The sequence below is a fragment of the Haloarcula sp. 1CSR25-25 genome (assembly GCF_032027985.1).
Taxonomy (GTDB): domain Archaea; phylum Halobacteriota; class Halobacteria; order Halobacteriales; family Haloarculaceae; genus Haloarcula.
Window position 1 is genome coordinate 1 of sequence record NZ_JAHYBW010000009.1, and the last position, 57297, is coordinate 57297.

50 protein-coding genes, 1 rRNA gene and 5 pseudogenes are annotated in these 57297 nt (G+C 59.9%); 26 read left to right on the plus strand and 30 right to left on the minus strand.

Features of this window, described 5'->3' with window-relative positions; translation table 11 throughout:
• A 5S ribosomal RNA gene (gene rrf, locus KZ498_RS20115) occupies positions 1-81 on the plus strand; the annotation flags it as partial.
• A gap of 381 nt (positions 82-462) precedes the next feature.
• Here the strand turns inward: rrf and KZ498_RS20120 are convergent.
• The 9 genes from KZ498_RS20120 to KZ498_RS20160 all read right to left on the minus strand — a co-directional run bounded on the left by KZ498_RS20120 (position 463) and on the right by KZ498_RS20160 (position 8910).
• On the minus strand, positions 463-813 hold the full coding sequence (locus KZ498_RS20120; RefSeq protein WP_312621122.1) for a hypothetical protein: 351 nt from the start codon (positions 811-813) through the stop codon (positions 463-465).
• Positions 814-943: 130 nt separating this feature from the next.
• Positions 944-2146, minus strand: a complete 1203-nt coding sequence (locus KZ498_RS20125; protein WP_312621124.1) for an MFS transporter — start codon at positions 2144-2146, stop codon at positions 944-946.
• A 6-nt stretch (positions 2147-2152) separates the two neighbouring features.
• On the minus strand, positions 2153-2569 hold the full coding sequence (locus tag KZ498_RS20130; protein ID WP_312621126.1) for a DoxX family protein: 417 nt from the start codon (positions 2567-2569) through the stop codon (positions 2153-2155).
• A gap of 316 nt (positions 2570-2885) precedes the next feature.
• Positions 2886-4061, minus strand: a complete 1176-nt coding sequence (locus tag KZ498_RS20135; protein ID WP_312621127.1) for a PLP-dependent aspartate aminotransferase family protein — start codon at positions 4059-4061, stop codon at positions 2886-2888.
• Positions 4062-4070: 9 nt separating this feature from the next.
• Entirely contained in the window at positions 4071-5213 is a 1143-nt protein-coding gene (locus KZ498_RS20140) for an acyl-CoA dehydrogenase family protein (RefSeq protein ID WP_312621128.1), read from the minus strand.
• Between the two features lie 100 nt (positions 5214-5313).
• Complete coding sequence (locus KZ498_RS20145) at positions 5314-6159, minus strand: DsbA family protein (RefSeq protein ID WP_312621130.1); 846 nt, start codon at positions 6157-6159, stop codon at positions 5314-5316.
• 265 nt (positions 6160-6424) lie between these two features.
• Positions 6425-7411, minus strand: coding sequence for a glutathione S-transferase C-terminal domain-containing protein (locus tag KZ498_RS20150; protein ID WP_312621131.1), 987 nt, complete (start codon positions 7409-7411; stop codon positions 6425-6427).
• A 284-nt stretch (positions 7412-7695) separates the two neighbouring features.
• Positions 7696-8076: a helix-turn-helix domain-containing protein gene (locus KZ498_RS20155; protein WP_312621133.1), complete on the minus strand. Its 381-nt coding sequence runs from the start codon at positions 8074-8076 to the stop codon at positions 7696-7698.
• A 576-nt stretch (positions 8077-8652) separates the two neighbouring features.
• A complete protein-coding gene (locus KZ498_RS20160; protein WP_312621135.1) occupies positions 8653-8910 on the minus strand; it encodes a hypothetical protein in 258 nt (85 codons plus the stop codon).
• Positions 8911-9127: 217 nt separating this feature from the next.
• Between KZ498_RS20160 and KZ498_RS20165 the strand changes: the two genes are divergently transcribed.
• From KZ498_RS20165 to KZ498_RS20175, 3 genes are all read left to right on the plus strand, one after another.
• Positions 9128-9640 (plus strand): hypothetical protein, encoded by a 513-nt coding sequence (locus KZ498_RS20165; RefSeq protein WP_312621137.1) that lies wholly within the window; start codon positions 9128-9130, stop codon positions 9638-9640.
• A complete protein-coding gene (locus KZ498_RS20170) occupies positions 9637-10110 on the plus strand; it encodes an ester cyclase (protein WP_312621138.1) in 474 nt (157 codons plus the stop codon). The genes KZ498_RS20165 and KZ498_RS20170 overlap by 4 nt, the downstream gene beginning before the upstream one ends.
• 149 nt (positions 10111-10259) lie before the next feature.
• Positions 10260-11198: a PfkB family carbohydrate kinase gene (locus tag KZ498_RS20175; RefSeq protein WP_312621139.1), complete on the plus strand. Its 939-nt coding sequence runs from the start codon at positions 10260-10262 to the stop codon at positions 11196-11198.
• A gap of 292 nt (positions 11199-11490) precedes the next feature.
• On the opposite strand, the gene KZ498_RS20180 is transcribed toward KZ498_RS20175, so the two are convergent.
• Positions 11491-12888: a glycine cleavage T C-terminal barrel domain-containing protein gene (locus KZ498_RS20180; protein WP_312621142.1), complete on the minus strand. Its 1398-nt coding sequence runs from the start codon at positions 12886-12888 to the stop codon at positions 11491-11493.
• Positions 12889-12895: 7 nt separating this feature from the next.
• A complete protein-coding gene (locus KZ498_RS20185) occupies positions 12896-13039 on the minus strand; it encodes a hypothetical protein (protein ID WP_312621144.1) in 144 nt (47 codons plus the stop codon).
• 819 nt (positions 13040-13858) lie between these two features.
• Here KZ498_RS20185 and KZ498_RS20190 point away from each other — a divergent pair.
• A complete protein-coding gene (locus KZ498_RS20190) occupies positions 13859-14932 on the plus strand; it encodes an MBL fold metallo-hydrolase (RefSeq protein ID WP_312621145.1) in 1074 nt (357 codons plus the stop codon).
• On the opposite strand, the gene KZ498_RS20195 is transcribed toward KZ498_RS20190, so the two are convergent.
• Positions 14845-15657 carry a right-handed parallel beta-helix repeat-containing protein gene (locus KZ498_RS20195; RefSeq protein ID WP_312621147.1) on the minus strand — a complete coding sequence of 271 codons (813 nt, stop codon included), beginning with the start codon at positions 15655-15657 and terminating at the stop codon, positions 14845-14847. The genes KZ498_RS20190 and KZ498_RS20195 overlap by 88 nt on opposite strands.
• Between KZ498_RS20195 and KZ498_RS24750 the strand changes: the two genes are divergently transcribed.
• Entirely contained in the window at positions 15574-15840 is a 267-nt protein-coding gene (locus KZ498_RS24750; RefSeq protein ID WP_396276149.1) for a universal stress protein, read from the plus strand. The two genes, KZ498_RS20195 and KZ498_RS24750, sit on opposite strands and share 84 nt — an antisense overlap.
• On the opposite strand, the pseudogene KZ498_RS24755 reads toward KZ498_RS24750, so the two are convergent.
• The 3 genes and pseudogenes from KZ498_RS24755 to KZ498_RS20210 all read right to left on the minus strand — a co-directional run.
• Positions 15828-15941 (minus strand): annotated as a pseudogene (locus KZ498_RS24755) (DUF2267 domain-containing protein); the annotation flags it as partial. The gene KZ498_RS24750 and the pseudogene KZ498_RS24755 overlap by 13 nt on opposite strands.
• A 131-nt stretch (positions 15942-16072) precedes the next feature.
• Positions 16073-16906 carry a universal stress protein gene (locus KZ498_RS20205; protein ID WP_312621149.1) on the minus strand — a complete coding sequence of 278 codons (834 nt, stop codon included), beginning with the start codon at positions 16904-16906 and terminating at the stop codon, positions 16073-16075.
• 107 nt (positions 16907-17013) lie between these two features.
• The gene (locus KZ498_RS20210; RefSeq protein WP_312621150.1) at positions 17014-17490 is read right to left on the minus strand and encodes a TrkA C-terminal domain-containing protein; all 477 of its coding nucleotides are present in this window, start codon (positions 17488-17490) and stop codon (positions 17014-17016) included.
• Between the two features lie 129 nt (positions 17491-17619).
• Here KZ498_RS20210 and KZ498_RS20215 point away from each other — a divergent pair, with 129 nt between their 5' ends.
• Both KZ498_RS20215 and KZ498_RS20220 read left to right on the plus strand, forming a co-directional pair.
• Entirely contained in the window at positions 17620-19305 is a 1686-nt protein-coding gene (locus KZ498_RS20215; RefSeq protein ID WP_312621152.1) for a cation:proton antiporter, read from the plus strand.
• Positions 19298-20956: a cation:proton antiporter gene (locus KZ498_RS20220; protein WP_312621154.1), complete on the plus strand. Its 1659-nt coding sequence runs from the start codon at positions 19298-19300 to the stop codon at positions 20954-20956. The genes KZ498_RS20215 and KZ498_RS20220 overlap by 8 nt, the downstream gene beginning before the upstream one ends.
• 552 nt (positions 20957-21508) lie before the next feature.
• On the opposite strand, the pseudogene KZ498_RS24760 reads toward KZ498_RS20220, so the two are convergent.
• Positions 21509-21652 (minus strand): annotated as a pseudogene (locus KZ498_RS24760) (ester cyclase); the annotation flags it as partial.
• A gap of 1396 nt (positions 21653-23048) precedes the next feature.
• Between KZ498_RS24760 and ilvA the strand changes: the two are divergent.
• Positions 23049-24266, plus strand: a complete 1218-nt coding sequence (gene ilvA / locus KZ498_RS20225; RefSeq protein ID WP_312621155.1) for a threonine ammonia-lyase — start codon at positions 23049-23051, stop codon at positions 24264-24266.
• Here ilvA and KZ498_RS20230 read toward each other — a convergent pair whose 3' ends face one another.
• The gene (locus KZ498_RS20230) at positions 24267-24647 is read right to left on the minus strand and encodes a Rid family detoxifying hydrolase (protein WP_312621157.1); all 381 of its coding nucleotides are present in this window, start codon (positions 24645-24647) and stop codon (positions 24267-24269) included.
• A 233-nt stretch (positions 24648-24880) separates the two neighbouring features.
• Between KZ498_RS20230 and glyA the strand changes: the two genes are divergently transcribed.
• Positions 24881-26131 (plus strand): serine hydroxymethyltransferase, encoded by a 1251-nt coding sequence (gene glyA / locus KZ498_RS20235; protein WP_312621158.1) that lies wholly within the window; start codon positions 24881-24883, stop codon positions 26129-26131.
• A 184-nt stretch (positions 26132-26315) separates the two neighbouring features.
• On the opposite strand, the gene folP is transcribed toward glyA, so the two are convergent.
• Positions 26316-28793 carry a dihydropteroate synthase gene (gene folP / locus KZ498_RS20240; protein WP_312621159.1) on the minus strand — a complete coding sequence of 826 codons (2478 nt, stop codon included), beginning with the start codon at positions 28791-28793 and terminating at the stop codon, positions 26316-26318.
• A gap of 2 nt (positions 28794-28795) precedes the next feature.
• A complete protein-coding gene (locus KZ498_RS20245) occupies positions 28796-29656 on the minus strand; it encodes a methylenetetrahydrofolate reductase (RefSeq protein ID WP_312621160.1) in 861 nt (286 codons plus the stop codon).
• 160 nt (positions 29657-29816) lie between these two features.
• On the opposite strand from KZ498_RS20245, the gene KZ498_RS20250 reads away from it, so the two are divergent.
• From KZ498_RS20250 to KZ498_RS20265, 4 genes are all read left to right on the plus strand, one after another.
• A complete protein-coding gene (locus tag KZ498_RS20250; RefSeq protein ID WP_312621161.1) occupies positions 29817-30773 on the plus strand; it encodes an NAD(P)-dependent oxidoreductase in 957 nt (318 codons plus the stop codon).
• A gap of 71 nt (positions 30774-30844) precedes the next feature.
• On the plus strand, positions 30845-31216 hold the full coding sequence (locus KZ498_RS20255; protein WP_312621162.1) for a VOC family protein: 372 nt from the start codon (positions 30845-30847) through the stop codon (positions 31214-31216).
• A gap of 91 nt (positions 31217-31307) precedes the next feature.
• Positions 31308-32087 (plus strand): aldolase/citrate lyase family protein, encoded by a 780-nt coding sequence (locus KZ498_RS20260; protein WP_312621164.1) that lies wholly within the window; start codon positions 31308-31310, stop codon positions 32085-32087.
• A gap of 124 nt (positions 32088-32211) precedes the next feature.
• Positions 32212-33144, plus strand: a complete 933-nt coding sequence (locus KZ498_RS20265; protein ID WP_312621165.1) for a VOC family protein — start codon at positions 32212-32214, stop codon at positions 33142-33144.
• Positions 33145-33237: 93 nt separating this feature from the next.
• Here the strand turns inward: KZ498_RS20265 and KZ498_RS20270 are convergent, their stop codons facing one another.
• Together KZ498_RS20270 and KZ498_RS20275 are read right to left on the minus strand one after the other, a co-directional pair.
• Positions 33238-34584 carry an aminomethyl transferase family protein gene (locus KZ498_RS20270; protein ID WP_312621166.1) on the minus strand — a complete coding sequence of 449 codons (1347 nt, stop codon included), beginning with the start codon at positions 34582-34584 and terminating at the stop codon, positions 33238-33240.
• Between the two features lie 477 nt (positions 34585-35061).
• Positions 35062-35832, minus strand: a complete 771-nt coding sequence (locus KZ498_RS20275) for an IclR family transcriptional regulator (RefSeq protein WP_312621167.1) — start codon at positions 35830-35832, stop codon at positions 35062-35064.
• Between the two features lie 198 nt (positions 35833-36030).
• On the opposite strand from KZ498_RS20275, the gene KZ498_RS20280 reads away from it, so the two are divergent.
• The 7 genes from KZ498_RS20280 to KZ498_RS20310 all read left to right on the plus strand — a co-directional run bounded on the left by KZ498_RS20280 (position 36031) and on the right by KZ498_RS20310 (position 43965).
• Positions 36031-37221 (plus strand): extracellular solute-binding protein, encoded by a 1191-nt coding sequence (locus tag KZ498_RS20280; protein ID WP_312621169.1) that lies wholly within the window; start codon positions 36031-36033, stop codon positions 37219-37221.
• Between the two features lie 205 nt (positions 37222-37426).
• On the plus strand, positions 37427-38476 hold the full coding sequence (locus tag KZ498_RS20285; protein WP_312621171.1) for an ABC transporter ATP-binding protein: 1050 nt from the start codon (positions 37427-37429) through the stop codon (positions 38474-38476).
• A gap of 1 nt (position 38477) precedes the next feature.
• Positions 38478-39392 (plus strand): ABC transporter permease, encoded by a 915-nt coding sequence (locus KZ498_RS20290; protein ID WP_312621172.1) that lies wholly within the window; start codon positions 38478-38480, stop codon positions 39390-39392.
• Complete coding sequence (locus tag KZ498_RS20295; RefSeq protein WP_312621173.1) at positions 39383-40237, plus strand: ABC transporter permease; 855 nt, start codon at positions 39383-39385, stop codon at positions 40235-40237. Before KZ498_RS20290 ends, KZ498_RS20295 begins: the two co-directional genes overlap by 10 nt.
• Before the next feature lie 57 nt (positions 40238-40294).
• Positions 40295-41296: an ester cyclase gene (locus KZ498_RS20300; protein WP_312621174.1), complete on the plus strand. Its 1002-nt coding sequence runs from the start codon at positions 40295-40297 to the stop codon at positions 41294-41296.
• A 193-nt stretch (positions 41297-41489) separates the two neighbouring features.
• A complete protein-coding gene (gene aldA, locus KZ498_RS20305; RefSeq protein ID WP_312621175.1) occupies positions 41490-42938 on the plus strand; it encodes an aldehyde dehydrogenase in 1449 nt (482 codons plus the stop codon).
• Positions 42939-43059: 121 nt separating this feature from the next.
• Positions 43060-43965, plus strand: coding sequence for an NAD(P)-dependent oxidoreductase (locus KZ498_RS20310; RefSeq protein ID WP_312621178.1), 906 nt, complete (start codon positions 43060-43062; stop codon positions 43963-43965).
• Here KZ498_RS20310 and KZ498_RS20315 read toward each other — a convergent pair whose 3' ends face one another.
• Positions 43966-44763 carry an MBL fold metallo-hydrolase gene (locus KZ498_RS20315; RefSeq protein WP_312621179.1) on the minus strand — a complete coding sequence of 266 codons (798 nt, stop codon included), beginning with the start codon at positions 44761-44763 and terminating at the stop codon, positions 43966-43968.
• Positions 44764-44879: 116 nt separating this feature from the next.
• Between KZ498_RS20315 and KZ498_RS20320 the strand changes: the two genes are divergently transcribed.
• The 3 genes from KZ498_RS20320 to KZ498_RS20330 all read left to right on the plus strand — a co-directional run bounded on the left by KZ498_RS20320 (position 44880) and on the right by KZ498_RS20330 (position 48142).
• Positions 44880-45875: an ester cyclase gene (locus KZ498_RS20320; RefSeq protein WP_312621181.1), complete on the plus strand. Its 996-nt coding sequence runs from the start codon at positions 44880-44882 to the stop codon at positions 45873-45875.
• 123 nt (positions 45876-45998) lie between these two features.
• On the plus strand, positions 45999-47000 hold the full coding sequence (locus tag KZ498_RS20325) for an ester cyclase (protein ID WP_312621182.1): 1002 nt from the start codon (positions 45999-46001) through the stop codon (positions 46998-47000).
• 137 nt (positions 47001-47137) lie between these two features.
• Positions 47138-48142, plus strand: coding sequence for an ester cyclase (locus tag KZ498_RS20330; RefSeq protein ID WP_312621184.1), 1005 nt, complete (start codon positions 47138-47140; stop codon positions 48140-48142).
• Between the two features lie 47 nt (positions 48143-48189).
• On the opposite strand, the gene KZ498_RS20335 is transcribed toward KZ498_RS20330, so the two are convergent.
• Positions 48190-49629, minus strand: coding sequence for an SLC13 family permease (locus KZ498_RS20335; protein WP_312621185.1), 1440 nt, complete (start codon positions 49627-49629; stop codon positions 48190-48192).
• 847 nt (positions 49630-50476) lie between these two features.
• On the opposite strand from KZ498_RS20335, the gene KZ498_RS20340 reads away from it, so the two are divergent.
• Positions 50477-50956, plus strand: coding sequence for an ester cyclase (locus KZ498_RS20340; RefSeq protein WP_312621186.1), 480 nt, complete (start codon positions 50477-50479; stop codon positions 50954-50956).
• Between the two features lie 63 nt (positions 50957-51019).
• On the opposite strand, the gene KZ498_RS20345 is transcribed toward KZ498_RS20340, so the two are convergent.
• The 4 genes and pseudogenes from KZ498_RS20345 to KZ498_RS24770 form a co-directional block, all read right to left on the minus strand.
• Positions 51020-51640, minus strand: coding sequence for a zinc-binding dehydrogenase (locus KZ498_RS20345; RefSeq protein WP_312621188.1), 621 nt, complete (start codon positions 51638-51640; stop codon positions 51020-51022).
• Between the two features lie 87 nt (positions 51641-51727).
• Positions 51728-52123 (minus strand): annotated as a pseudogene (locus KZ498_RS24765) (alcohol dehydrogenase catalytic domain-containing protein); the annotation flags it as partial.
• Positions 52124-52181: 58 nt separating this feature from the next.
• The gene (locus KZ498_RS20355; protein ID WP_312621192.1) at positions 52182-52808 is read right to left on the minus strand and encodes a trimeric intracellular cation channel family protein; all 627 of its coding nucleotides are present in this window, start codon (positions 52806-52808) and stop codon (positions 52182-52184) included.
• A gap of 102 nt (positions 52809-52910) precedes the next feature.
• A pseudogene (locus KZ498_RS24770) lies at positions 52911-53215 on the minus strand (hypothetical protein); the annotation flags it as partial.
• Positions 53216-53226: 11 nt separating this feature from the next.
• Here KZ498_RS24770 and KZ498_RS20360 point away from each other — a divergent pair.
• Positions 53227-53451: pseudogene (locus KZ498_RS20360) on the plus strand (AAA family ATPase); the annotation flags it as partial.
• Here KZ498_RS20360 and KZ498_RS20365 read toward each other — a convergent pair.
• The 3 genes from KZ498_RS20365 to KZ498_RS20375 are packed head-to-tail and all read right to left on the minus strand — an operon-like array spanning position 53448 to position 56622.
• Complete coding sequence (locus tag KZ498_RS20365; protein ID WP_312621194.1) at positions 53448-53924, minus strand: hypothetical protein; 477 nt, start codon at positions 53922-53924, stop codon at positions 53448-53450. The pseudogene KZ498_RS20360 and the gene KZ498_RS20365 overlap by 4 nt on opposite strands.
• On the minus strand, positions 53921-55774 hold the full coding sequence (locus KZ498_RS20370) for a DUF58 domain-containing protein (RefSeq protein ID WP_312621195.1): 1854 nt from the start codon (positions 55772-55774) through the stop codon (positions 53921-53923). Before KZ498_RS20370 ends, KZ498_RS20365 begins: the two co-directional genes overlap by 4 nt.
• On the minus strand, positions 55771-56622 hold the full coding sequence (locus KZ498_RS20375) for a DUF4129 domain-containing protein (protein ID WP_312621196.1): 852 nt from the start codon (positions 56620-56622) through the stop codon (positions 55771-55773). Before KZ498_RS20375 ends, KZ498_RS20370 begins: the two co-directional genes overlap by 4 nt.
• Positions 56623-57297 lie beyond the last annotated feature (675 nt).

Consider the following 57297-nt stretch of genomic DNA (forward strand, 5'->3'; position numbering starts at 1 on the left):
GAACACGGAAGATAAGCCCACCAGCGTTCCGGGGAGTACTGGAGTGCGCGAGCCTCTGGGAAATCCGGTTCGCCGCCACCATTCATATCTCAGCCCACCACAGAGAGTCATCTCTGCGGTGGGCTTTTCGTATTTACACAGGGCTGACGTGGACTCCTCGACTGTCGACATAAACATATATACTCTGTTTCATACGTTAGCGTCGGCTGTTGAGCGAACGAAGGAGCAATCAAACTCTTGGGTCAGATCATCTACGCTCCGAGCATCGGTGTCTTGAACTCACGAGAGATGGTAGGTGACAGCAAGATGATGGTTGGTAATTGATATAATGGCGGTTGCAGATACAGAGGATGAATTCAGCAAGTTCAAGCGGTTTACTTTGATTATCTAGTGATGACCCACTCGGTTGAGTCAACCTGTGAAACGAGCGCTATTGATCGATTGTCGCGAAGAGGTTACGCATTACTGGTCGGTGAGATTTGGATACCCTAACTGGCGCTCACCAGCAAGTGTGTAGTTACTGCTAAGGACGCCGCCACCCGAGAGTTTGATCGTTGCATGGATAGTGAGGTCTGTAGCCGTGTCTGATTCTGGGATGACGATGAGATCGAGCGTCCTGATCGTTTCATCTGCAAGGTCGTCTAAATCGGTAATCTCAATGACCGTTCCAAGCCCCCGGGTAGATGTGTAGAGGCATACCGATGCCGGCGGAGCACTGTCTCTCTCAACTGGAGAGACAACGGCGACCTTTGCGGGAGATTCCGTTGCTGTCTCTGGTATCCAGGTTCTCAAACAGGTCACGTCGGAAACCACAATATCCCAACGGCGGTCTGGAGTCCCGCGTCTTCAGACGCAGGGGGATGTCAATGCAGAGTGGTCCTCAGTCCGATATCATCCATACTCGTCACGCTAAACTAACTTGAGATAGACGTAGTCCCTGTTATCAGGGGTCGGGGGCGACAATCCCGAATAGAGCCGTCCCGATGACGACCACACCGCTAGCCCCGAGTAGCGTCCCTCGATGACCGATAAGCCCAGCCACCAGCGTAAACAGCGCCGGGCCCACAACCTGACTGACGCCAATCGTCGTGGTCTGGAGACTCATCACACCGGCGCGGACGTGATCGGGGGCAAGCGCGCTAACGCCCGCGAACAGCGTAGGCGTTATCAACCCACCTCCGATGCCGAACACGAGCATGGCACCGACGAGCAGCGGGAGAGCGTTCGCCAGGGCCATACCGAGGAGACCGATGGCGTATAAGACGAATCCACTCATAAGGAGTGTCGTCGTCGATACTCGCATGGTAAACCGGCCGTTCTGCGTCGAGGTGATCCCCGTAACAAACAGGACGACGCTGGTGAGGAGGCCGACATCAGTGGCGGTGAACCTGAATGCTTCAGTGAGGTAGAACGGGAGTATCGTGTACAGGGCACCGAACAGAAGGGTAAACGAGGCGAACATGATTCCGTAGAGGGCGACTGCCCGACTGGTCGGGATTTTCCGGAGAGCATCCCGTAGATAGCCGCGGTCGTTCGCGTGAGAGGACGAGTCGGAATCATCCAGCGTGAAGAACACCAGCCCCGCCACCGGCACCGTGAGAGCGTACAGCAGAAACGGCGCGTTCCAGGCGTATGAAGCGAGATATCCGCCGATCACAGGGTATAGCGCTGTGCCAAGCGAGAGCATCGCAGACGTAACGCCCATGACTGAGTCGTGCTGACCCCCGTCGTATCGGTCGCCGACGACGGTCATCGCAAGCGCTGAGAGGATACTCCCGGCGGCGAACCCCTGGATAATCCGAAGCCCGAGTGCGACTGTGAAATCGGTCGTGAACGCTATCGCGGTCCCTGCGAGGCCAAATACCACCAAACAGCCCGAGAGGACAAACCGGCGGCCAATTCGATCGGCGAGGGCGCCGATGAACGGTGCCAGCAGGATGCCCGGGAGGGCATACAGTGTGATGAACAACCCGGCCCGGGATGCAGAGACACCGAAGACAGCCCCGATCTCCGGCAAGACTGGACTGATCAGTGGAACGTCCATGGGGGTCATCAACGTGGCCGCGAAGATCGCGATCAGTATCGGCGAGCGCCATTGCACCCCGACATCTCTTTCATTGCTTCCCGACGTCTCGGTGGCACCCATAAATAATCAGAACCCCACACCGACCGACACTGGCCACGAAACCGTCGAGAGGGCTATGAAGACCAGCGCGGTCCCGATCAGACCCACGTTCTTCAGGAAATGGATTTGTTCGTTCTGTCTTTCCTGACCCTCCATGGCCCAGTAGTCGTGCATGATGATCGTGATCGGAACGAGGAAGATGATCACCGCCAGCGCACCGAGCCCGGGGTACACACCCATGAGGACGGCAAGCGCACCGCCAATCAACCCGAGACTTCCAAGAGGAACGCTGACTGATGGGAATGGCGCTCCCTTGCTCTCGGCATATCCGACTGCCGATTTGCGATCGAACAGATTTCCGAGGGCCAAGTAGCCTATAACGACTGCGAACAGGACTCGACTTAGCAGAAACGCCGTCTCGGACAGCACTGAGCCAAATACCATCAGACGTCACCGCCTTCCAAGTAGCGAATGTTTGAGTAACCGTTTGTGCGTGCGATTCCGTCGACGTTTTGTCGAATGTCGTTCGATGACATCGTTACACGAAGGAATACATCTACCACGCAAATATATTTCAGGCAGGATACACTATACCAGGTTTAGCAAGCGACACCGGACTAGTTCTTCGATAAAATTATCCCCACAAGACGTCACAGTGCCTATTTTGCACTATTTAGGTAACCGAAGCAGAAACCATACTATATATAAGATACACGATACTTCGACAATATTTTAGACAAAACACTCCGGGAGTTACACATCAGAGGTTCGCGAGCGCTTGATCTAAGTCTCGGATTAGGTCATCGGAGTTTTCGATGCCGACCGGGGCCCGAACCAGCGATTCGGATATTCCGGCCGACCGGCGTGTTTCGGGTGAGACGAACGAGGCTGACATCGACCAGGGATGATCGACGAGTGATTCAACACCGCCCAAACTCACGGCGATGGTGAACACTTCGAGTTCTTCGAGAACGGATCTTGTCTCCGCTTCGGTCGCGTCCAACTCGAACGAGACAACGCCACCGAATCCGTTCATCTGTTCCATCGCTAACTCATGTTGTGGGTGTGAACTGAGTCCGGGATAGTTGACCGTGTGGACGGCCGGGTGATCGACGAGATACTCCGCGACGGCCTGGGCATTCTTTTCGTGTTGTTCGACTCTGAGTGGAAGTGTCTTGAGCCCTCGAAGCACCAGGTACGCGTCGAACGGAGAGAGCGCGTTTCCGAACGTGTACTCCTGTAGCTCAGAGATTCGCTCCGCCATCGCTGATCGCTTCGTGGCAACGAGGCCACCGGTAGAGTCGCTGTGGCCATTCAGATATTTCGTAGTGCTATGGACGACGACATCTGCCCCCAATTCGAGTGGCTGCTGGACGTGTGGGGTTGCGAAGGTGTTGTCGACCCCGAGTGGCACGTCGGCTTCAGCAGCCACGGTCGCGACCGCACGCAAATCACAGAGTTTCAACAGGGGATTCGTCGGTGTTTCAACCCAAAGTAGGCTCGTGTCTGGCCGTATCGCCTCCACGACAGTCCCGACATCAGTCGCGTCCACGTACTCGACGTCGATATCGAGCGTGTCCCGCAGTAGCTCCTCGAAGAGTAATTTCGTGCCGCCATACACACCGTCGAATGCGACGATGTGACCACCGGGTTCACAGAGCGCGAGTACCGTAGTCGCGATGGCAGCCGTTCCCGAACTAAACGCCATCGCCTCGGAAGCCCCAGTCAGGTAAGCGAGTCGCGATTCGAGTGCATCCCGCGTGGGGTTTCCGAATCGTGAGTACTTGTAGCCGTGTCCTGGGTTACCAGGGGATTCCATCTCGTGATGCGTGGCCAGGTGAATCGGTGACACCACATCTCCAGACACACACTCGAGATCGTCCGACCGTTCGCCACGATGAACCGCTTCGGTCGCGAATCCGAACTGGTTGGGCATCGGTATCCACTATCCCCGAGGATGTCCCTCGTACACGGCTTCGCCGAGTTTGTCCTTGTGTCCCTCGTTTGGACCGCCTGCAATGGTCAACAGCTTGGCGTCACGGAGGTACCGTTCGACGTGTTGTTCGGTCGTATAGCCGATGCCGCCGTGGAGTTGCATGGCCTTGTTGGCGTTATCGACCGCCGCCTGCGTCGCGAATATCTTGGCCATGCTGAATTCCCTGGCAGTCTCGTGTCCCCTGTCAGCACGATCGGCTGCACGCAACGTCAGGAGACGAGCAGCATCGACCCGTTGTGCCATCTCACCGACCTCCCACTTGACACCCTGGAAGTCGCCCATCGGTTGGTCGTACTGTTCGCGTTGGCTGGTGTACTCGACGGTGTCGTCGAGTGCAGCGCGAGCGATACCAACGCCCCGAGCGGGGACGTTCACTCCCGTCTGGAGTTCCCCACGCTGGACGTATGCCTCGCCCACTGCACCGATTCGCCGTCGGTCCGGAACACGGACGTCCGCGAGGACTCCCCTCGGTGACTTCACTGTTCGCGAGCCGAGCGTGTTCCAGACCTTCTCGATGTCGAATTCGGCGGTCGGAACGAGAAATGCGGTGATGTTGTGCGGACTTTCCTCCTCTGGACCGGTCTTCGCGTACGTGAGAACGTAATCACCGTCCTGGAAGTTAGTGAGCCACTGCTTGTGGCCGTTCAGAATCCACTCGTCGCCGTCCCGCCTGGCTGTCGTCTCCATCTGCAATTTGTTACTCCCTGCATTCGCCTCACTCATTCCGAGGACGCCCACTGTGTCGTAAGACGCCATCGACGGCAGATACCGTTCTCGTTGTTCGTCGGTGCCAAACCGCTGGATGACCTCCGCTACACCGAGATGCAGAGCCAACGCGCCAGCAACGGGCATGAGTGCGGCGGCGACCTCCTCGATAACGAGCGCCAGTTCGACCGTTCCCTTTCCCATTCCACCGTGAGTCTCGGGAAGCGTGATGCCCGCATATCCCCGATTACTGAGCTCGTCGAGGATTTCGGTCGGATGCTCCTCGGCTTGGTCAAGCTCAATCGCCTGTGGCTTGATTTCTTCCTGCGCAAACTGCCGGATATCGGCACGGAGCTGACGTTGGTCTTCGGTGAGCTGAAACCTCATGAGATAGAAAATCGGGTTTCACCGGCATATATTTCAGGTAGGCCTTACGATACCACGTTTCCACTGGTGGATCTGTCGGATGATTGTCTGGGGCAGTGCATTAATACTCACCTCTATCGATGCTGTGCCAGAACGCCCCGTTTCCACGCTGTTCGCGACGAACGTACCCCGCATCCGTGAGTGACGCGAGTGACTGCCGTGCCTTTCCTGGACTCAGGTCGTAGACCTCTGCAACCTCCTGGGTCGCCACTGAGCCATACTCCGCGATGAACTCTCGAATAGGGGGTACCGGGTTCGATTCCAACGATGGCGCGATGTCCCGCAAAACGGCATCCAATTGCTCGAACGACTGAAATCCCTCCAGCCTCCGTTCGCCCGCAGGTCCGGCGAGGTGATATGTCGGGAATGCCCGAACACCGGCGTCGCGGGTCTCGGACAGATCCGCCTCAAATTCCGCTCGAGCACTTCCATCGTCCAGTGCTGTGGTAAACGTCTGAGTATCCAACCCAACTGATTCCGCGATTTCGATCTGCTCCCCGCGGTGGTTGACGTTGCGGACCTCCGTGGCATACGCCTCTCGGAGCCGTCGCAAATACCGGTGACTTCGAGTACGGTCCTGCTTTCGGGCGGCCACGAAAGCGATACTCGCCGGATACGTCGACTGGGCGGGGTCCTGCTCAAAAATCGCCGTATCGACCGGCATCCCGTGATGGTCGGAGGCCTCCAACCAGTGCGGACCAACCTCTCCCGGTTCCGAGATGTCGTTGGCCGCATCGTAGAACGCATCGAAGTCCTCAATGAGTCCACCCATCACGAACCTGACTTGCAATTGCTCTCCGTACTCCGTCTGGAGATGGCGGACAATCGGCTCGGACCCCCAACACCAGGTACACATCGGGTCGGTGTACTGTGTCAATGTGACTATTCCGTCAGTTGCTGTCGTCATACAATACAAGACCGAAGGACTCGGGTATATATTTCAGACAAATTATACTACACCAGGTAACGCTCGGAAAACCGGTCGATAGTGTATTGTCATTTTCAGAGGACCTCCCTGTGAGGTGTCTCGTCGACGAGCGAGGACCGCTCCCCCGTTGATTCAGTCCCAGATAGAACTCGAGAATGCTCACAAGAAGCAGAATACGCCACCCCAGAAGACGAGCTCTTGTGTGACGGTGGGTAGTCAATCGACGATGCCGAGGGGTCATACATCAGTCGTCGGACGAGACTCCGGAACCGGAGCGTGTCCCGCCGAGCCGTGCGCGGTCGTGCGGTGCCGCACAGTCGTTATCGGGCCCGACAGGGACGAAGCCGGTCGGATTGATGTCCTCGTGGCTACGGTAGTAGTGCTCTTTCACGTGGTCCATCACGCACGTCTCTTGGACGCCCGGAAAGTCATAGATGTCACGGGCGTATGGCCAGAGGTTTTCGAAATCGACGAGACGTCTGATGTTGCACTTGAAATGCGTGTGGTAGACGGCGTCGAACCGATAGAGAGTCGGGAAGAGAAACACGTCGGCAAGCGTAAGCTCGTCTCCGATGAGGAAGCGGCGGTTCTCGAGCACACTGTCCCACTGCTCAAGCGCGTCGAAGAGTTCAGTGGCGGCTCTCTCGTATTCGGCCTGGCTGTCGGCGAATCCCGTCCTGTACACGCCCAGATTGATATCGCTGTGGATGTCCTCGATAATCGCATCTATCTCCGCCTGTCTGGATTCAGGATACAGGTCCACATCCCGGGTGGCCGCTGATTCGAACGCCTGGGCCAGCATACGAGCGATGTCCGCTGACTCGTTGTTGACGATGGTCTCTGTCTCGGTGTCGTACAGGACTGGAACAGTGACCCGACCAGTGTAGGTCGAGTCTGCCGCCGTGTACACCCCCCGGAGGTAATCACGCCCGTTGACGGAGTCAGGGGTACAGCGTTGTTTCGAAGGAGTGAACTCCCAGCCGTCGTCTCGGCGGACTGGATCGACGATGTCTAACGATATTACGTCCTCAAGGCCCGTGACCTGGCGCACGAGTGCCGCCCGGTGAGCCCACGGACACGCCCGGGAGATGTAGAGGTGATACCGGTCCGATTCGGCGGGGTACCGAGCCGTGGGCTGGTCGTTCGGGTCCTTGAGCCAGTCGGTGAACCCCTGATTGTCGTGACCACGCTCAGGAGCATCGACCCACTCTCCGTCGACAAGCCGCCCCATCCTCACTCTCCCCCCATAGGCGTTACCGACGGGCCGATCCGTCTCGTATCATCAATCCTCTCTTCGGTGACGTAGCGCATGACAATTCGCTATTCCGCCACTCGTCGCTAATAGTTCAGGCAAGGTATAACAAACCAGATTTACTGCACCGTACCTGGGTGTCGAACGCGCAGGTTGCCGAGATAGCTTCCTCACGAGGTGAGTGAGAGAGTACACGCGGGTCGCCGATCCGTTTCGGGATTGGTCTTGAGAAAGCCTACGACCAGATGCCGCGGCTGCGGTAATTACCCGAATCGCGGTCTGACAGTATCGGGGTCTTCGACATCGTCCATCCACTCAACGGCCCACTGACTCACATCCTCAAGGCGTTCGACCAGTGTTTCGCCCTTCGCGGATAGTTGGTAGTAGACGGCGATCGGCGCGGCTTCCTCGGTCCGACGTTCGATGAGGTCCTCGTCTACGAGCACCTCCAACGCGTCTGAGAGGGTCTTCGACCGGCCACCAGTGGCACGTTTGAGCTCGTTGAAACGCATTTCGGACTCCGTGAGGGCATACAGGACCTGGAGCCGCCACTGGGTCCCAACCGTTTCGAGAGCTTTCACCACCGGGCAGGCAGCAGCGTTTTTCGAGTGCAGTTCTTGCTGGCGCGTTTCTGACTTGGACATAGGTTATACTGGAAGGTCGGATGTTGGCAGTATCGTCGTGTGGTCTGCGTACTGTTCAAACCCTGCACAGTGGACTCGTGTACTGGTGAGCCCTTGCGTCTCCTTGTCGAACGACCGATGACTGGATGTCCTGTTATCGGCTCTCTCCTTAGAGTTCCGAGGCGTCATCACGAATACAAGACGAGCCGTACTGTTGGCACCGAAGTTACAGCGGTCAACCACGGTGGGTCTCATTCGGGTCATCTCGGGACACTCATTGAAATGGCTGTCACCCACTTATTGTCTCTGTGAACTGAAATTTAGTACGGAGGTCCCCAATTCGGGAGTAGGGGTACTGCTGACATGGACATAGCGTCTACCACCGACTGAAATCGAATCCGCTTGTGAAACTCATTTGAGTAGCACCTAAAGCAGCAATCAGCGTTCGGGAAGCGAATGAGTCGAGAACCGCCGTACGGTTCTCTCCATTAGAACCTCTGCCGGTGTGGGATGGTAGGGCTCTCTTTGTAGGCATATCCGGAGAAATTGTCTCCATCGAGATCACAGGAAGATGGCAACAGATTGGTCAATTCCGAGTCACAGGCGTTCGGTAACAGCATCGACGGATACAGTATCGTCCAGATGGACTTCGATGGTCATCGGGACTTGAACCACTACTTCCCAGGGGTCAGTATCCAGAATATCACTGAGGTCGCCGTCGACAATGAATGGCAACTCCCAGATTTTCGAGTTTCGTAAATCGGTGACACCCCTGTCGACGGTACCTTGTTGCCTACCGCGATGGTATTGAAGGCCTGCACTCACCCGGCCTACTGGTGTCGTCGGTTCTCTCATTCCGGCTACTATAATTTCGTATAGCTAACGCTTACAGATCTTTCTGCACATCCTCTCAATACTGGGTGTACAATGACATTGGAAAGCGTCCCAGCATACGATTCCGAACACGTTGGAAGTGCTACGTCACCGACTACCGGGTGGACTACAAGCGGGCATTCAGGGCACCAGCGTCCCCACCGTATACCCGTGGCGGAGGGACGATACGGAGGAAATCTTGAATAGCAGGCAAACATTCTCCGAGGACGGTGCGTACTATCCGTTCCCGTCGAATCGCCGACGATACTACGAGAAACTGGACCGATTCCCCGGTGATTTGCTCGTCGTCGGTGATGCGATTGCGAGCTCCAACCCGGTCTACGGGGAGGGGATGTCGGCAGCAGCACTCCATGCGCTCGTGCCTCATCACACGCTCGCGGACGACGGGTTCGGGCATCTTGCGGTCCGGCTTTTCGACGAAGCCAAACCCGTTATCGACACCGCATGGCTGATAGCCGTCGGTGCCGATTTTCAGTTCCCCCAGACTACTGGTCCCAAACCCCGAGGAGCCGGGCTCATGGGCTCGTACCTGTCTCGACTAAATAGAAAAGCCCACACCGACAGGGAACTGGCCCAGCGACTCCTTCGCGTTATGGTGATGGAGAAATCGCCTCCCTCGCTCTTTCGCTCCAGCGTGATCGGACGTGTACTCGAACCGTCTATCCAATTTCTCCACCATACGAATACATGAGTGACACTAACTCTCACACCGAGCAAGTCGTCCGTGATTTTGTCGCCTGGGAGAACGGGGACTCCTCGAAAGTGGATGTTGTCTCTGAGTCACTCGACGTGTACAATCCCGGCCTGGATGGTGGAGAAGTCCACGACCGCGAGAGCTACGCCGCGTACCTCCAGGCAGGTCGGAGGGCCTTTCCAGATATCCAGATTGCGACCGAGGAGATAGTCGCTGATGGGGATATTGTAATGGCAGAAGTGCGGATAACGGGCACCCACGAAGGGGAGTTCAAGGGTCTCCCTCCGACCGGCCGATCAGTAGACATCAAAGGGATGGGCAAGTTTGTGATTATAGACGGTACGGTCGAAGAGTGTTACTTATACTATGATTCAAACGAAATGGCTAGTCAACTAGGCCTGACATTCCCAGAGATACTTGGACAATTACCGAAACTCGCGTGGAGGAAGCTCAAAACGAGCGGCTGATACCGTGGTACTGAACTCGGCCTCTGTCTCGGTCCAGCGGTTAGCCTCCGGCCCTGTGGAGGCTGGACGCGAGTTTAATTCTCGCACTCGGACCTCTGCTCCGCAAGAGTGGGTAGTCATTTTATCCCCGGTGACGAATGGTCGCGTAGATGTCTGACGTGGTGAGCTTCGGGAGCGTGAATGTCGACCTCGTGGCGCGCCTCGACCAAACGACGGTCAAGAGACTGGCGGCCCGCTACGACTGGTTCCCCTCGCCAGATGAGACCGCAGCCGTCGAGTCGGTCCCCGCGGAGATTGACGAGTTCGTCGACCGAACCATGATCGGTGGCAAGGGCTCAAACCAGTCAGTCGCCGCCGCCCGGGCCGGCGCGGCGACAGCCTTCTGTGGACGAGTCGGGTCGGACGAGTCGAAGTACGGCGTCCTCTCGACACTGGCCGGCCGCGGCGTCAACGTCGACCACGTTGAGCCCGCCGACGCCGAGACCGGGAAGGCGTACGTCTTCGTCGACCAGGCCGGAGAGAACCGGATCGCAATCATCGCGGGGGCCAACGGGGCTGTCGACAGCGCGTACGCCGCCCGCCACAGGGAAGCGGTCTTAGACGCCGAGTGCCTGCTGCTGCAGAACGAGATCCCCATGTCGACCATGGAGTCGCTGGTCGGCTCTCTCGAGAACGAGCCCGACCGGCCGACGGTCATCTACGACCCGGCGCCCCCGGTCGGCGCGGAGCCGCTGCTGCAGTACGACGCCGTCGACATCATCACCCCCAATGCGTACGAGTACGAACTGCTCCGGGACGCCATCGACGACTTCGAGGGTACCGTGGTCCGCAAGCGCGGCGCCGACCCGGCGATCATCCAGCAGCCCGACCGGGAGTCGGTCAGCGTCACCCCGCCGGACGTCACCCCCGTCGACACGACCGGCGCCGGCGACGTGTTCAGCGGCTACCTCGCCGCCCGGCTCGCGGCGGGCGAACCACTGGTCGGCGCCGTCGCCGTTGCCATCACCGCCGCCTCGCTGGCCACCACCGAGGAGGGCGCCCAACAGGCCATCCCCTCGATGGACGTCGTCGACGACTTCATGGAGTGATCCCGTCCGGCCCGCCGTGACCGGGTCCGGGGTCCGGTGCTGGTCCCGAGCGGGATCACTGTCTCTGCCTGCGAGGTGTGATACCGTTACGCACTATCGGTCGAAGCGCTAGTCGTTCAGTTTTGTGACACTATTTCCGGAAACTGACAGCCTCCGCGCCGCGATCGGCACGGAGAATTCATTGGCCCAGTATACGCCGCTGGATACCCCCAGCTGTCGACCGTCAGCGCCGACCGACGCGATGGCTGGTTCTGTCATGCGTACCTTTCCGGTCTCGAATTTTCCTCGGTAGCTATTCTCGCCCTCCTGATGACCGAGACCCTGCATCGCTCATCTCTTCTCTGGCGTGAATCTTGGCCTGTTCGCGAGCGCTGGGGTTGACTGACTCCTTGAACGGTACCTTCGCTACGGTCGCATAAACTGGTTCGCCGTCCTCCTCGGCGTACTCGTCCGGAAGGTGGACTTCGAACTCCACGTCGACGTCCGCATCGTATATCGAGTCGTCGAGCGGAACGTCGGTCGCGGCCTGCAGTTTCGCCGCCGGCACGAATCCGAGGCCGATATTGGTCTCGAGATCCGGATTCCACCACGCCGACGTCAGGTAGCCACACTCCTCGCCGGTCTCCGGATCCGAGACGATCCAGAAGTCGGGGGCGTAGTCCCGGATCGGTTCGCCGGCCATCTTCAGGCCGACCAGTTTGTGCGTGAACGGGAACTCACCGGCCTCGATGGCTTCCTGCTGGCGTTCCAGTTCGGTTTTGCCGACGTAGTCCGCGTCCTTGTCGTCGGGAACCTGATAGCCGAGATTGACCTGGAACGGTGACGTCTGGTCGTCCATGTCCTGTCCCAGCGACATGATTCCGGCAGCGATACGTCGTTGATGGGAGATCGCCGTCGCGCCACCGCCATGGGCCCTGACCGTTTCGAGTACCGGGTTCCACACTGCTTCGGCGTTCGTCGTCGCTTCTCGGACGTATATCTCGAATCCCGCCTCTCCGGAGAAGCCGGTCTGACTCACCAGCACCTGGATGCCGTTGACCGTGGCTTCCATCAGTCCGTAATACGGGATGTCTTCGACCACGTCCCCGATGAGCGACTCCATCACAGCAGGCGATTTCGGGCCCTGGACTTGCATCGGCGAGACGTCGATCTCGTCGATGTCGACCTCGAACTCGGAGTTGACCGTGACCCCTTGCAGCCACTGTTTCAGGTCGGCGTCTGCGATGGAGAACCAGAACTCGTCGTCGGTGAGCCGCAACAGGACGAAGTCGTTGAGGATACCGCCGTCCTGATTGCAGCAGATGGCGTACTTCCCACGCATCGGCTCGATCTCGGTCGCGTCTCGCGTGATGACGTAGTTGACGAACGCCTCGGCATCGGGCCCCTGGACACGGATCTGGCGCTCGACCGCGACGTCCATCAGCGTCACCTCGTTGACCAACAGATCGTACTCGGCGTCCAACCCGCCCTCGTCGGGGTCGATGTACCCCCGCGGGTGGTACATGTGATTGTAGACCGTCGCCTGTCGACACCCCGCTTCGACGGAGAGGTGCCAGAACGGCGACTGCCGAACTCGGGTAGAGATCAGGAGGTCGACGTCTGCGTCGCCTGTCTGACGGAGATTCCTGGGGATGGTACGGTCCGATTGGTCGACGTCCGGGTGGTTCGGATGGCGTTTATTACTCGTCATTATTGATCTATTCCGGTCGTCCAGCGTAATGGTCGAACAGCGTCGTCCAGATACGCCTGAACCGACTGGCGTTGAATGCCGTGATGGCCCTTGCGGGGAGGTTGTGATTCAGTAGCTCTGTCTCGATGGCGCCATTGTGTTTATTTGCCATATCACATATTAGCATACCGGTGACCGTATTACTCTGTAGCCTTATTCATTTAACCCGTTTATACGGGGGCAGAAGACTTCGTGTATTTGTGTCCCCAGCGACCGTTGGATTTTCCGCCAACAGAGCAGTGCCCGACTGCTGCATATCCTCTATATTTAGCACATCACGTCTGACAAGAGTCTGGTAGCTCTCAGTAGGTGTGCTGTATACGGGGCGCAAGTCGGTTATCGGGAGCCAACTTAGAAGAACGTCTGATTCTTGATTCGATGCACTCTCTGTGGTGGAAGTTGATCACCACTCTCAAGTTCTACCCATCCGTTGAGGTGAATCCAAATCTCACCCTTGTATATGATATCAGTTTGTTCAGGCCCAGCATAAACTGCTGCATATTCGTAGTGTCGACTCACCAGTTTCAAGAGTGAGTTACAAGTTCGTCTTAACAGACCCATCTCTGATCAATCAATCGAAGTGACAGATTATTAACGTTGGTGCCGGATGTTTCGACATCAGCGTAAGCGTGCTCGGCCGACCAGTGGGTTTGAGTGCCGGTTCTCCATCGAACCTACCGTCTACGATGCGATAATCGTACTCGGGGGTGAAACCCGTGAAGATAGGCACTGCTGAATTTCCCTCTGTACCGGTCACGCCGGTACTGACAAGCACTGAGTAGTTGGAAAAGGCGCTGCTGCATACACCATGCGTCTACGGTAGCACTCGCATCCAAACGGCGTGTTTCACTCGATTATTTATAACAGAACCCCCGCGTGAAAATGTCACACAATAACATGGTCTTGTCTCGTAGCCCAGAATGTACGTGACATGCCATCACCAAACCCGGACGAAACCGACACAGGAGAGGCACCGCGATTCCGACTGAACCGACGTGAGTGGCTCGCAGGGTCGGCAGCAGTGCTCGGCCTTGGCGGGCTGGGTGGTGCGTCAGCACACTCTCTTTCCGTCTCGGCCCAAGGCTTCGATATCGGCGCCGAATCTGTCCAACAGCAACAGTACGACCTCAGAGACCTCGGTGACGGGCTCTACTTTCTCAGCGACGGTGCATACCAGAATATGTTTCTCGTAACCGACGAGGGTGTCGTCGTGGTGGACGCACCCCCGTCGCTTGTCACGAGTATCTTCTCAGCCGTCGACGAAGTCACCGACCAACCGATCACGCACCTCGTCTACAGCCACTACCATGCTGACCACATCGCTGGAGCGAGCCTCTTCGACGACGAGGTAGAAATCATCGCCCACGAGGAGACCGAACGGTTGCTCTCGCAGTTCGACGACCCCCATCGACCGGCACCGACGAAAACCTTCACTGGGAGTTACAACCTCGAGGTCGGCGACCAGGAACTCGAACTCGATTACAGAGGGCCGAACCACACGCCGGACAACCTCTTCATATACGCGCCCGACCATGCGGTCTTGATGTTGGTCGACGTGGTCTTCCCCGGCTGGATTCCGTTTAAGTCCCTCGGCCTCGCCCAGGACATCGATGGCTTCATCCGGGCCCACGAGACAGCGTTACGCTACGATTTCGAAACGCTCGTCGCCGGGCATCTCGGGGAGCCAGGTACACCGGAGGACGTTCGGACGCAACTCGAGTTCGTTACCGACCTGCAGGCCAACTCGGAGGCAGCAATCGAGTCGGTGGACTTCCAGGCCATCGCCCAGGAAGCCGGGACCAACAACCCCTGGGTGCTCTTCGACGCGTATCTGAACGCCCTCACCGAGCAGGCCGCGGAGGCGACTCTCGAAACGTGGGCAGGACGGCTTCGAGGCGCCGAGGTGTTCATGGAGAGTCACGCGGAGACGATGGTAGAGGCTCTTCGGGTCGACAACGGGGTTCTCGGACCGTTCAGCCCTCCAGAGGAGGTCAGTGATTCCTGATAGACTGAGGTGTTACGAGGCCACGTGGTCGATACGAAGCTACTCGAATTTGTGAGAACGATTCCGGTACCGTTGAGTCCACCGGAACCGTTGATTCGACTGGCGTCGTTGTTCACGATGACGTTGTTCGATGACTCGTCGAGATACAGGCCGCTCGACGGATATCCAACCGGTAACGGCGCATTGTCGGGGATATCGGAGACGTTGTTGTCAGCAACATAGGTCTCTGAGGGACCGATGAGTCCCATCCCGATAGCGCCACTCTCGCTGAAATCGTTCCCGACCACGACGTTGTTCTGAGACGTGTTTAGCTCCGGTACGCGTGGTTCGGCGGCTTCGACGGGTTCTTGGACTGTTGGTTCCACGTCGCCTTCAAGAGCGAAGCCGACCGCGGCGTTGTTCTGTGCGTCGTTATCGGCGACGGTAGACTCACTCGTCCCGTATGCGAAGATACCGAAGACGTTCACCGAGAGCGTGTTGTCTGCGACCACGCTACTATTCGCGAGGAACACGGCGACGCCGAAGAATCCGTTCTGCTCGGCAGTGTCACCGAGAAGGTCGTCCGACTCTCGGATGTGCCTGTGTTGCCGGTCAAGGCGGAAGACGAAGGCGAGGTCACGTACCTCTACACCGACATCTTGGTGCCGACCGACGGAAGTAAGCGAGCTGAGGCCGCTATTGACCCAGCTGTCGATGTTGCAGGCACCTACGGTGCTCGCCTCCATGCCCTCTCGGTCATCGATACGATGGCGATGGGCGTTGTTGTCCGTTCAGGTGCAATCCTCGAAGCACTCGAAGAATCGGCCCAATCAGCGGTCCAAACCATCGAGCACCAAGCAACCCAAGCTTCTGTGTCTGCGGTCGAAACTGCGATAGAACACGGGAGTCCCTATCGAGGGATTCGCTGACCCAACGTCATCAGCGTCGCACGAATCGGACGGACAGCCTCACCAGCCCCCGGGAGTTCGAGACGGTGTTGCACCTCTCCGGTGAATTCGTCGAAATTCATGGTTTTCCTCCCGGTGAAGTACGGTGCGAGTCCTGATAATTCCGCGTCGATTCCCGTCACCGCGCAGTATGCCCTCATCTATCCTCTCGCTGCATATACTCCCGGTCCTCGGGGGCGGCAGAGAGCGGCTCTCATTCAGTATCTTGTCGGACGGTGAGTACCGGTGCATCGCTCGTGCGCAAGACTCTCTCCGTGACGCTTCCGAGTATGTGACGGCGTAACCCTGAGCGTCCGTGGGTCCCCATTGCAACGAGATCGGTTCCATGTGCACTGACGAAATTGTTGATCACCTCGTGGGGAGTTCCGGGCTGGACGTGAGTGGTCAGGGTGATTTCGCGTTCCGACGCTCGTTTTGCAACTGCTTCGAGTACCTCGACCGCCTCGTCACGCAGCGAATCACCAAACGGTGGCAGTCCCGTTTCACCTTCGATTACATAGAGTACACGCACTGTCGCTCCCACCTGTTCTGCAATGGCTAACCCGTGATCGACTGCTGCAGTAGCAGCAGGACTGCCGTCCGTCGGGATGAGGACCCTTTCGTATCCGTCCCTCTCCCGGCCCATTGCATGCGGCGGGACCGCCAACACGGGGTCGTTGCTCAATCGAATGACGCGTTCAGTGACACTCCCAAGGAGAGCACGGCTCAGTCCACGTCGTCCGTGAGTTCCCATGACGACGAGATCGATATCGGTCTCTGCGGCATAGGAAAGAATCGCTTCGTACGGACGCCCACGCTCAATGACCGATTGACAGGAAAGATCTGATTCCTGCGCGAAGAGGTCTTCTAGAGTAGAGATGGCGTCTTGAGCCTGTGCTTTTGCAAGTCGGTCGCCACGCGCTTGCTCATTGACGACGCTTATGATGTGAACCGATGCCTCGAAGGCCTCTGCAATCAGGCTCCCGTGACGCGCAGCGGCTTCTGCAGAGGGACTCCCGTCGGTTGGGATGAGAATACGTTCGTACATGGAGAGTTCTTCGCTGTGGAAATACCTTGTTCTTTGGTAGCATGGGTCGAATACAGACACTCGAGTTGGGTGACGTGACGACTTTCAGAGGGGGGACAATGGAGCTCTCAACCTGTAATCAGCTCTTCTAGGGCTTCGAACGCGTCTTCCGAGCCTACGACGACCAGAACGTCGTCGGCTTGAATTGGGGTATCAGGCGATGGGTTCGAGACCGTGCTCGTCTCCCGCTGAATCCCGATAACCGAAGCGTTCGTTTGCGTCCGGATTCCCCCCTCTCGAATCGTTTTCCCGGCAAGAGGGGAATCCGCTGGGATCGTTACCCAGCGCATTCTGGCGTCCTGAAAAACACTCTCCAGGTCTTCGGGGACCGGTTCGAAATACGTCCCATCGAAAATCTCTGCCAGCTTCCGAGCCTGCGACTCCGTCGTTTTGAACAGGCGCTCACTGTCGCTGTCTCCGTCTTCGCTCCAGAACGCTTCACGGTCCCCGTCGTTGTACAGGAGGATCGTGAAAACCCCACTGTCAGCAAACGAAATTTGGTATCGCGTCCCCACGCCAGGGAGCTGCGTCTCGCGTACTTTCATACAGTCTCGTTTTTCGGCCAACCATATCGTTGTTCGGCCCAGAGCGGGGACACCCCCAACATCATAACTCATCCGAGAGCAATGTATAGGTGACTGCTGGCTCGATAATAAGGTGGAATACACATTCTGATGCAAGCAGAGACTGTCTCACTCACCGCTGACTTCTCGTTGATTATCCTTACGGCAGTCGCATTGAGCTACATCGCACAGCGAACAGGCCAACCGACGATCATCGCCTACATCGTCACCGGAATCGTCCTCGGACCCGTCTTCCTGAATGTCGTCTCCGAAACCGTCATCGTGGATCTGATGGCGGAACTCGGGTTGGGATTCTTGCTCTTTCTCCTCGGAATGAAGATGCGTATCGACGACATCCGCGAGATTCTTCGACCGATAATCAACATCGCGGTCTGGCAGACGATCCTGCAAACGGCGTTAGCGTTCGCTGTCGCGTGGCTACTCGGATTCACGCTCGTTGAAACCGTCATCATTGCACTCGCAACGGTCTTCGGGGCGACCCCGATCATCGTGAAGTTGCTCACCGACAAGGACGAACTCACGACGCTTCCGGGGCGAATTGACGTCGGTGTCCTCATCATTCAGGACATCTACCTCGTCGTTCTCCTTGCACTGCTGAGCGCCGAGTCCCTCGGTTCAACGAGCGAGGTTGTGTTCAGTGTCGGAACTATCTTTGCACTGTTGGCTGGTATCGGTGCGGTCTCGTATCTTTCTTCAAAGTACATGCTGCCGCGGTTGTTCGACCTCGTCGCTGACGATCAAGAAACCTTCTTCATCGTCGGAATCGCGTGGGCGTTCCTGTTCATCGTCGTGGCAGATCAACTCAACCTCTCGATTGAGGTGGGTGCATTCCTGGCCGGACTCAGTCTCGCCCAGGTATCTTACACGAGTGAACTCACCGAGCGCGTCCGTCCACTGACTGACTTCTTTATGGTGGTGTTCTTCTCGAGTATCGGACTCAGATTGGCTGCCGACCAATTATTCGCGTACTGGGAAGAAGCACTCGTCGCGTCGGGGATAATGATGGTCGGGAACTTTCTCATCATGTTCGGGCTCATCAACTACGAGGATTTCACGCCCGAAACGTCGTTCATCGGGGCAATCAATCTCATTCAGGTAAGCGAGTTCTCTCTCGTCGTCGGAGCGATTGCCGTATCGCGGGGATTCGTCAGTCCAGACATCCTCGGATTTCTCAGCCTGATGGCTATCGTCACGATGGGCCTTTCCACGTACGTCATCAATTATAACTCTCAGATCTGGTCCCGCGTCGAGCCCTACTTCGCCCGGTTCGAGAGTCCGGACAAGCGTGATATCGAACTTCGGACGTACCGTGACCACGCAGTCGTGATCGGCTACGACGACGTTACGAAGCGGGTTCTTCCACACCTGAAAGAGGCGTACGGGGACGTCGTCGTTATCGACCGCAACCCGCGACACCTGGAATTTCTCCGGGACTCCCCGTACGAGTACATCTACGGTGATTTCAAGCACGGGGAACTTCGGAAAGCCGCCGGAGTCGGACGAGCAGCGGTCATCCTGAGCTCGTCAGTGGAGCCAGACGTCAACTGGACAGCACTACGGGAAGCCGACGAGAACGCGCTCGTTTTCGCCGAGGCCGAGTCAAAAAACGACGCGATTGAACTCTATCGCCGAGGCGCAACGTACGCAATCAGTAGCACTGCGCTCACGGCAGACCAGCTCGCGGCGACTGTCGAATCGTATCTCGTCGATCCTGATGAGTTCCACCGAGAGATAAGCCGCGACAGGACGACGCTCGGTGGTGACACCGATGGTTGAATTGCTGACGCCGCTGGCCACGATCTTCGTCGTCTCGGCTGTATTTTTGCTCGCGGCGAAGTACGTCGGAATTCCGGCCGTTCCGGTATACATCGTCGTGGGAATACTGATTGCTCCTCTCATCGGGCGTGGAGAGACGTTGGAACTGGCTCAGTTCGGAATCGCGTTTCTCGTCTTCGTATTCGGCGTCTACGTGGAGCCAGAACGCCTCCGTATAGTCGCCAGCGATAGCGAACATGTCGCAGCGATCCAATTCCTCGCCGTCGGTGGTGTCGCAGTGGCCGGTGCCCTCCTGCTGGGTCTCCGGCCGCTGGATGCCATTTACATCGGAATCGCGGCTTCGCTCAGCTCGTCGCTCGTCGGACGCGAGTTACTGGGCGAAAACATCCATTTCGACCTCGTTTATGGACGACTCACCCAGTCGATTCATTTTGTCCAGGATCTCGTTGCCGTCCTGTTCGTCCTCTTGTTGAGTGCCGCGGCCTTCGAGTTGGATGCGATTGCACTGGAACTCGGGTACGGCGTTATGGTACTGATCGCAGCACTAGTGGTGCGGATCTACTTATTCGATCAACTCGTGCGACTATCTTCCGGCTCCGAGGAGGTGATCGCGCTCACAGGGATAGCGCTTCTCGTCGCGTTCGTCGCGGGAGCCGAGTTACTCGGTATTTCGATTGTTGTCGGTGCCTTTGCCGCTGGAGCGGCGATCAAGCTCCGCTTCGAAGAAAACCTGGCTTTGCTCAACGCTCTCGATTCGCTTCAGAGTTTCTTTACTGCGATCTTTTTCGTGACGCTCGGGAGTCTCGTAGCGTTTCCCACGCTCTATACCGCACTGCTTGCAGCCGGTCTGACTCTGGTTGTTGTTCTGGTGAACCCTCTCGTGACGATTACCGCGCTCGTCCGCCGGGGATACGAAGTCCGGACCGCGACGCTGACAAGTCTGGGACTTGACCAAGTGAGCGAATTTACCCTCATCATCGCCATTCAAGCGTTGATTTTGGGGCGGATCACTCCCGATGTCTTCGATGCCATCATGCTCGCTGCAGCAGCAACGATGATCACGTCAACGGTGACACAACAGTACGACGAGCGTCTGTTTCGATGGCTGAACGGTTGGATTCCATACGAATCTGCTCACGAACGGACGCGAAATCGGAGTTCGGCCGATCCGGATCTCACTGACCATATCGTTATTGTCGGCTACGGTCAGCTCGGACGACAGCTCGTCCAGGTATGTGAGCAACTAAACCGACCGTACGTCGTCGTAGACCATAATCCGGAAGCGATCGATGAGATTCAATACGAATGTGAGAACTACGTATTCGGCGATATACTGACCGATGTCTCACGTGAGATAGCTCACGTGAACCAGGCACGGGTACTCATCTCTACGAGCCCAGACCGACGAGTGACAAAGTATCTGCTCGCACTCGATATCGCTCCGGATGTCTTCGTGCGTTCGAGAACGGGTGACGAAGCTGACGCCCTATACGAAGCGGGAGCGGAATACGTGATCGTTCCCGACGATCTCGCAGCAGGTGCACTCCTCGAGACCCTGGAGTCCGTGTTTGCCGGTGATATTGCGCCGGAGGATCTCCGGCGTTCAGAACTGCGGTCCCTTCTCAAATCCGGTCGGCTCGAAGAGGGATAGTTCCGAGCGGAGTGCTCTCCAGTCCTCGACTCTGGGGCACTTGAAGGAGAGATATATAATTCAACACCTGTCTGGGACTCTTTCAGGCATACTGCCATCAGCTTTGAGCGTCACTCTTCTCCGCCCATCCAAGAATTGATCTCAGTCCACCCATACCTGTGTCAGTTTATCCCGTGGTGTCGTTCGATATTCCCCATCTTCGAAAACGGTTATCCGTCCGGTTTCTGCGCTCAGCGTGATTGTTGTAACTACCTCCGGACGAGCAGAGGTGTCTAATGCACTCGGCCTTGTTGGAACCCTCAATCAGTGTCAGTTCTCAGAGAACGTGGTGAATACAGGGCCGGATCCAGCATCTCCGTTGGACAGGACGAAAGAAACATTGTATGCATCCAAAACGGCTAAGCGAAACTCTCTGGACTGTCTCGTCGTCCTTTCCACCTAGAGGCGGGACAGGGAAATCTGGGGTGTGACGTGTTACTGGCTTAAACTAGTCGTCTCCAGACTCATCAAGGCTCAGTCAAGAGCGGTGTTCTAACTATATTCGCCGATCTGTTATAAAAGGCCAAAGATGTCGTCCATCGTCCTCTCCTCGACGATTTGTCCGTCGTCGAGCCTGAAAATGACGATATCGGTAGTTTCGACGCGATTCCCAGTGGTCGGCACGCCAATGACCGTCCCCCCGTGCCTTCCGAGGAGAGTTCGTCGAGCTTTGCTTCCAGCTCGTCGTGTTCACTTCTACCATTCTCCAATCCTTGACTATTATCGTCAATTTGGCTTTCAAATTTATTAATCTAACTCTTTTCATTCTGAATTCACCCTTGTATCATCGTTAGTTGGTGTTTATATTTAGAAAACTCCCTCTATTCTAATTCTATCGGGTGAACTTAATCGTTTATGAGGCCTGAGAGAATGTCCTGGTCCAAACACCAATATATTACTAATGGACATTATTTTAGAGAGGAAATGAACAAAGATAATACACTCCAGGTGTAACGATGGCGTAACGATGGCATCGCATGGCGATGTAACGTCAGCCACTACATTCGATATTCCTGTCCGAGACCCGTTTGACGCGCAAGCAAATTTCGAGGTTCTCGACCGGCAGTTTCCGATGGATACCGCGATTAGCGACGACGGAACACTGTTGATTGGTAGTCATGCCGAAGGATATCCTTTCGTCGCACGTATCGTGGTTGAATCTTCGTCCGCAAAGACACTTCAGGTGAGCGTTTCATGGCTCAATGCCACCGGGCCTCGATCAGCGGTGGCTTCGCGCGTCCGGGAGATACTCGGATTGAGATGGTGCCCGACTAAACTGTGTGAGATCGGGGTTGGTGACGAGCGGTTTGTCCGTATCCGCGATGAGTGCACCGGACTCAGGCCCGTTCGCGCACCGGCGCCATTCGAAACCGCGTGTTGGGTGGCGCTCTCGACACGAGCTCCCGCCGTCCAGGCGACCCGATGGTTAGACCAACTGATCGAGGCACTGGGCGCGCGGGTGAGCCTGAACGGAACGCGTGTCGATATCTTTCCAACACCCACTACTGTAGCAGAAAAGCCCGAAATCCTAGACCGGACGGTAGGAGACTCGAACTCCCGCCGAGCTCTGGAGTCGCTTGCCCATGCATTCAGCGGTAACGACTTCGACAACGCTTCGGACGAGGACATCCGGCGTCGTTTGTCTGACTGCTGGGGCTTTGGACCACAGTCGGCTGAGTTCGTAACGCGAGTCGGGTTTGGACGTCGACGGTCGCTACCTCGATACAACCCTCGGCTTCGGAAAGGAGTTGCCCGCGCCTATGGACGTGGCGTCACGGAAGTGTGGCCGACAAAGATACGCGAACTGAGCCGACCGTACTACCCCGAAGCCGGATACTGGGCGTACTATATCGATCGCTGGTACTGTGAACGATACGTCAACCAACAATGGCTCGACCCGCGGTATCCGACGATATGATGCTCGGTACCCGCCATACAACGGTAACGCTGCTGAGTGTCGCCGGTATCAGCATATATACCCAGTAAATATAATACGGTCAACTGAGAGTTTCCATTCAGGCGGGATTGGTTAGCAGTCTCGCTGTCATGAGCTATGAGTGTGTCAGTATCTGATATCCGAGAGGCAGCGGCAAACCTGGACGACGAGTCGGTCGTCCGGCAGACTCCAATCGAGACGTGTCGTTCTCTGTCGACCGAGACCGGGGCGTCAGTCCGGCTGAAGATGGAGCATTTACAGCGTACGGGATCGTTCAAAACACGCGGAGCGTACAACAAGCTCAAGAATGCGACTGCCGGGGAGTGTTCTGTGACGCATGCGGTGGCAGCCAGTGCAGGCAATCACGCACAGGGTGTCGCTCTCGCAGCGACGAAGACGGGTCTGGACGCAACTATCGTCATGCCTAAGAATGCACCGCAGACGAAGATTGATGCTACGGCCGGTTACGGGGCCGACGTGGAACTCCACGGCTACTCCTTTCAAGAAGCAATGGCGCACGCGAAGTCACTCGTTAAAGACGATTCGCTGTTCGTCCATGCGTACGACGACCCGGAGATCGTGGCCGGCCAAGGGACCCTTGGCCTGGAGATTCTGGACCAGGTCCCCGACGTCGATATGGTAATCGTTCCGATCGGTGGGGGCGGCCTTATCGGCGGTATCGCGACCGCAATCGGTGAGATTTCGCCCGATGTCCAGATTGTCGGTGTCCAGGCGACAGGCGCAGCTACGGTCCCACAGAGCCTCCAGAAAGGTGAACCGAAGACGGTAGAGGAGGTCCAGACAATTGCTGACGGCATCGCGACCGGGGGTATTTCGGAGCTGACCTATGGGCTAATCGACACGTACGTCGACGAAGTCGTCACCGTCACCGACACCGAGATCGCCGAAAACATCCTGTTCATGCTCGAACGGACCAAGCAGATGATTGAAGGCGCCGGCGCCACGTCCATCGCCGCGATGCGCAGCGACGATCTTGACGTCGACGGCAAGACGGTCGTCCCACTGCTGTGTGGGGGCAACCTCAGTATGACTGATCTACAGACGGTGATTACCCACGGACTGACCTACCGTCAACAACTGGTGATGCTCCGGGTCCACATCGTCGACGAACCCGGGCGGATGGAACACATCTCAGACGTGATCGCCGATCTGGGTGCGAACATCCGGGACGTTCGCCACGAGCGCTCGGTCGAACAGCTCCGGGTCGGGGAGGCCTACCTGGATTTCCGTATCGAGACCAGCGGCCCTAACCAGACCGAGCGAGTGCTGGACGCAATTGACGAGGCCGGCTACGATGTCGAGAAGATAAGCTGACTACTCGTTAGCCGCGATGGCCTCGATTTCGACGCCGACGCCCTTGGGAAGCGCTGCCGCCTCGAAGGCGCTGCGGGCCGGCGGATTCTCGTCGAAATAGGTGGCGTACACCTCGTTCATCGCCTCGAAGTTCTCGATATCGTCAAGCAACACCGTGGTTTTGAGCACGTCGCTCATCTCCAACCCTTCGGCGGCCAGCACCGCTTGGACGTTGTCCAGCGCCCGCTCGGTCTGGTCGGCGATGGGGGTGTCAGCTAGGACCTCGCCATCGGGGTTGGCGGGGATCTGGCCGGCCGTGAACACCAGTTCCTCGTTCGTAGTCGCCTGACTGTATGCGCCGACTGCCGCGGGAGCGTCGTCTGTCGCTATCGGTCGTACCATCGTGTGGATGGTCCGGCCGACCCCTCAAATAGGTTGTCCCGCCGGAGTGTGTTCAGAAACGTAGCAGCTACCGTTGTGGCAAGGATGAAAGGCCCCGGTCGCTCCGGGAGAGTGCGGTTTCCCCAGCAATCTGGGGCCTTCATGGTTTCTGAACCACGACAGCCGAATCTTCACCGAACACTGCGGACCGAGGCACAGGAACGCTTATGAAACTGGGAACGGTTGACACCCCTATGTCGGATCGCAGCAGGCTGTCAGCGACGGATCCGTTAGTCGCGGATGCTATCGCAGACGAGCGAACACGTCAGGAGCAGAACCTCGAGATGATCGCCTCCGAGAATCACGTCTCGGAAGCCGTCCTGCAAGCACAGGGCAGCATCCTCACTAACAAGTACGCCGAGGGGTATCCCGGCGAGCGCTACTACGGTGGCTGTGAACACATGGACACCGTTGAACAGGCCGCTATCGACCGGGCGAGGGACCTGTTTGGGGCCGAACACGCCAACGTCCAGCCCCACAGCGGTACTCAGGCCAACATGGGCGTCTACTTCGCCATGCTCGACCCGGGGGACAAGATCATGTCGCTGGACCTGAACCACGGCGGACACCTTTCACATGGCCACCACGTCAACTTCTCCGGCCAGTTCTACGAGGTCGAGCAGTACGAGGTCGACCCTGAGACGGGATATATCGACTACGACGCCCTCGAAACGCTGGCCGAGGAGTTCGACCCCGACATGATAGTCAGCGGCTCCTCGGCCTATCCCCGAGAGTTCGACTTCGAGCAGATAAGTGCGGTCGCCGACCGCGTCGGCGCCTACCACTTGGCCGACATCGCTCACGTCACTGGTCTCGTGGCAGCTGATCTGCACGCCAACCCTGTCGGGACGGCCGATTTCGTTACGGGGTCGACCCACAAAACGATCCGTGCGGGCCGGGGTGGGATGATTCTCACGAGCGAGGACCACGCCGAGGCCATCGACAAGGCCATCTTTCCCGGCGGCCAGGGCGGCCCACTGATGCATAACATCGCCGGCAAGGCCGTTGGATTCAAAGAAGCCCAGTCAGACGACTTCGCAGGCTACGCCCGCCAAGTCGTCATCAACGCCAAGGCGATGGCCAGCACCTTCCGGGATCGGGGCCTCTCGGTGGTCAGCGGCGGCACGGACAAACACCTCGTGCTGGTCGACCTCCGTGACTCCCACCCCGAGTTGACCGGCAAAGACGCCGAGCAGCGCCTCGAAGAGGTCGGTATCACCGTCAACAAGAACACCGTCCCCGGGGAGACCCGCTCGCCCTTCGTCACTAGCGGCATCCGCGTGGGCACCCCCGCGCTTACCACCCGCGGATTCACCGAACCTGTCGTCGAGGATGTGGCCAACTACATGGTCGACCTACTGGATAACCCCGACGACGACGAACTGGCCGAGATGATAAGCCGCGAGATCAACTACCTATCGCAGGAGTACCCGATCTACGGCTAGACTTCGGTTTCTCGTCTGTGACTGGGAGTGACTTTTCTAACAGTATGAAAGCCCCGAGCCGTTCGACTGTCTCCGTTCAGTCCCACCCTTTCGGGCTGGCCAATCAGTCGATACGGGTGGAGATTTCATGCTGTCTGGACGTGAGAACACTCTAACAGAGTACGACTGCTATAGAAGGTCTACTCTACGGATTCTGGGCGGCAGTGACCACGTCGACGGCAGCGACGTTCTCGGGCACGTCGTGGACCCGGACGATATCAGCGCCGCGTTCGGCGGCCAGCGCGGTCGCCGCTACGGTCGCCTCGGTCCGGTCGTCGTCGTCTCGGTCGATTCGGCCGAACATCGACTTGTGGGAGTGTCCCACGAGGACCGGACACCCGAGCGAGCGTAGTTCGCCCAGTCTATCTAGGAGTTCGAAGCTCTCGGACGCTGATTTCCCGACTCCGAGCCCGGGGTCGACGATTATCTGCCCGCGGTCTAGACCAGCCTTCTCGGCCAGCAGGACACGCTCGGTGAGTTGATTGTGTACGTCCCTGACCACGTCGTCGTACGCGATATCGGAGTCGGGGTCGACCGGCCCGTTCATCGAGTGCATCACGACCACAGGCACGTCATAGTCGGCGGCGACGTGTCGCATCCCTGGATCCTCCAGCCCCGACACGTCATTGAGGATGTCAGCGCCCGCGTCAAGGGCCGCCCGTGCGACCGCGGCCTTGCGCGTGTCGACGGAGACAAACGCGTCCATCTCGGCCAGTCGCTCTATCACCGGGACGACGCGGTCGATCTCGTCCGCGACCGGTACTGGATTGGCTCCCGACCGTGTCGACTCGCCGCCCACGTCGAGGATGTCCGCGCCGGCTTCGACCATCCGCTCGGCTCGCTCGACGGCCGCTGTCACAGTGTCGAACTCGCCGCGGTCGTGGAACGAATCGGGTGTGATGTTAAGGATGCCCATGACTGCGGTGCCCTCCTCCCAGGGATAGCCCCGCGAGGTGTCGGGCTGTTGGATGTCCAGTGTCGCCCGCAGGTCGCTGGCCAGTGCCCCCAGTCCATCGCCCGCGTCGGCGAGGCGGTCGGTCAGCTGTTTGAACTGGACCGTGGTGCCAGAGAGCACTACGTCGACGAACTCCTCGTCTTGGACGTTGACCCCCGACAGCGAGCACTCGCCGCCGAGGTCGAGCATCCTCTCATTGAGCGTCCGGGCCTGTGGGGGTTGGACACGGGTACTCAAAACCCGGTGGACGGCTGTGCCCGCCATCCGCCGGACGCCGGACGGAGTGACGTGGGCGTTGGCCAGCGTCTCGCGGGCGTCCTCGATTGTGTCGACGCGTTTTGTGATGGTGGGGCGCGTCCAGCGTTGGCGCGCTTCCGAGACGGCGTACAGCGAGCCGGCCACCAGCACACAATCGTCGGAATCCGCCCGGGAAAGCGCGTCCGCGAGCGCCTGCGGGACCGTCTCACCGGTCGCGACTTCGGCCTCGGTCTCGGCGGCAAAGGTGTCCGCCAACACCTCGGAATCTACGGCCCGGGATATGTTCGGCTCGCAGGTCGTGACGTGGTCGGCGTCGGCCAGTGCGGCGGCCATCCCAACCTGGTCCTTGTCGGTCATTGCACCGACGACGAGATGCAGGTCCTCATACTCGAAGGTGGCGAGGGTCTCGGCGGTCCGCGCACAGCTGCCAGGGTTGTGCGCGCCGTCCAGCACGACGAGCGGGTCCTGGCCCATCACTTCGAACCGGCCGGGCCAGCGAGCGTTGTACAGCCCGCGTTTGATCTCGTCCGGGCCGGGATCGGCCACCTGGCGGGCCAGCGCAACCGCGACGCCGGCGTTGGTGGCCTGGTGGGCGCCAAGCAGTGACAGTCGCGCCGTGACACCCCATCCCGGTCCCTTGAGTGTGACCTGACTCTCCAGACCGTCGCGGCCCTCGTGAGTGACCGCCAGGTCGGGGTCGTCAGCTCTGACCGCGCCCGGGGCATCGTCGACCACACCGCCGTTGGTGCGCGTTGCGTCGTGGCCGACGGTCAGGGTCGTGTCGACCTCCTGCCGGATGGCCGCCAGCGCATCGCCCGTCGTCGCGGTCACCAGCGGACCGTTCGCGGGAGCGACCTGGGCCTGGTCCCGAGCAATCTCGGCGACGGTGTCACCGAGGTATTCGGTGTGTTCCAGCGTGACGCTGGTGACCGCGCTGGCGGCGGGTTCTACCACGCTGGTTGCGTCGTACCGCCCACCGAGGCCGACTTCCAGCACCGCCACGTCCACGTCCTGGCGGTCGAACTCCCAGAGCGCGAGCGCGGTCAGCACCTCGAAGAAGGTGGGAGAATCGCCGGCCGCCGCGCAGTCGGTGAGGTAGTCACGAACCTCCTCGATGAACGCTACCAGCGCATCCTCGGAGAGTGTCCGGCCGTCGACGGTGATCCGGTTGCGCACGTCCTTCAGGTGGGGAGAGGTGTATAGTCCCACCGAGCAGCCGGTTTCCCGGAGCACGCGTTCGAGCATCCGCGCGGTCGAGCCCTTGCCGTTCGAGCCGGCGACTTGGACACAACACAGCTCCTTGTGGGGATTCTCGAGCATACCTAGGAGGCGCTCGGTCGTCTCCAGGCCCAGGCTGGGGTCGAACCGTCGCAGGTCGAACAGGAAGTTTGCCGCTTCGTGGAACTGCATCGCTACCCCGGGAAGCGGTCGGTCCGCCAGGATTCGAGATCGGGCACCTGATTGAACGTGTAGAGGTGGACTCCGCGGATGGCGTACTCGGGGTCGTCGGCGTAAGGTGCCAGCCCGTCGATGAGGTCGTCGGGCTGGTACTTGCCCCGCGAGCCCACCAGTTGGCGGACGAATCCGAGGATTCCGGTGGTCTTACGCAGAAAGCGCACTGAGTCGCCGACGCCGACCTTTTGTGAGATTTGGAGCAAGCGCTGGTACTTCATGACGCCTGGAATGCCGACCTCGACAGGGAGATCCACGTCTCGGGCCCGAATCTCATCGATCCAGTCGAGTACCGTCTGAGGGTCGTAACAGAGTTGGGTGACGATGTAAGTGGCGTAGGGTTCCTTCTTCGCCATCGCGTCGGCCAGGGTCTCGTCGTCGATGAAGTCGTGGCCCTCGGGATAGCCTGTGATGCCGACTTCCGTGAACCCGTGGCCCATCTTCTCCAGGTCGACCAGCATGTCGTGGGCGGATTCGTAGTCGCCCTCGGGCTCTTCGCGGTCGCCGCCGGGGACGAAAATGTCGGTGACGCCAGCGTCTTCGAGCCGTTCGACCACGGATTCGAGCTGCGTCCGGTCCTCGACATAGCGGGCTGCGATATGGGGGACGATTTCGTAGCCCTCCGCACGAGCCTTCTCGGTCCAGTCGACGGTGGCTTCGAGCCCCAGTTGGGGCGAGGTGGTAATCGCGATCTCGGCGCCGTCGGGCAGGTGTTCCATCTGCTCGCCGAAGCTGTCGAACGGCATCAGTTCGTAGCGCGGCTCCGCGAGTAGTTGCTCTACGCCGTTGTCGGTCGGTGTGGATTCCATCTCCTGTGACATCGATAATCTCCCTGGATCGCGCTTTGATTCGCAGTTGATCCTTACATGATATGATGAACCATGGTACTTCAATCAACCGCTTGGCTATCTCTCCACCGGCTCCGGCGGACAACCCACTGGAGACGGTAGCCTCAAGTAGATCGGAGGAAACCGTTCTCGCATGACGCGAGCGATTGTCGATCAGGACATCACACCGACGGCACGGCTCCGCGAGGGACTGCCCGACAACTGGGAGATCGAGGTCGGCATCGAGAACACGGCCGATGCGGTCATCAAGAAACTCCAGGGGGCGCAGGTCGCCTTCGTCACCTCCCGGATCCCGATGGGCCGGGAGGTCATCGAAAACGCGCCAGACCTGGAGTTGATCGCCAAACTCGGCACCGGTGTCGACAGCATCGACCTGGCGGCAGCGGCCGAACACGACATTCCGGTCACCCATACGCCCGGCTACAACGCACTGTCGGTCGCAGAGCACACGCTCTGTCTGACACTGGCGGTCGCCCACCGGCTCACGGCCGCGCGGAACCTGGTCGAGGCCGGCGAGTGGCGCGACGAGTTCGAACTGGCGACGCGGCTCTCGGGGTCGACTATCGGCATCGTCGGGTTCGGTGACATCGGGAAGCGCGTCGGGAGGCTCCTGGATGGATTTGACGTGGAGATACTAGCAGCCGATCCATACGTCCCAGAGATCGACACCGAACTGGTTGGCGCCGAGATGACTGACCTCGATGACTTGCTGGCACGCAGTGACGTGGTCTCGCTCAACACCGAACTGACCGCGGAGACACGCGGACTGATCGGCGAGGCCGAACTAGCGCGGATGGCCGACGACGCAATCCTAATCAACACCGCCCGTGGTCCGGTCGTCGAGGAGGACGCGCTTGTCCAGGCGCTCCGGGAGGAGGTCATCGGCGGCGCCGGCTTGGATGTGTTCGCGACCGAGCCGCTGGAGCCAGAGTCGCCGCTGCTGGCGTTCGAAGACGTCGTCGTCTCTCCCCACACCTCCGCGATGACCATCGAGAGCCGTACCGAGAGCATCGGCCGGCTGACGAGCAACGTCGTCACTCTGTTATCGGGGGGTGACGTGTCCGAGCGGTTCATGGCGCGACCGGAATGAGTGCCATCGTTTCCGGGACCGAGCCATCGCTGGGCGGAACTTTTAAATAGGTAGAAAGTGCACCCTGAGGTGTGATTGGGAAAATCGACCACATCGAGATTGAAGTGAGCGACGCGGACGAGATGGCCGAGTTCTTCGAGAAGCTGGGCTACGAGAAACACCGCGAGACCGAACACCACGGCGAGTCCTACGAGTACGTCCCGGCCGACGGAGAAGGGCCGCTGTTCGAGATTCACACTGTCTCTGACGAGGAGACACCCGGCATCAACCACATCGCCTTCGACGTCGACGACATCGAGGCGGTCACCGAACAGCTCGAAGAGGAGGGCGTCGACTCGCTCGTGGGCCCATACGACGTTGACAAGACCGGCCGGACGATCACCAACTTCCGAGACCCCGACGGTCACCGCTTCCAGGTCGTCACAGATCAGGACGACGACTGACACGGTTTGCGACGCAAATCGAGGTTCAGCCTGCGGTTCTTTTTTTTTACCGAAATAGCTAACAGCGTGGGCCGGACAGTTGCAGGTGCACATGGACCAGTACAACAGCCTTCGCCGTACCGTCGAGGACGGCGGCGTCGTCTACGGTGCCCGATCGTCGACGTTCTCGCCCACCGTCATCGAGGTGTTCGGCGAACTGGGCGTGGATTTCGTTTGGCTCGATTTCGAACACATGGGGCCCAGCCCCTACGACTCACGACTCTTCGAGGATCTGACCCGGGCCGCCGAGGCCGGCGGCACCGAACTGTTCGTTCGCCTGCCCTCCGGGGACCCGCCGCTCGTGCGGAAGGTCCTCGACGCCGGGGTACGGAATCTGCTCATCCCCCGCGTCGACTCCGCGGCGGAGGTCCGTGAAGCCGTCGAGGCGACCCGCTTCGTCTACGACGGCGCACCTGGCGAGCGCGGAAAGGCAAGCGGCCGCTCCAGCACCTGGGGGACCGCCGACAGCTACGTGACCACCGAGGACAACGAGGTCTGTCTCGGCGTGATGATCGAGAAGACCACCGCCGTCGAAGAACTGGCGGATATCCTCTCGGTGCCCGAGCTGGGGTTCGTCTTCATCGGCCCCTCGGACCTATCGGTCCAGATGGGCCATCCCACGAACAAGACCCACCCCGAGGTGACCGCCCAGATCGAAGAGATCGAGGCTGCCGCCCGCGAGGCCGGCGTTCCCCTGGGCGGCATCCGGAACGATCCCGAGGCTATCGCGGAGGCCGAGCAAGAGGGCTACCAGATCCTCCGGGTCGGGGGCGACCTGAGTTCGATTACCGACACGCTCGGTGCCCGACTCGACACGATCCGCGGCGAGTGAGGACGGATCACCTCTAGTCATCTGGGGAACTGTTCCAGACCACGGCAGTCGGTCATCGCCTCCACAGTTTCCCGAATCCCTTTTTCCGGGCGATTTATTGTGGATGGCACACCACTGTCAAACGATGTCACCCGAAGTTGCAAGACTGGGGCACGTCGCCCTAGAGACGCCGGACTTGGACGCATCGCTGGAATTCTTTCGGGACGCCGCGGGCCTCGAAATCACCGAGCGCACCGGGGACACGGTCTATCTGCGTGCGGTTGACGAGTGGGATCACCACTCCATGAGCCTCACCGAGGCCGAGGAACCGGGCATCGACCACGTCGGCTGGCAGACGGCCGAACCCGAACACGTCGGCGAGTACGCCGAGCAGTTCGAGACCCAGGGGTTGGACGTCACCTGGGTCGACGACGACGCCGAACCGGGCCAGGGCGAGGCGATTCGGTTCGACGTGCCCGAGGGCCACCGGTTCGAACTCTACGGCGAGATGGAAAAGCCCGACCCGCCCGCCGAACGGGACTCGAAGCTGAAAAACCGGGTCTACGATCCGTCGGGCGACAACCCCATCGCGCCCAACCGCATCGACCACCTCCAGATCTGGGACCCCGACGGCCTGGGGTGTGCCGAGTGGCTCCAGGAGAACCTCGGATTTCAGGTCCAGGAGTTCTGGGACGACGCCGACGGGGAGCGCTGGGGCACCTTCCTCAGCGCGTGTGAAGTGAAAATCGACCTGGCGGTCGTCCAGTCGACCACCGAGACCGACGACCCCGCCGTCCACCACGTCGCCTACGACGTGACCTCGGCCAACGACCTGTTTGCCGCCCACGACGTGATGAACGAACTGGGGTTCCCGACCGACGGCATCGGGCAACACGCCATCTCCCGGGGCGAGTTCTGTTACACCCGCGACCCCGTGAGCGGCCACCGAATCGAGTTCAACACCGGGAGCTACCTCACGCTCGATCCCCACTGGGAGCCCGTTGCCTGGCAGGAGGGTGACCTGAAAGACCGGCAGTGGATCGGCGCCATCGAGTCGACCGAGCGGGTCAGATACTGATAGCGCTCCGGGACACTACGCTCTCCGACTTTTTCGAGTGCGCCCGGAATCCGGGCGCGGATGTCCACCGAGAACGGGAGAGGGAGGACCGCGCTATCGGGCGTCTTCGAGATACGGGCTGGGCGCGACGGTCGCGCTGATCTCTTTCTGTGCGTGGGGTTCGACCAGCGGGTTCGAGGATGCGCCGGGTTCGCCCCAGACCAGCGTCACCTCGGTGCCGGGTTCGGCGTGTTCGATGTCGATCGAACACAGCGAGATCATCTCCCGGTCCTCGTAGGAGTAGGCGAAGCTCTTGGACTGGCCGACCAGTTCGCCGTCGATGAGCACCTGGTCGTGCTGGGCACCCCAGCGGTCCCGGGGCAGGTCCATCACCTTGTAGAGGTCCCCATCCTGGAACAGCGACGCGAAGATTTCGATCACGTCCTCGTCGTCCCAGACCAGCGTGACCCGCTTCTGACGCGGGTTCTCGACTTCGTCTTCGAGGGTCTCGCGGCCGACGAAGTCGTGGTCGAAGCTGATCATGTGGGTGTAGCCGATATCGACCGGGCTGACGTAGTAGTCGCTGATGTCGTCCGATTCGAAGCTGCCCGCGACCGAGTAGGTGCCCTCGTAGCTGTCGGCGGGCAGCCACTCGCGGTAGTCGCGCATCTCTTCACCGGTGTAGATGGCGGGCACGTAGGTCGTCACCCAGCCGAGTTTGACGCTCAGCGGTTCGTAGGCCCGTGTACCCAGCCGTTTGATGCCGTGGTCCGCGCCGGCTTCGAGCAGGGCGTCCATGATCTCCTCGCCGTACTCGAAAGGACCCTGGAACTCGAAGCCCGGTTCACCCGCCATACCGTGCCGGAGCGCTCGCACGTTGTGGCCCGCGATGGTCACCCAGTCGAAGTTGAAAAACGGGATGTCCGGCAGGGGCTCCTCGGTTGCCTCCTCGACAACGTTCAGAGCGTTCGGGCCCTGGACCTGAAACGTGAAGAAGTGGGGATCGTCCGGGTTCTTCGAGGACTTGGGATAGATCGTTTCGGTCGCCTCGTAGTCTTCTGTCTCGAGGTTGTAGGCAAGCCAGTGGGCCGCAGGAACCTTCCCGCTCATGACGAAACGGTTCTCCTCGATGTGTTGGAGCACGCCGTCGCCGATATACTTCCCGTCGTGGTTGCACATGACGGCCTGCTTGGCCTTGCCCACGTCGAAGCCGTCGAAACTGTTAGTACAAAGATCCTCGAGCGCGTCGATAGCATCGGGCCCCTCGATGATCTGATCCATCTGGTGGTGTGAGAGGTCCGCGAGCACACAGGACTCACGCACTGCACGGAGTTCATCCATCCAATTGGAGTACTCTCGTTTGACCTCTCTGGGCCAGACCCAGCGACCACCAGCCTGTTGCAACATATCGACTGGACTCTCGGCTACATCTAGAGCGGCCTGTAGGCTTTGACCTGCCATAAACCCGTGATTAAACTCTACTTATATAAATTTTTGGTATGTTGCCCGTCCGACCCCCAGACAGCGGGCTGCTCGGACAACCGCGCCCGAGGCTTCCTCCCGGCGAATCGAGTCCGATGCGGCTCGATCACCGCCGCTTGCTCGTTTAACCATAGTAAACAGTCTGTGAGAGTGAGTGACACTGTTGCAATAGCTATTCTCACCACGTCTTTCACTGAACTGACTCGTTCGAACAGATGCGATTGCGATATTGTTCAATAGTAGTAAACAGATTGCACTACCCTGTGGGAGAGGGTGTTGTCTGTGGCCGCGAGCTAGCCTTTTCGGCAAGATAGATAACAGCCGTACGCTTGTTAGTATCAGCTCAGTGGGCGGTTGGGATCCGTTCATGATATATCATAACAGCAGTACACATGTTATGTGAGCATCCAAGAGCGCCACAGTAGATAATCGTGCCAGAATATGGATACTAGGGTGTCAGAGTCCACTCTCGGAGTACGTGAGTTTGAGTTCCATCTCGTTGGCGGCGCCTGTGACGATTTCAGGCAGTTCACGCTCGAAACGATCCCCGACGAACCGGTTTGCGGGGCCTGCGAGACTTATCGACCCGACAACGTGGTCCTCAATGGAAATTGGTGCTGCGACGGCGCGCATCCCTTTGACGGATTCTTGATGGGAGTAGGCGAAACCCCGTTCACGAATGGTTTCCAGTTCGTCCCGCAACGTTTCCGGTTCGACAATAGTCTGGTCGGTCAGTGCCTGGAACGATTCGACGTCTAGCAGGGTGTCGATTCGTTGCTGGGGGAGGTTAGCGAGAATCGCCTTCCCACTCGCAGTACAGTGGAGCCCCGATCGGTCGCCGATCGAGAGATCGGTCCGGATCGCTTGTGACCCTTCCGTCCCGTAGATATAGACCGCGTCGCCGCGCTCCTCCACGAAACAGGAGGCCAGTTCTCCGGTTGATTCGGCGAGCTCGTCCACCTTGTCTCGGACCCGGGGGAAGACCTGCTGGTTCCACAGTGCATGCATCCCGTACTTTAGAAACCGCAGACCGATCTTGTACTCGCCATCATCTTTCACGACAAGCCCGTTGGCGTGGAGTGTGTTCAGATACACCTGTGCAGTGCTTTTTGGCATCTCCCGCTCCGAAGCCAGTTCTGTCACCGTTGTCCCACCCCGGGTTTCGAGATGTTTAATTATCTTGAACACCGTATCGACCGATTTGAGCACGTTGTCGCTCTGTGCCATATCAACCCATACGAGAACGCCCCACAACAGTGTTTCTATTGTCCTATCCTTATCTATACTAATTCAGTATGCTTGAACACGCGAAAACGGTCTGTGCGTCGGTGGTGCGCGGGAAGTTTATCAGAGCCTGCGGGAATCGAGGTGGAATTGTACTCAGTGTCCAAAAGTTTCAAGTGTGATGAAGAACACTTAGGCTCCATGGGACTCTCTGACAGCCCTGTGACCAGACGGAAAGTAATCAAGTCGCTCGGCGTGGGTACCGGCGTTGCCGGTCTCGCGGGATGTTCAGGCAGCGATGGCGGTGATGGTGGGAGTTCGTCGACCAACAGCGGTACCTCGTCTAGTGATGGGGGCAGTGGCAGCGACTCGTCGGACGGGAGTTCCAGCAGCGGGAGCGACGTCGCGCTGCGCGTCGCCGGAGGAGGGGGTAGCTGGGGGGAGAACCGACGGAAGGCGTTCACCGAACCGTTCAAGAACGGCGAGATTGCGTGGGATACAAAGCACAAGGTCGAGTACACGTCCGCCGCATCGAACCAGTATTTTTCCGAACTGCAGCGGAGTCCGGAGCAGCCGGCGTACGACGCCATCGAACTCGACGGCCAGCGAGCCGCGATCCTCGGTGAGATTGATGCCATCCGGAAACAGACCGACATCGAAGGCTTCGACGACATCCCGGACGCATACAAGAACGAGTACATGGGCGGGACGGTCGCATTCCCCCGTGGTATCGCGGCGCGAACCGACATGACAGACAAAACCTTCGAGACGTGGGACGACCTCATCGACCCCGACCTCAAGGGGAAGGTCGGCTTCGAGCCGTGGGCGAACGCTGGCTCGAAGTACTTCTACGTTATCAACAAGAAAGAGGGTGGCACCCTCGACAACATTGAACCTGGTCTCGAGTGGATGCGCGAGTTCGTCGAAGTGACGGACCCGGTCATCTTCGACCAGATCGACCAGGCGCTGAAGCTCTTCCAGAACGGTGACATGGTCGTCGCCCCGTTCCTCTCGGCCCGTACGGAGAACCTCGAACTCGACGAGGGACTCGACATGGAGTTCACCGTGCCCGAAGCCGGTGCCCCGCTTGACTTCTGGGGCTACCCGATTACGAAGCACGTCAGCGACGCTCACAAGGCGGTTGCCGACGAGTACGCCCGTGGCTGTCTCCACCCCGAGGTACAGGCCACGTTCGCTGAAGTGATGGGCTACCCGCCCTGCGCACCTGGCGCCTCGGAGTACATCTCTGACGAAGCCAAGGAGAACCACCCGATGATGAACCCGAGCGACGAGCAGATCGAGCGCTACAACGTCGGTATCGACTGGGTGCAGGCTGCCAAACAGTCGAACGCGGACGGCGAGAAGTTCCGGAAGGTCCTCGCCGGCGGATAACACGGCTGCATAATCAGCGTATTGGCAGGTCGAACGCCCACCTCGATAAGATACCTTCACCCTTTGGTGGATTTCTCGCCATAGGTGTGGAGACGTTCTGCAGAAGGCTTCACGGACAATGACTACGCTGCGTGTCAGCAGCAACCGTGACTACTCTCCACAAAGTATAAATACCAATATCACAATTACCCGATAGAAACCGTAAATGGCGTCTGTCAGTATAACAAACCTTCGAAAAGAATACGACGACGTCGTTGCCGTCAACGACGTTTCGATAGACATTGAAGACGGCGAATTCGTATCGATATTAGGCCCGTCCGGATCGGGGAAGACGACGATGCTGAAGTCCATCGCGGGCTTTGTCGACCCAGAGGGAGGAAGCATCATGGTGGCCGACGAAGAGATGCTTGGCCTCCCACCGGAGGACAGGAACATGGGGCTCGTGTTTCAGCGACTGGCGCTATTCCCGCACATGTCCGTGTTCGACAACGTCGCGTTCGGACTCCGCCACCGCGAGAACCTGAGCGAGTCGGAGCTTGAGTCGCGCATCGAGGAGATCCTCGAGATCGTCTCGCTTCCGGGGTACGAAGACCGTAATATACAGAACCTCAGTGGCGGTGAACAGCAACGGGTCGCACTCGCTCGTGTGCTGGTACTCGAACCGGATCTGTTGCTCTACGACGAGCCGTTGTCGGACCTCGACCGCCAGTTGCGTGAGAAGATGCGTCGCGAGATCAGGGACTTGCACGATCGACTGGGCATCACGTCCATCTACGTTACCCACAACCAGCGCGAAGCGCTCACGCTGTCGGACCGCGTGCTGGTTCTCCACGAGGGTAAGAAGGTTCGGTGTGCCCCACCTTCGGAGATCTACAGCGAGCCACAGTCCTCGTTCTGTGCCGACTTCGTCGGTGACTCGAACTTCCTCGAGGGCACTATCGACCGGTCGAACGGCACGGCGAGCTTCCAGGACGACTCGGGAGCCTTTTCGCTCCCATTCACTGACGTCCCTGAAGACAACGCTCCGGGCGTTCTCTACATCCGCCCCGAAGACATCTTGCTCGACGAGGACGGGGGAGAGGGAGAATCGTTCGAAGGGACGATTAAGAGCACGGTCCACCTCGGTTCGGTCACCGAGTATCAGGTCGAAGTGGCGGGCACCGAGTTTCTGGTGACCGACCTCGGTGCGCCACAGTACAGCGAGGGCGAGACAGTAACAGTGCACTTCGATCACTACGGCCTCGTGGAGGCCTGAGATGATTAGCGGAATAACGGAGACGACTGACGACCTCTATACCCGCCTCACCGGGTCGGAATCGGTCAGGGACCGACTGGACGACTACCTGCCAGCGATCCCCACAGCGGCGTACCTGCTGGTGTTCCTGATTGTCCCTATCCTGTATGCGGTCTATATCAGCTTCTTCACGTACAGTCCGACACGGATCATCGAGTGGACATTCACTCTCTCGCACTACGAGAAGCTCCTGTTCGACTCCTTCTACCGCGGGCTGCTCTGGTACACGATCAAGCTATCGCTCATCGTCTCGGCCGCCTGCATTCTCGTCGGCTACCCGGTAGGGTACTTTATCGCCCGCACGACGCCGATGCGGCGACAACTCGCGCTGTTCGCCGTGTTCCTGCCGCTGATGGTCGGGACCGTCGTCCGAATCTACGGGTGGATCGTCCTCTTCTCGACCAACGGTATCATCAACAATATCCTGCAAGCGGTCCTGGGGACGAAACTCCAACTGCTGGGTAACACCATGTCTGTCACCATCGGTCTCGTGGGCGTCTACCTGCCGCTGGTCGTCCTTCCGGTGTACTCCTCGGTGGAGGATATCCCGGACTCGCTGGTGATGGCCGCGCGCAACCTTGGGGCGAACAGACTTGAGGCGTTCTTCAAGATCACGTTCCGCCTGAGTCTGCCTGGGCTGGTCACCGGCACGATATTCGTCTTCGTCCTCACGATGAACTCCATCGTCACGCCCGACCTGCTGGGTGGCCGTACCGACCTGACGATGGGCCTGCTGATATACGACCAGGCCATCTCCGGGGGTAACTGGCCATTCGCGAGTGCCATCGGGACTGTGCTCACGCTGTCGACCACTGCACTGGTGTACATCTACTTCAAGGTCATTCGTGACCGGATGGGGGTGGAAGAATGGGACTGATGACGCTGTTGACCGGGCGCAACTCGCGGTCGCTCTCGCCCGCGGCAGTCGCCGTCGGTCGAATGCTGTACTACGGACTGCTGTCGCTCGGCTTCGGCGTGCTGGTGTTGCCGATAGTGTTCGTCGTGGCGATCTCGTTCAGCCCGACCGAGTCGCAGGCGTTCCCGCCCAAAGGAATCTCCTTCCGCTGGTTCAACGAGTTCTTCGCGAGCTCGTTCTTCGAGGCGTTCTTTTTCGTGAGCCTGCCCATCGCCCTCGCGGCGGGGCTGGTAGCGACGATTCTCGGCGTGAGTGCGGCGTACGTCGTTGCACGGCGCGAGATCCCCTTTGAGAACGAGGCCGTGATGTACTTCATCTTGCCGTTGATCATCCCGCCGGCGATCATCGCGCTCTCGATCCTGATCGTGCTCGACGCCAACGCATTCACATTTATCCCACAGTTCATCAAGATCGTCGTCGGCCACGTCGTAATCACCATCCCGTACACGTTCCTCACGTCGATGACCGCGCTCCAGTCGCTCGATGACGAACTCGAAGAAGCGGCCCGGAACCTCGGGGCCTCGCGGTTCCAGACGTTCACCAAGGTGACGCTGCCGCTGATTCGGAGCGGAGTCGTCTCCGGGTTCCTGCTCGCGTTCATCCTCTCCTTTACCGACTCGGTCATCTCGCTGTTCCTCTCCGGACGAAACACCACGACGCTCCCCGTCGAGATCTTCACCTTCCTCCAGTACGACTCCTCGCCGCTCATCGCGGCGACAGCGACGATCCAGATCCTGCTGGTGCTCGTGCTCGTGCTGATCATCGGTCGTCTGGTCGGCTTCCGCGCCGCCGCCGCTGACCTCTAACTCCCCGCCAGACAGCTTTTTAATCGAAGCGTCCGAACCGGAACGAGGGTAAGTACCATGGCAAGCGTACGACCGACGCGACGTATCCACGAGTTCGCACAGTCGATCAACGGGACGACCCACGGGACGCTCCCGACGTTCACCGAGGAGTACTACCACCCCAACGTCGAGTGGTACGGTCCGGCCCCGGTCGGTGAGTTGTCGGGTCGGCGGGCCGTCCGGGAGGGGTTCTGGGAGCCGCTCCTCACCGCCTTCCCGGACCTGGAACGGACGGACTACATGCTCTTCGGTGGGACGTTCGAGGGCGAGGAGTGGGTCGCCGCCGCCGGGCGGTTTGTGGGTACCTTCGAGGCGGAGTGGCTGGGTATCCCCGCGACCGGTCACGCCACCTGGATACAGTACGGGGCGCTCTACCGGGTGGTGGACGGTCGGATTGCCGAGACGCGGGTACTGTTCGACGTGCTCGACGTCCTCCGGCAGGCCGGCTATCGCGCCGTCCCGTCGCTCGCGCCCGAAGTCGTCACACCGGGGCCGTCGACGAGGGACGGCGTCGTGCTCGACGACGGGAGCGACGACGGAACCGAGCAGACCCTCCGACTGGTGGAGGACATGATATTCGACGGGCTGGGGGCGTACGACGGCGAGGACCTGGACAGCATGCGGATGGAGGAGTACTGGCACGAGGACTTCATGTGGTACGGGCCAGCCGGTATCGGCACCACCCGCGGCATCGACGGCTTCCAAGAGTTCCACCAGGGGCCGTGGCTGAAAGCGTTCCCCGACCGCGGCACCGGCGGGGACGCCGTCCGAGTGGCCCAGGACGACTACTGTGCGTGGACGGCGTGGCCGAGCGGCGAGGCGACGCACCTTGGGGACGGCCTGATGGGCCTCCCCGCGACGGGGGAGACAGTCACCTTCCGTGTTATCGATCTCTGGCGCCGCGAGGGCCATCTACTGAGGGAGAACTGGGTGTTCATCGATATGATCGACCTGCTGGATCAGTTGGGCGTCGACGTCTTCGAACGGTTGGACGCGCACCCGGCGTCGATCCAGCGCTGACCCGACACCGATCCGACGGTGATTCGACACCGTTCCGGCGGTGCACCGACACAGGTCCGCGGGACAGTGTGCGGTCGACGGAGCGATGGGGTGCGAACACGACTGCAACTGGACGGAGTGAGTGGGAACCGACCGAAGGGGATCTACGGACGACGGCCAGATATTTATCTACGCGTTCAGATATACAGGTAGTATGGCAGTAGACCCGAGCGTCACCCCCCTCTACATCGATGGGGAGTGGCACGAATCCGAGGGCGACGAAGCGATTCCGGTGATCAACCCGACGACCGAGGAGACCATCGCGGAAGTTCCGAGCGCGACCGACGAGGAACTCAAGCGCGCGACCGCCGCGGCCCGCGCGGCACAGGACGACTGGGCGGCCCGCCCGGCAAAGGAACGGGGCGACCTGCTCCGGGAGGTCGCCGACGTGATCGAGGCCCAGGCCGACGATCTGGCCGAGACGCTCGTCGCAGAGCAGGGTAAGACCATCTCCATCGCTAAATACGAGATCGAAGCCTCCGCCGACATCGCCCGCTACAACGCCGAGTGGGACCGCCGTATCGAGGGCGACGTGGTACCGGGGAGCACGCGCCGCCAAGAGATCGACCTCCTGCGGAAGCCCTACGGCGTCGTCGCGGGCATCATCCCCTGGAATTTCCCCATCTCGGTGTTCGTCCGGAAGTTCGCGCCCGCGCTGGTGGCCGGCAACACTGCTGTCATCAAGCCCAGCGAACTCACGCCGCTGACGACGCTCGCTCTCATGGACGTCATCCAGCGCGAGCTCGACCTCCCGGATGGCGTGCTCAACGTTGTCACTGGGGGCGGCCGCGTCGGCGCGGGCCTGGTCAAAGACGAAGCGGTCGACTACGTCACCATGACCGGAAACGTCGACACCGGGAAGGCGATCATGCGCGACGCGGCCGACGACCTGACCCAGGTGGCGCTGGAACTGGGCGGCAAGGCCCCGGCCATCGTCACCGCGGACGCCGACATCGACAGCGCCGTTGAACACATCGTCGGCTCCCGTACCATCAACGCCGGTCAGGTCTGTACCTGTGTCGAGCGCATCTACGTCCACGAGGACGTGTCCGCGGAGTTCGAGTCCGAGTTCGTCGACGCGATGGCCGACGTAGAGTTCGGCGACCCGATGGCCGACCCCGATATGGGTCCACAGATCAGCCAGGGTGAGCTAGACAAGACCCACGCCGCCATCGAGGGGGCGCTCGAACAGGGCGCCGAGGTCGCCACCGGCGGCATCGATATCGAGGACCCGCCCGCAGAGTCGGGCTACTGGGTCCAGCCCACTGTCCTGACGAACGTCGACCAGTCGATGGACGTCATCCACGATGAGGTGTTCGGTCCCGTCGCCCCCATCGTCGAGGTCGAATCCGTCGAGCAGGCCGTCGAGTACGCCAACGATTCCCGGTACGGCCTCTCCTCGTACGTATTCTCCAACAGCTACAGCGACGCCATGCAGATTGTCCACGACCTGGACTTCGGCGAGACGTTCGTCAACGGCAGCGGCGGTGCCCAGCAGGGCCACCACATCGGCTGGAACGAGTCGGGCCTGGGCGGCGAGGACGGGAAGCACGGCGCGTTCAAATACACCCAGCTGAAATCCGTCTATCACAACTTCGACTAGAACCGATTTGCGGTTTCCCAGCCCCCCGGAGGACCGTTCGTACCCGCCGACTCCTCGTTTCTCTCACCGACACCTGAACCCCGGTCGTTAATTATAATAGCTGCTGGCTGGACGTTCGCGTATGGTCGAAACAACTGCAGGAGTCGTCGGACTCGGCAAGATGGGCGGCAACATGGCAAAGCACCTGCTTGACGAGGGTTTTACCGTCTACGGGCACGATATCGTGCCCGAGGCGCGCGAAGCGTTCTCCGACTACGGCGGCACCGTCACTGACACCGCACGCGACGTAGCCCGGGAGGCCGACGTGACGATAACGAGCCTTCCCAACTCCGATATCGTCGAGGACGCCTACACCGGCGAGGGCGGCCTGGCCCACGAGTCCGTCGAAACCATCTTCTTGGAGATGAGTACCATCGCGCCGCCGACCACGGAAGTGCTGGCAGAGGCGGTCGCCGAGACGCCCGCTGAGATTCTGGACGCCCCGATCACGGGCGGGCCCGAAAACTCCAGGGAAGGAACCCTTACTGGCCTGGTCGGCGGCCCCGAGGAGATCTACGAGTCCGACTCCGCACAGGCCGTACTGGGGGCACTCTGTGCAGAGAAGCACTACGCGGGTGACTCGGGCGCGGGCCACGCGATGAAATTACTCAACAACACGATGTCGATGGGCAATCTCATGCTCGCGATGGAGACGGTCGCGCTGGGCGCCCGATACGGCATCGACGGCGAACGCCTCTGGGACATTTTGGGCAACGCCTCGGCGACGTCGGTGGCCTTCGAGAGCCGAATGCCCCGCGTGCTCGACCGGGACTTCGATGCGGGCTTTACAGTCGACTTCGCCCGCAAAGACATCGGGCTGGCCGTCGACATGGCCGACGCGGAGGACTTCCCGATGGTGATGGGTGGGCTGGTCCACCGGCTGTATACCCAGGCCAGTGACGAAGGGTTCGGCGAGGAAGACGTCGGCGCCGTCGTCAAGATGTTCGAGGACGAACTGGAAGACAGAGTCGAGTCGGCGGACGAGTAACTACTCTTCGTCGAGGCGGCTGTACAGAGCGTCGGCCTCGATGGTGTTGCGGTCGTTCGCGTGGATGGACTGGCCGGGGCCGCTGAAATTCGACTCGAAGTTGACGTAGCGTTCGAGCTTTTCGCTCGCGTTCTCGAACACCGGGCTGCCGTGGTTGAGCAAGGCCACCTCGAACTCGTAGTCGAGCAGGCGCTCCAGGTTCTTCTCTGCCGCGACTGCCGACTCGGGGGGCTGGTTCGTGTGGGTGGCTTGGGGCGGATGCAACAGGTAGCCCTTCGGGAGCCCGCGCCGGTCCGAGCCACAGACGGTGTCGGCCATGTGGGCGATGCCGGCCTCCTCGTCGACGAACACGGAGTTACCCGGCGAGTGACCGGGGACGTGGACGACCTCCCAGCGGCCGATGGTCTCGCCACCGGTAAAGAGGTGGTCGGGCTCTGTCTGGATGTCGATGCCGTAGTCGTCTATTTCAGTGACGTTGTCGGCTTCGTGGACCCACGTCTCGGGGTCATAGCGGTCGACGACCGCTTCGAAGGCACCGACGTGGTCCAGGTGTCGGTGGGAGATGAGCAGACGCTCTGGTTCGACGCCGATCTGTTCGATCCCCTCAAAGAGGTACTCGACGCGGTTCTGGAAGCAGGTGTCGACCAGCGTCGGCACGTCGCCGGGCAGGTCGAAGAAGTAGGTTCGGTGGCGCTCGCCTTTGGTGATGTCGGGCCCCTCGTCGGCTGCCTGCCAAGTGATGTCGTAGACGGTATTCCCGATATCGAGTTCTCTGACGACCGGTGAGCTGTCAGCCATAGACGGTGCAAGTCGGGCCGCATATAAATATATACCGTCAGTCCGGCGGCGTCTCGCCATCCGAACATATGATTTAGGTACCCCCCGGGTGAAGAATTGATTATTGGACGTACACGATGTCCACAATCACTGACAAGGAGCGCATTCACGCGCTCTCACAGACCGTTCACGACACGACACCGGAGACTGTCGAGGAGTTCATCTCCGAGCATTACCAGGACGACGCCGTCGTGCGGTGTCCCGCACCGATGGACGACTGCGAGGGAACCGAGGCGATCGCCCAAGGGCTTTGGGAGCCGCTGCTCACGGCATTTCCTGACCTCCAGCGAAACGACTACATCCTGCTGGGCAACGAGTGCGACGGTGAGGAGTGGGTCGCCGCGACCGGCGACCTCGTCGGCACCTTTGAACACGAGTGGCTCGACATCCCTCCGACAGAGCAGGCGACTTTCCTCCGGTTCGGCGAGTTCCACCGCTTCGAAGACGGCCAGATCGCCGAGACGCGACTGCAGATCGACATGCTGGACGTCTTACGCCAGGCCGGCTATACCCTCTTCCCGTCGCTGGCTCCAGAGATCACGATTCCCGGCCCCGCGACCCACGACGGCGTCATGCTGGACGACCGGGACCCCACGGAGTCCGAACAGACCCTCCAGCTCGTTGAGGACATGATCTTCGAGGGGCTGGGCTCCTTCGAGGAGGAAGGACTCTACGGTATGGGGCTCGACGAGTACTGGCACGAGGACTTCATGTGGTACGGGCCGGCCGGCATCGGCACGACTCGCGGAATCGACGGTTTTCAGGAGTACCACCAGGGGCCCTTCCTCGAAGCGTTCCCGGATCGCTGGTCCGACGAGGACGACGTCCGGTTCGCCGAGGACACCTACGCAGCCTGGCATGGCTGGCCGAGTATGTTTGCCACTCACACGGGCGACGGCTGGCTAGGGTTACCAGCGACCGGCGAAGACGTCACCATGCGGGTGATGGACTTCTGGCGCCGCGAGGAGGATCGGCTGGCAGAGAACTGGGTGTTCATCGACATGATTGACCTGCTGGACCAGATCGGCGTCGACGTCTTCGGGCGCATCCGGAACGACAGCCAGTATTTCTGATGGGTCGACAGTCAACCGGCGCGGGGGACACGACTCGGAGACCGACGTCTCTGTGGCGGCGGGAGCGCAACACCGGTAGGGTTTTTTCGGTTGGTACCCAGCCTCGATACATGGGTGAGTCCAATGAGCACACGTAGAGCAGAGTATAAGCAATCGGTCCACGAGTTTTCCGAATCCATTCGGGACGCCACGCCCGAGTCGGTCGGAGACCTGCTCGCCGAGCACTACCGCGACGATACCATCTTTCACGGCCCGGCTCCGATAGACCGGCTTGAGGGACGAGCAGCGATCGAATCCGAACTCTGGAAGCCGCTGCTGACGGCGTTCCCGGACCTAGAAAAGAACGATTACATCCTGTTCGGCGGGGAGTTCGAAGGCGAGGAGTGGGTCTGTGCGACCGGGAATCTCGTCGGGACGTTCGAAAACGAGTGGCTGGAGGTCCCGCCGACGGGCCATGCGACATGGCTGCGTTACGGCGAGTTCCACCGGTTCGAAGACGGGAAAATCGCAGAGACGCGACTCCTGATCGACATCCTAGACGTCTTACGCCAGGCCGGCTATACCCTCTTCCCGTCGTTGGCCCCCGAAGTCGTGATTCCTGGCCCGACCACGCAGGACGGCGTCCTGCTGGACGAGCAGGACGTGGCCGAATCCGCGAAGACCATGGACTTGGTCGAGGGAATGCTCTTCGACGGACTGAACTCGTACGAGGAAGCGGGCCTCGACGGGATGGGCATGGCGGAGTACTGGCACGAGGATTTCGGATGGTACGGTCCGGCGGGCATCGGAACGACCCGTGGAATCGACGGTTTCCAGGACTTCCACCAGGGCCCCTTCCTCGACGCCTTCCCCGACCGAGAGGTCGGCTATCACGACGCACGTCTTGCCGAAGGAAACTACTGTGCGTCAACGGGCTGGCCAGCCGTCGTCGGCACGCACCTTGGGGATGGGTGGTTGGGACTTCCAGCAACGGGCAACGCTGTAGATATGCGCGTCATCGACGTCTGGCGTCGGGAGGGTGAGCTACTGGCCGAGAACTGGGTGTTCATCGACATGATCGACCTGTTGGACCAGATCGGCGTCGACGTCTTCGAGCGCATCCGGAACGACAGCCAGCACTTCTAATCTGTCGGCAGTTCTCTCGGATCAATCGTCCTCACTTCGGTTCCGACCGATTTCGCCTCGGTCGTCTCCGAACAGGTATCCATTGAACCCCTGATCTTTATAACCTCCAAAGGAAAATCAACTGTTGATAGCAACCCATGACTACACATAGGTCTACGAATAAGAATCGTCTCCACGAGTTCTCCCATACTATCCGTGACACGACACCAGAAAGTGTCAGAGACGTCATTGCGGAGTACTACCACGAGGACGCCGAGTGGCATGGCCCGGCTCCGATAGACCGGCTTGAGGGACGAGCAGCGATCGAATCCGAATTCTGGGAGCCGCTGCTGACGGCGTTCCCGGACCTAGAAAAGAACGATTACATTCTGTTCGGCGGGGAGTTCGAAGGCGAGGAGTGGGTCTGTGCGACCGGGAACCTCGTCGGGACGTTCGAAAACGAGTGGCTGGAGGTCCCGCCGACGGGCCACGCGACATGGCTGCGTTACGGCGAGTTCCACCGGTTCGAGGACGGGAAAATCGCGGAGACGCGACTCCTGATCGACATCCTGGACGTGTTGCGTCAGGCGGGCTACCGGCTCTTCCCGTCGCTCGCTCCCGAAGTCGTGATTCCCGGCCCGACCACACAGGACGGCGTCCTGCTGGGCGACCAGGACGGGGCCGAATCTCAGCAAACGCTCCAGCTCGTTGAGGATATGATCTTCGATGGACTACACTCATACGAGGACGAAGAGGATCTGGAGAAATTGGGCATGGAGCGGTACTGGCACGAGGACTTCATGTGGTACGGCCCGGCCGGTACTGGGACAACCCGGGGCATCGACGGTTTCCAGGACTTCCACCAGGGCCCCTTCCTCGAAGCCTTCCCCGACCGTGAAGGTGCTAACCACGTCTCTCGGTTTGCCGAGGGCAAATACTGTGCGTCGACGGGATGGCCGAGTATCCACGCGACCCACACGGGCGACGGCTGGTTGGGGCTGCCAGCCACCGGCGAATCCGTCACGATGCGCGTGATGGACTTCTGGCGGCGCGAGGACGATCTGCTGGCCGAGAACTGGGTGTTCATCGACATGATCGACCTGTTGGACCAGATCGGCGTGGACGTCTTCGGGCGCATCCGGAACGACAGCCAGTACTTCTAACGCAGGAATCTGCGTTCAATCGCACAAAAACCACAAATCTCGGATTGTCAGAAGAGCCAGAACACCAGCAACTGGAGGGGCAGCAAAAGCGATATTGTCCCGAGAGAGAGGATCGTGGTGATCTTGACGAGCTCAAGCGGTTCGACGAGGTCGTAGTCAAGAATTACGACGAGTACAACCGACTGGTAGGGAAAGAAGATACTGCCGAGGGCCATCGCCTCGACCTGGACAACGGGTACCAACGGCAGGCCCGCCTCGGCGGCGAAGGAAACGAGGACTGTCGTGAGAATGCTTGCTGTCGCGACGCCTTCCACGAGGAACACCAGAACGAGTGTCACCCCGAACACGGCGAGTAGCGTGATCGAAAGGGGGGCGTTGGTCGGGACGAACGCGAGGAGCGACCGGGCGGCCACGTCGGAAACACCCGTCTCCGAAAGGGCTGCAGAGATGGCGAAGACCGCACCAACAAAAAAGATGATCGAGAAGTCGATATCGCGTATCACGTCAAACGAGATAGTCCCGATCCCCGGGGCTAGGAAGAGCGCGGCCACCACGAGCGCGCCGAATACTGGATGGAGACCGTGGAGGAAGTCGGTTGACCAGAGAGCCACGCCAACGAGCAAGAATGCGACGGTCCGGCGAACTTCCGCTGGGTCAGTTCCTACTGCTGGAGACTCAACTGTCACCTTCGAGTCCGGAGCCGGCCGATACAGAAGATAGATCACACCCATAATAAGCAAAATCCGGCCGAGACCCATGACCGGGAACATCGTGACGAGCCACCGGCTCCAGGTGATGGATATGCCGGCGGTCGATTCCAGAACACCAGCGATCACGACGTTCGGGAGAAACCCCGTCAGGATTCCGACCCCACCGTAGAAGGTCGCAAACAGCGGACCGAAGAGGATTCCAAGTCGCGCCGTTTTAGATTCGAAGATTTGTCCCGTTTTGATGAGGATTGGTGCCATGACCAGGACTCGGACCAGCGACGAAGGGACCATCAGCGCAAACACCAGACCCCCGAGACACAGGACAATCAACAACCGTCGGAAGACCCGAACGGTATCGACGCCAGCCTCAACTCCATCCCGCATCCCGCCGGGGGTATCGGTGGCGACCCACTGGCCGATACGGCGCTCAATGACAGTCGCAAGGTCGCCCCGGTTGATCCCTTCCCCTACGACCAGTCCGAACACGATTAGCCAGAGCACCGGCTTAGCGAACCCACTGAAGGCAAGTTCGGTGGAAGATGTCAAACCCACCAGCCCGATGCCTACCAGTCCGGTAAACCACGGTGGAACCGGGTTTCCGATCCATAAGATGATACAGAAGCCCGTGATTCCGAGAATCACTGCTTGGTCCATCTGGAACGGTGCAAGGAGGGCCGTAGCGACTCCGACACACACTGCGACCGGTACAGCAAGCCATGCGGGGTCAGCTAGTTGGAGCGAGACGTTGCAGTCCGTCACTTCGGTTGGAAGTTTCATTCATTTAGGTTCGAATCGTCCAGCCATCCAGTCGACTGCTGTCGCGGTCATACTGTCAGCTGTACTTCTGTATAGAATTTCGCGACCCGGGGTCGCAATCATCTCGAAACAGGTACAGTCAACAGCATCAGTGACCAGATATTCTAACCGGTTCCAGGGTCATGCAATCTGCCGTGGCGCTTTCGCACTAAATATACCAGACCGGAAGTTAAAAATCGACACTCCAAATATCAGGGGCTTTTAGATACTCAGGGCTGGCAATCTCCTTCACCTATCACGCGCTGCCGGTGAGGCTTAACCGAGTTCTTCCGACACTCGTATTCCTCATCAATATATTTACCGTAGTAATAATTATAAGAAAAACTATTACCGCAAATACGGGCTGGACCTCCGGGGCATCCGGTTACCGGGATACTTGGTCACGAGACCAGACCCAATGGTGGGACAACTGATTACGTCGTCGACGCATTCTACGAGGCAGTACTCCGGAATCAATACACCTATTTCGTTCACGAGGCTCGCATCCGGAACCAAGTGAACGTCGGGCTCGCCAAAGAAGATCTTACCGAGGCAATGCGCGTCTACGAGAAAGTTGCTAAAGAACTCAAAATAATTTGCGGTTCAAATTGATGGTCAAGTGTTGTGTTTTCACAGATTATATAATAAAATGTCTGATACATATCTAGTTGATCAAGTTTGATTGAGCGGTATCTTTATAAACGGCTACGTTGACAATTCGGATGCACTCGGAGCTACCAATGGTTAGAATGCCTACTGATGATATAGGACTAGCTGGTATGAGAGATAATAAACTCCACACCTCCGTATGGCCGGTGGGAGGGGCAGTATGACCGAAGACTGGCAGACAGCCGACGAGCTAGACGTTGAGCGGATGATCGAACAGAGTACTCACGAAATCTGGGACGAGAAACTGGTCGGCAAAATCTACGACTACTACGCCGACGATGTGCTCGTCCACGGAGCGGGCGGAGATATTCAAGGGTCAGAAGCCCTCGTCGAGGATACACTTACCCGACTGAACGCGTTTCCCGAGACTGAGATGAACATTGAAAAGGTCATCTGGGAAGGGAACCCCGAAGACGGCTACTACACCTCAATGGTTCGGACAATCACCGCCGAAAACACCGGACCGACCGAATACGGGCCTGCAACCGGGAAAACAATGGAGGACAACCTCGGGATTGCTAACTGTCTGATTCAGAAGGTCGACGGGGTCTGGAAGTACGTCGAGGAGTGGATTGTCTACGACAAGATTGGCTATATCCAAGCCTGCACGGACGACGACGATCCAATTCACGACTACTGAGTTAGGCGTCTAGTTGCGACTCCCGGCTATAGAGACGACGGGTTATACCCCTCGAGACAGTGGTTAGTCGAAGGTGACAACGCCCCGGACCCCAGCCCCTGCTGCCATCGTTTCGAAAGCGCTTGGGAGTTTTGAAAGGTCGTATCGGTGTGTAATCAGTGCATCGAGGTTGAGATGTCCGTCGGCGCACAGTCGGGCGTAGCGTGGGATGTCTTCGTGCGGGCGAAGCGAGCCGGCGACACTCCCAACGATGGTTTTCCCACCCGGAACCAGGTCGCGATTTGGATGGACGGAGAGGGAGTTTTCCGGATCCCCTCCGCCAACCATTACGACTGTTCCACCCTTCCTCGTCGCTGCGAGCGCTTGTTCCCCGGCCTGTTGGTTGCCCGAACATTCGAACGTGTAGTCAGCGCCACCGTGAGTCAGGTCGACGACGTGTTCAACCACATCGGCCGACCTCGGATCGACAGTGTGCGTGGCGCCGAGTTCCGCGGCCATTTCGAGTCTGTTTGTCGCCATGTCGACGGCAACAAGTGGTGACGCGCCGACTGTCACCCCGCCAAGCACCGCACTCATTCCGACCCCGCCACAGCCGAAGACGGCGACAGAACTGGCGGGTTCGACCGTGGCTGTCGATAGGACCGATCCAACGCCCGTCGAAGCACAACAGCCCAGTAGTGCCATTCTTTCGAACGGTATTTCGGACTGTATCGAGATCGCCGTCGTCGCCGGGACTACCGCACGCGTCGCGAACGACGACTGGGCGAAGAAGTGGTCGATTGGTTCGCCATCGATCGATAGGCGCCGAGTTCCGTCAATCAGCCGCCCGTCGTGGACGGGACCGTCGTTCTCACAGAGAAACGGTTTACCCCGATCACAGGCAGCACACGATCCGCAATGAGTGATGACCGTGAGGACGACACGGTCACCCGGCTCGACTGTGGTAACCCGTTCACCGACTGCCTCGACGACACCGGCACCTTCGTGACCGAGGATGACAGGGTATCTGACGTTACTTTCTCCCACGTAGCGGGCGTAATCAGTGTGGCATACGCCGGCCGCACATATTTTGACTCGGACTTCGTCGGCCTCCGGCGGAGCAAGGTCGACTCGCTCGACTGTCAGGTCACGCGGCCCGTGTAGCACGGCTGCATCGATGCTCGTCATGGGTTTACGTTCGGGCCGGTATACTTAGATGATGACGTCGGGAATGAATTATCAGTGCTCACAGAGACTGTACGCGGCTCATTTTCGGCAAATGCCAGCCGCGATGGATCGCGAGTAGACGCATCATGAGCGTCGTCGCGGCGCACCCGAACGCACCGCTCTGAGTAGTCGCTCCGATCCAAACGGAAAACCAGAATACTACGCCACCAGCGAGCGCGCACGTCGCATAGAAGTCCTCCACGAGCACGAAGGGGATCCGCCCGCGAACTAAGTCCGCCATTGACCCCCCTCCGACGCCCGTCACCATCGCGAGGATAGCGATTCCGAACGGCGAGACGCCGGCTGAGTGTCCCACAAGTGCACCCGTCGTGGCAAACGTCGCTAGCCCAACCGCATCAGAGCCCGTCACAAGCGGGTGGTTCACGAGATCTTCAACATACCAGACGCCGATGAGTGCGATACCGACTCCAAAGAGGGCGAGACTCATATCTGTTGACGACTGCAGTGAGTTCGGAACACGTTGGACGAGAAGATCTCGCAGAGTTCCGCCGCCCAACGCCGTAATAACTCCAAGAATGACCACCCCAAGGAGATCGAGATCAGCCTCTACTCCCTTTAGGGAGCCGACAATAGCGAAGGCGAGCAAACCGATGATATTCATCACTACAAACGGATCACCCAGCATACCTCGTATCAAGGCGGTGAAGTCGTATATAAATAACTAACGCCTCAGCTGCGCGTAGAGATTCGCATTGGGATTGCTTCCTGAACGCGGGGCCGACATCTGTTAGCTGCTGGCCTCAATAGATTCGTTTGTCGGGCAAGGAAGTCCTATCCTTAGATTGCGAACCCGACGATTTGGATACGTCGTTGGAGGTGTTCCCACTCGCGTGCTATCTCGCGGCGACGATTTTCTTCATCGGTATCAAGGGACTCGTCGGCGAGGGTCCCGCGAAGTTGGTTTGGTGATTCTCCATCGAATTCGGCCTCCTAGTCGCGGATCTGCGCTTTCACGTCTGCAAGGCGGTCCGTGAGTTCTTCGACGGTGTGGCCGCCGGCCCGGAGACGCATCGCCTCCTGCATTGCATGGCGGCATACCCGACGAGCGAAGCGTCGAAGTAGGCGTCTCTCCACGTGGCACCCAGCGCCTGTTCGAAGCGGTGCGGGCTAGAGCGGCCATCGAGGGCCGGGAGTTCGTCACCCCTGACGACATCAAACGGGTCGCACAACCGGTCCTGGCCCACCGACTCGTCCTGACGCCGGACGAACGCGCCGAACAGGTCCCCAAGCGCGACGTGCTGGATGGGGTATCCGTCCCGACGGTTTAAGTCATGCCGTAGATGGCCAGCACGGACCCGCCAAAGAGGAGGCCCGCAGTCAACGTGTCGACGGGCGGCACGGCGACCGCGGCGGTTACGACCGAGAGGACGCCGACGGTGGCAGCCCCGACGAGGGTTCCCCCAGCAACGCGGACGAGTTCCACGCTCCGCGTGTGAGCGTCGGCAGTCAGTCCGTGGTCGAGAGCGACGGCGTAGTGCCCGAAGTCCCACGCGAGTATCAGCGCCGCAGTCGCGATGAGTAGCGCGAGGCCGTCGTGACCAGGTGTCCCGGCAATGAGGACGGCGACCGCGAGAGTCACTGCACCGACAGTCACGACACGTCCGACCGACCGGACAACCCCAAGTGCCACCAGCACGACGCCGAGCAGTGCAATCGGTGCGCCGAGCGTCGTCACGACGGCGAGCGTCCCGCAAAGCGCGGCGACGACGGCCGCGATACCCACGAGGCGGACGGGAGTCACGCTGACCACTCCCCTCGGTGTCGTTCGATCGCGGCCGCGAGCGACTCGTCGTGTCGCCAGTCCACGACCGGGATGCCATGCCGTCGAAGCGTTGAGCTGCGGAACAGGCGCCGCGCGGCACCGACGGTTCCGGCCGCTGTCGGAGGGATTCCCGGCTCTGGGCTGAGGACCGTCACCGCGTGCCCGTACGCGGATAGGTACTGCACCATGCGGACCACCTCGTCGTCGGTCAGCGGCGAGCAACAGACCACCTGCGCCGCGTTAGGCAGTTCGCGCTGGAGCCAGCGGAACGTCGGCTTGACCAAGAAACCAGTTGTCGTAGGTGTTGGTCCCAGGGCGTCGTTCGCGGCGAGTATCGTCTCCAGTCGACTGCGGTGGCCCTGGCCGCCGCTGGGCGGGACGTACAGCCGGTCGGCCGAGAGCGTGGCCAGTCCGACCCGGTCGTCGGCGTCGAGCCGGGCGTCCACGACGCCGCGTGCGGCCAGGACCGACCGGTCGACGGTCGTATCCAGATCTGGGTCGGTCGGGGCGTGGTAGGCTTCGGGGCGGACGTCGACGAGCGCGACAACCGTCGCGGCCCGCTCCTCCTGAAACTCCAGCGTCGATAGCTCGCGGGTGCTCGCATAGCGGTTCCAGTCGACACGCGAAAGCGGGTCGCCCGGTCGGTAGTCACGCGTGGCGTAGAACGCTATACCGTCGCCGCCTTCGTCGGCCGCGATACGGCCGCGGTGCTGTGTCGTCCGCGACCGGACCGGAACGTCGAGGTCGGTCGAGGGAAGCGAGACAGATAGTGTCCGGTCGCCGGTGACGGCCGGCTCGGTCACCCGTGCGCTCGCCCCTGGGGCGTCACCGAAGACCGCGTGTGGCGCGTCGAACCGGTGATCGCCCCGCGTCGCGCGGACCGTATACTCGACGGCCGCCGTTGCGTCCGGGCGGAGCGCTGTCGCCAACTGCGGCGAGCCGCCGGTGACCGCCAGCGTGTCCGGGACGCCGTCGGCCACGCGGCAGTCTAGCAGCGTCCGGTCGCCATCGTTTCGAATCCACAGCCGTACGGTTACCTCATCGCCGTGTGTCGGCGTCTCGGCGTCGATTGAACGCGTGACTGACAGGTCGGGCTCGGGAGGACGGGCCCCAGCGACGACCGCCAGCGCGACCACGGCGACGGCGCCGGCCAGTACCAGCCCGGGCCGTCGGGCGACGATGCCGACACCGACAAATGCTAGCGGAATTGCCCGGAAGCCAGTCCAGCGGCCCGTCTCGATGACGCCCGTCGGCGTCGGTGACCGCGACGCCACGGGCGCCTCGTCGGAGACGGACAGCCCCAATATACCGCGGAGGGCCGTCCCCGCGCGGTCGAGGCGGTATCCGAGTCTGGTGGTGCCGTCGAGTCCCGCTCGGAGTCGATCGCGGAGTTGTCTGGACCGGCCCGGGTCGCTGACGAACGCCGCGGCCGCGACGGGGTCGTCCGTCCAGGAGCCCGAATCGATGGCCGTCTCGGCGGTGGCACTGTCCTGGCCGTCCCTGATCAGCGCCTGTTCGAGGAGTGAGCGCGTCTCGTCTGCGAGGCGGCGGTACTGCACGAACCGCGTGGAGCCGGTTTCAGACCCGTCGGTGTCGACGTCTGGCGCGGCGATGTCCCGGCCCGAAGTATCGTCGAGAACGGCGACAGTCGTGGCCCGTCGCACTCGGCGGTAGACGCTGTACAGCGCGAGGCCGACACCGATGATGCCGATGAAGATGACGAACCCCGGGCGGGCCGAGGCACCGAAGCTACCCACGGTGACACGCAGGCCGCCGGCGACGACGGTGAGTGTCCCCAGCGCGAGCGCGAGGCGTCGGCGGTGGCTCACGACTCGCTCCCGTGCGTTCGCTCAATGTTGCGAAGCGCCTGTTCGGCCCGGCGCTCTCGTTCGTCGGTCGGTTCGCTGTCACCGTACCGCACCGCCTCGAAGAGGTCGGTCAGCGTCGCCACGTCGTCCGGTTCCATTCCAGCCTGCTCGGCAACCGCAGCGAACTCACCGGGGGTGCTGGACTCCGGGTTCGGCACGTCCAGTACCTCGGTCATCTCGCGCCACGCCCGGTAGACCGCGTTCTCCGAGGGGGCATCCACGGCGAGATGGTCGGCGGCGCGACCCGCTGCAACTCCAAGTTCCGCCCGGCTGACTGCCGCGTCACCCGCATCGTCGTCCGAATCGTCGTCTGTAGTCGGCCATGTTTCGGTGCCAGTCCCTCGAAGGTAGACCACTCCGGCAACTGCTACGACCACAAACGACCCGACAGCCCCGAGGGCCCACAGTGATTCGGAGGACAGCGGGGTCGACGTGACGCTGTCGACTGCAGAGCCGTTGGCCCCGCCGATGGATATTGACTCCACGACCCCCGAGCGCCGCACGCCCACGACGGCGGCTGCGATGGTCAGTCCCACGGTCGTCAGCGTTGCGACCACGGCGTCGTCGCGGCCGTACTGCCTGAGTGCGTACCCGAGGGCGATGAGAGTGAGCACGGCGATGGTAGCGAAAATGACATGTCCGCTGTCGGTTGATTGCTGTGTCTGAGTTCCCACTTCGGGCCGTTGCTGGTCGGTGCTGACACCGCTGCTGTCAGTTCCGTCGGGGGTGGTCTCGAGCGCCGGCGCGCCGGCAACGAGTGCGAGTACCGTCACCACTGTCACGAGCGCGAGTGGCAGCCGACCCGACATAGTGTCGGGTTCGTACGCGAGACGGTTAAAATCCCGTTACGCGGCCCGTGTTGTCGTCCGCTACGTTATCGTCGCCGTCCTACCGGTATCGCTGCCGGACGTTCGAAATCCCCAGCGGACTATCCGAGCGTAGTTCCGCACAACAGAGTATGAGACTGTGGCGATTGGTTCCAGCGCCCATCTGAACTAGGACGAACGGCGGATGGTTGAATTCGACCGGTGGTGGTTCGTTTGGAGCGATGCGCCAACGAGCGAAACGCTATACAGCAGCACCTCGGACACCCGCTCAACCGCTGTCAGTAACCGAGTGATCGCTACAGGACGTGTATCGGTATCAGTTCCACACACGATGTCACCGACTTGAATCGCTCTGTATAGAATCGAGCCCGCAAATTCGAGGAGGAACGTTGCCACCAAATTTAATATCTGATGAATCCACTGACAAGACAGAATGAGGCTCCTCCCTGCGCTCAAATGGGCCGGTCAAGTTCTGGTTTTTCAACTCCTTTTGGCGTTCTTCCAATTCAGTCCAGCTCGCTGGAGGTTCGACGAGCCCTCCTTAGACATGATTATCGCGTATATTATACTCTCGACTCTCGCCGCGGGTCTGCTTCTGCTACGGACCGTTGACGAGACACTGACGAACAGCCACGGGTAGAACAACGTCCCATCATT

Bases quoted from the DNA above. Each gene is read 5' to 3' on its own strand.
- KZ498_RS20125 (WP_312621124.1), bottom strand. From the start codon at position 2,146: ATGGGTGCCACCGAGACGTCGGGAAGCAATGAAAGAGATGTCGGGGTG.
- KZ498_RS20130 (WP_312621126.1), bottom strand. From the start codon at position 2,569: ATGGTATTTGGCTCAGTGCTGTCCGAGACGGCGTTTCTGCTAAGTCGA.
- KZ498_RS20135 (WP_312621127.1), bottom strand. From the start codon at position 4,061: ATGCCCAACCAGTTCGGATTCGCGACCGAAGCGGTTCATCGTGGCGAA.
- KZ498_RS20140 (WP_312621128.1), bottom strand. From the start codon at position 5,213: ATGAGGTTTCAGCTCACCGAAGACCAACGTCAGCTCCGTGCCGATATC.
- KZ498_RS20145 (WP_312621130.1), bottom strand. From the start codon at position 6,159: ATGACGACAGCAACTGACGGAATAGTCACATTGACACAGTACACCGAC.
- KZ498_RS20150 (WP_312621131.1), bottom strand. From the start codon at position 7,411: ATGGGGCGGCTTGTCGACGGAGAGTGGGTCGATGCTCCTGAGCGTGGT.
- KZ498_RS20155 (WP_312621133.1), bottom strand. From the start codon at position 8,076: ATGTCCAAGTCAGAAACGCGCCAGCAAGAACTGCACTCGAAAAACGCT.
- KZ498_RS20160 (WP_312621135.1), bottom strand. From the start codon at position 8,910: ATGAGAGAACCGACGACACCAGTAGGCCGGGTGAGTGCAGGCCTTCAA.
- KZ498_RS20170 (WP_312621138.1), top strand. From the start codon at position 9,637: ATGAGTGACACTAACTCTCACACCGAGCAAGTCGTCCGTGATTTTGTC.
- KZ498_RS20175 (WP_312621139.1), top strand. From the start codon at position 10,260: ATGTCTGACGTGGTGAGCTTCGGGAGCGTGAATGTCGACCTCGTGGCG.
- KZ498_RS20180 (WP_312621142.1), bottom strand. From the start codon at position 12,888: ATGACGAGTAATAAACGCCATCCGAACCACCCGGACGTCGACCAATCG.
- KZ498_RS20185 (WP_312621144.1), bottom strand. From the start codon at position 13,039: ATGGCAAATAAACACAATGGCGCCATCGAGACAGAGCTACTGAATCAC.
- KZ498_RS20190 (WP_312621145.1), top strand. From the start codon at position 13,859: ATGCCATCACCAAACCCGGACGAAACCGACACAGGAGAGGCACCGCGA.
- KZ498_RS20195 (WP_312621147.1), bottom strand. From the start codon at position 15,657: ATGGAGGCGAGCACCGTAGGTGCCTGCAACATCGACAGCTGGGTCAAT.
- KZ498_RS20205 (WP_312621149.1), bottom strand. From the start codon at position 16,906: ATGTACGAACGTATTCTCATCCCAACCGACGGGAGTCCCTCTGCAGAA.
- KZ498_RS20210 (WP_312621150.1), bottom strand. From the start codon at position 17,490: ATGAAAGTACGCGAGACGCAGCTCCCTGGCGTGGGGACGCGATACCAA.
- KZ498_RS20215 (WP_312621152.1), top strand. From the start codon at position 17,620: ATGCAAGCAGAGACTGTCTCACTCACCGCTGACTTCTCGTTGATTATC.
- KZ498_RS20220 (WP_312621154.1), top strand. From the start codon at position 19,298: ATGGTTGAATTGCTGACGCCGCTGGCCACGATCTTCGTCGTCTCGGCT.
- ilvA (WP_312621155.1), top strand. From the start codon at position 23,049: ATGAGTGTGTCAGTATCTGATATCCGAGAGGCAGCGGCAAACCTGGAC.
- KZ498_RS20230 (WP_312621157.1), bottom strand. From the start codon at position 24,647: ATGGTACGACCGATAGCGACAGACGACGCTCCCGCGGCAGTCGGCGCA.
- glyA (WP_312621158.1), top strand. From the start codon at position 24,881: ATGTCGGATCGCAGCAGGCTGTCAGCGACGGATCCGTTAGTCGCGGAT.
- folP (WP_312621159.1), bottom strand. From the start codon at position 28,793: ATGCAGTTCCACGAAGCGGCAAACTTCCTGTTCGACCTGCGACGGTTC.
- KZ498_RS20245 (WP_312621160.1), bottom strand. From the start codon at position 29,656: ATGTCACAGGAGATGGAATCCACACCGACCGACAACGGCGTAGAGCAA.
- KZ498_RS20250 (WP_312621161.1), top strand. From the start codon at position 29,817: ATGACGCGAGCGATTGTCGATCAGGACATCACACCGACGGCACGGCTC.
- KZ498_RS20260 (WP_312621164.1), top strand. From the start codon at position 31,308: ATGGACCAGTACAACAGCCTTCGCCGTACCGTCGAGGACGGCGGCGTC.
- KZ498_RS20265 (WP_312621165.1), top strand. From the start codon at position 32,212: ATGTCACCCGAAGTTGCAAGACTGGGGCACGTCGCCCTAGAGACGCCG.
- KZ498_RS20270 (WP_312621166.1), bottom strand. From the start codon at position 34,584: ATGGCAGGTCAAAGCCTACAGGCCGCTCTAGATGTAGCCGAGAGTCCA.
- KZ498_RS20275 (WP_312621167.1), bottom strand. From the start codon at position 35,832: ATGGCACAGAGCGACAACGTGCTCAAATCGGTCGATACGGTGTTCAAG.
- KZ498_RS20280 (WP_312621169.1), top strand. From the start codon at position 36,031: ATGGGACTCTCTGACAGCCCTGTGACCAGACGGAAAGTAATCAAGTCG.
- KZ498_RS20285 (WP_312621171.1), top strand. From the start codon at position 37,427: ATGGCGTCTGTCAGTATAACAAACCTTCGAAAAGAATACGACGACGTC.
- KZ498_RS20290 (WP_312621172.1), top strand. From the start codon at position 38,478: ATGATTAGCGGAATAACGGAGACGACTGACGACCTCTATACCCGCCTC.
- KZ498_RS20295 (WP_312621173.1), top strand. From the start codon at position 39,383: ATGGGACTGATGACGCTGTTGACCGGGCGCAACTCGCGGTCGCTCTCG.
- KZ498_RS20300 (WP_312621174.1), top strand. From the start codon at position 40,295: ATGGCAAGCGTACGACCGACGCGACGTATCCACGAGTTCGCACAGTCG.
- aldA (WP_312621175.1), top strand. From the start codon at position 41,490: ATGGCAGTAGACCCGAGCGTCACCCCCCTCTACATCGATGGGGAGTGG.
- KZ498_RS20310 (WP_312621178.1), top strand. From the start codon at position 43,060: ATGGTCGAAACAACTGCAGGAGTCGTCGGACTCGGCAAGATGGGCGGC.
- KZ498_RS20315 (WP_312621179.1), bottom strand. From the start codon at position 44,763: ATGGCTGACAGCTCACCGGTCGTCAGAGAACTCGATATCGGGAATACC.
- KZ498_RS20320 (WP_312621181.1), top strand. From the start codon at position 44,880: ATGTCCACAATCACTGACAAGGAGCGCATTCACGCGCTCTCACAGACC.
- KZ498_RS20325 (WP_312621182.1), top strand. From the start codon at position 45,999: ATGAGCACACGTAGAGCAGAGTATAAGCAATCGGTCCACGAGTTTTCC.
- KZ498_RS20330 (WP_312621184.1), top strand. From the start codon at position 47,138: ATGACTACACATAGGTCTACGAATAAGAATCGTCTCCACGAGTTCTCC.
- KZ498_RS20335 (WP_312621185.1), bottom strand. From the start codon at position 49,629: ATGAAACTTCCAACCGAAGTGACGGACTGCAACGTCTCGCTCCAACTA.
- KZ498_RS20340 (WP_312621186.1), top strand. From the start codon at position 50,477: ATGACCGAAGACTGGCAGACAGCCGACGAGCTAGACGTTGAGCGGATG.
- KZ498_RS20345 (WP_312621188.1), bottom strand. From the start codon at position 51,640: ATGGCACTACTGGGCTGTTGTGCTTCGACGGGCGTTGGATCGGTCCTA.
- KZ498_RS20355 (WP_312621192.1), bottom strand. From the start codon at position 52,808: ATGCTGGGTGATCCGTTTGTAGTGATGAATATCATCGGTTTGCTCGCC.
- KZ498_RS20375 (WP_312621196.1), bottom strand. From the start codon at position 56,622: ATGTCGGGTCGGCTGCCACTCGCGCTCGTGACAGTGGTGACGGTACTC.